Origin of the sequence: Priestia sp. YIM B13552 (assembly GCF_042787775.1) — a bacterium.
Taxonomy (GTDB): Bacteria; Bacillota; Bacilli; order Bacillales; family Bacillaceae_H; genus Priestia; species Priestia megaterium_E.
Map to the genome: position 1 here is coordinate 57672 of NZ_JBHZOU010000007.1, position 57671 is coordinate 115342.

Genomic DNA, 57671 nt, shown 5'->3' on the forward strand with positions numbered 1-57671 from the left:
AGCCCATTTGTTACATTGCTTGTTTCTGCTTGCAAACGTTCAATTGCGTTGTCTTCCATGGTCTTCTTGAAAATGAAGTAAATCGAACTGTTTGCAATTACTAGCAGAATAAAAAGCAGCGCAGTTGATGTAAGAATAATCTTTGTTTGTAGTTTCATAAGCTACTCCTTCAGCATGTAGCCAACGCCGCGCACTGTTTGAATGTAAGGAGTTGAAAATGAAGCATCAATCTTTTTACGTAAATAACGAATGTATACGTATACAATATTTGTGTCTCCGTAATAATCAAATCCCCAAACGTTTGTAAGAAGCTGTTCAAAGCTCAACACTTGATTTTTGTTTTGAAGCATATAGACAAGCAAATCATATTCTTTAGGAGTCAGCTCAATAGCTTCATTTTCACGCGTGACTTCTCGCGTTTTTTCGTTAACGACTAAATTGCCTAGTTGCAGAGTGGCCGTTTCTTGTTCAGCAGGCGATGTTGATGCAGGATGGCGAAGCCATACGCGAATGCGTGCAAAAAGCTCTTCAATTTGAAAAGGCTTTGTAATATAGTCGTTTGCTCCTAAATCCAGTCCGCTTACCTTATCAGGAAGGGCGTCTCGAGCTGTTAATAAGATAACGGGCGTTTGATCATCATTTGCTCGAATGCGACGAAGTACTTCGAGTCCGCTCAGTTCAGGAAGCATCACATCTAAAAGCAGCAAATCCCAATCGTGTTCTTGAAACTCTGCCAATCCTTCTGTTCCCGTGTAAGCCATGCCCGTTTCGTACCCTTCATGTTCAAGCTCGAGCTGAATTAAACGAGCAATTTTGCGCTCATCTTCTACAATTAAAATTCTGCCTTTACTCAACAAAAATTCCCCCTTGTGTCTATGTATAGTTGCGTACATTATAGCACGGAGAGATTGGAGGTGTATAAAAACAGCCGGAGGTTAGTCCGGCTGCTGATCTGCTGAAAGAGGAAGGTGCAAGATAATGGCAGTGCCTTCGTGAAGAGTAGATCTTACTTTGATATGGCCTTTATGAAGTTCACAAATAGCTTTTGCGATGCTCATGCCAAGTCCAGCACCCTCTGTTTTTTCGGTTGTATTTGTGCCGCGGTAATAGCGGTCAAATAAATTTTTCTGCGTTTCTTCATCCATTCCAATTCCATCATCTTGAATCGTAATCAAGACGCGGTCACTTTTTATCGCGGTCGAAATTGTAATGGTAGTGTTCTTAGGGTTATGTTTAATAGCATTAAAAATTAAATTATCAAGCATTCGTTCAAACCAGCGCGGGTCAGCTTGAATAAAAGGTTGAAGATGAGCGGGCACATAAGAGAAGTGAACATTTTCAATGGTTCTATCGTTAACGAATTTTAAAACAATATGCTGAAGTAGTTGATGAACGTCCACTTTTTTGGTTTCTAAAACAACCACGTTATTTTTAAGCTTAAAGGCCAGTGAAAAATCCTCTACAAGCTCCACCATGTATTCACTTTTATCACGGAGTGTTTGGCCAATTTCTTTTAACTCTTCTTCGTTCCAATTGTAATGGCCGCTTTCAAGCATATGCCCATATCCTTGAATCGTCGAAAGAGGTGTGCGCAAATCATGTGATATTCCCGTCATCCATTCTTCGCGAGTAGTTTCTAGCTGCTTTCGTTCTTTTTCAGCTAAGCTAAGCTGCTCCGCCATCTCATAAAAAGCTGTGATTACTTCTGAATACAAACGATATTGTAAGCGTACCTTTCCATTCTTCCGAAAGACGCGCTTCCGCTCTTTTTCTGTTAGCACTTCTGAATAGTTTCCGCTTCCCATGCGCCCGAGCCAGCTGGTGAAGAGAAGTAAGGGACCGCCGTAGCGAAAAGCGTTCCAGATGGAGAAAGCGATGGTGGCTATAAGAACGGAAACAGCCACGATGATGGAGATCATCCAAGCTTTTCGAATAATAGATTCATCGGTTATACTGTGGTAATTATTAGGAGTGTAAAAAACCCATGAAATTTTCTTCTTTGGATCATGGAATACAGTAGCTGTTGAATCATATTTATCTTGTTCAATTTTTCGGGAAATAATTTCTAAAGGATCGTAACGTGTTTTTTCTTTAGACATTCTAATTGAAGCTAAGATATCACCTTTCTCATTTAAAATTTGAAGCGAAGCATCTTTTTCTTTTAACGCCTTTTTGATAAGAGGGATATCGCTTTTGGGAGGCACACTTTGTTTATTGTATTCAACATACAAAGCATATAGCTGGTCTTTTAAATCACTTTTATAGCCCAAAATATAATAAGTAGGTGTAGTCAAAAAGGTATCAAGTTCTGTTACTACATTATAGCCTTTAAATTTTTTAGTTTTATCCATTTCTAATAACTCTGAAAGACCGTAGTGCTTGGGTAAGTCTTTTGGGGAGTTAATTTCTCCAATTACTTTTCCTTGTTTGTTCAGTACTTGGTACCATAGTCCTTCTTGTTTAAGTTGTTTTGCTAAATCATCTGAAACGGTTGCTTTTCCACCTTCAACTGTTGTATCCCCCGTTAACACGCTAAGTGATCCAGAGGGTAAGTCTCTTTTTATATCTTGCTTTGAAAGGTAATAAGCTAGAAACATTAAAGCGCAAAAAAGAACGCAGCAAACACATGCAATAATCGCAATAAACTGAAATGAAAAATGAAAGGTCAACCTTCTTTTAATGGATTTCATAGCGCTTTTCCGTTCACTAATTTATACCCAAGCCCTCGTACCGTAACTAAATGTTTTGGGTTGCTAGGATTATCTTCAATTCGTTCTCGAATTCTTCGAATATGCACGGTTACTGTATTATCGTCTACAAACTGATTATATCCCCAGACGGCTTCAAGAAGCTGTGATTTAGAAAGAACAATATTCATATTTTTACAAAAGTGAAGAAGCAATAAAAACACTTGTGCGGGGCAAGAAACCGTTTGACCGTCCACAATGAGTTCTCCTGCCGATTCATCTACAGTAAAACGATCAAACTCATAGCGATTTGACGATTGTGGTTCCGTTCTTATAGAAGTTCCTTCAGTCAGCGCTTGTTTTCTGCGCAGTCGTGCTTTAATTCGTGCCGCAATTTCTAAAGGATTAAACGGCTTAGTTACGTAGTCGTCTCCTCCCATGGCGAAACCCGTTAGTACGTCCAGGTCGGATACTTTGGCTGTTATGAATAAAATATACGCGTTTGAGAGCTCACGAATTTTAGGACAGATATCAAATCCGCTTTGATCGGGAAGCATTACGTCCAACAAAATAATATCAATTGTTTGATAATGTAAAACATCCAGCGCTTCTTGAGCGGTGTGAGCTTTATAAATTTGGTTGAATCCTTCTTTTTTTAATACTGTCTCCAGCATTTTGACGATGGCAATTTCATCATCAACTAGCAATATAGACGCATCTTCCAACGTAAATCACCTCTGTTTCATTTCATACGTATTCGATTTTAGCATAAGAACATTACGAAAAGATTAACAAAAATGGAAAATGTTAAGGAAAAGATAATCTCCTGGTTATTTTCTTGAAAACTTCATTTCATATACTAAATGCACAGACACATAGTAAAGGAGTTAAAAGGATGAGTAATGATTTTAGGCGGGTTAAAGTAATTGATAGTATGAGAGGATTCAGCTTGTTTGGTATTTTACTAGCGAATATGCTGATTTTTCAATATGGCATTTACGGAAAGGATATGATTCATCTCTTCTCGCTATCACCAAGTGATTCAGCAGCCTATGTCTTTTTAAAAGTCGCGGTAGAGGAAAGTTTTATGCCGATTTTCACCTTTTTATTTGGCTATTCAATGGTGAAGATGAAAGAAAGCTTAGAAAGAAGGAAGCTAGGCGTAAAAAGGCATTTCTTTCGCCGTTTTCTTCTACTTCTAGGGTTTGGCTTACTGCATGGAGTGTTTTTATGGGAAGGAGATATTCTTACATTTTACGGAATGATGGGAGTATTTTTACTACTTTTCTTTTTAAAGCGTAAAGCCAAAACACTTTTGGTGTGGGCATCGATTTTGCTGGTCCTTACAGGAGCATCCGGATACGGTTCATTAAACGATAATATGTATCTTCTTAGCGATAAACAAACGCTTACGACATATGTAAAAGATACGATTCATGTGTATGGAAGTGGAACTTATGAACAGATTAAAGACCACCGCAACAATGTTGATCCGATGAATATAGCAGGATATAAATTTGCTTTTGCCTTCTTGTTTACGCCATTTATAATGGGCGCTTTGTTTTTATTTGGTATGTATGCAGGAAAGAAAAAGTGGTTTTACGATGTTTCAGCTAATCAAAAACAGTATGGCCGTTGGGCAGCCGCGCTGATTCCGCTTGGCTTGCTGTTAAAAGGGACTATGTACGTATGGCCAGATGCTAATTGGGCTGGTTCTACACATATGTTAGGTGGAAGTCTTCTATCTCTTGGTTATATTGCAGGCTTTGCTTGGTTATATGCGAAATACGAGAAGTCATTTTTGATAAAGGCTTTTGAAAGTGTAGGCAGGATATCCCTTAGTAATTATTTAATGCAAACGGTCATATGCACGACGATTTTTTACGGTTACGGATTAGGTTATTTCGGAAAGCTCGGCATGATTGCAGGAATTTTTGTCTGCATAGGTATTTACGGAATTCAGCTTATCAGCAGCTATATGTACGTGCAAAAATTTCAAACTGGACCGGTGGAAAAGCTACTGCGTATATGGACAAATTTTTCTTGGAGTGGAAAGCCCAAAGAAAAAAAAGCCTTACCGGCGGAAGTAAATCATCCTTTTGTTGGATGATAGCAGTCAAACTTATTTAAAAGGAGATTTTAAAAATGTGGGCTATTAGTGTAAAAGAGTTTCAAAGCTTATTTAAAAGTATTAAATCAATTATCGTTATCTTAATCGTATGCGGTGCTTCCTATGGAATAGCCCATATAGTTAGTCAACTTGGAGGTCAACTGACGAGTGCACAGATTCAAGATGGAGCCAACGGGGGAATTTTGGTGATGCTTCTCGGGTTCGGACCTTTATTTATTTCAAGTCTTTCTCATAATGTTATTAATCAAGAAATTAAAACAAGAACAGCAAGGTTTTTAGTTACCAAAACATCAAGAGAGCGTATTGTACTAGGAAAATTCTTAGGTATTTGCTGTTTCTGGCTTGTTTGTATCTCTATTTCATTTCTACTGATTGTGTTTATTTCGCATCATTTTTCTTTTTATATATTTTTAGAGTGCCTGCTATTCACCGTTTGTATCATTTCATTTATTTTAATGCTTTCAGCTTTAATGCCAAGCCCAACTCATACTATGTTTTTATCAATTATTTTATCGTTTGTTCTACCGGTACTGAGCGTGTGGAGCATATTTTCATCAAAAGCGTACATTGCATGGTTTAAGTATGTGACACCCTACTACTATTTAAAGCTGGAGAAAGGGTATCTAACAGTTCTTCTTATTTTTGCAGCACTTTGTTTATGTACGGCACTTTGGAGTTTTAAAAGGAGAGAAGTATAATATGTATGCTATTGAAACAAGTAAATTAACTAAAAAATATGGATCTAAAACAGTTGTTAACGGTATTAATTTACAGGTACCACAAGGGGAAATTTACGGATTTTTAGGAAGAAACGGAGCAGGAAAGTCTACATTTATTAATATGCTTACCGGCGTTTCATTTCCTTCAGCAGGAGAATTTACGCTGCTGGGACAGAGTGATATTGATTTAGAGCTTCAGAAGAAAATAGGTGTGCTTCCTGACTATGCTAACTTTTATGATGAGATGACAGCGCTCAATCATTTGCGCTATTTTTTAAAGATAAACGGCCATCGTTTTTCGAAAGAACACTGTAGTATTGTACTGAAGAAAGTAGGATTAGAAGGACATGAGCATCAGAAAGTTGGAAAGTTTTCATTTGGAATGAAAAAGAAGTTAGGAATTGCTCAAGCAATTGTAGCAGACCCAGATCTTATCTTTTTAGATGAACCAACTTCTGGAGTAGATGTTGAATCTGCTCTTCACATTCATGAACTAATAAGAGAACTCCAAAATCAAGGCAAGACAATTTTTATGACGTCTCATAATTTAAATGAAGTTGAGAAGATTTGTACACGTGTAGCGATTATGAAAAATGGGATCATTTTAATAGAAGGTACAATGGAAGAGCTGCGCTTTCAATATCAAGCGAAAAAAACGGTGATGATTAAACATGATCCCTACCCAAGCAGTCATAAAGAATATATTCAACAGTTTTTCCGTACGTTGAGTCCCGAAGTTGAATACCATCACATGTACACAAAAGTGATGCTTCAAAAAGAAAGAAATATTCCTCTTATTATTCGCGAATTGATTCAATGTGGCATCGACATTTATCAAGTTCACGTCGAAGAACCTTCTTTAGAGGAAATCTTTTTGCAAAAAAATATTGTGGATCACTCACAGGTGAGTTAATGGGCGAAAGTCCGTTGGTTTACTACTCAGTCTGAATACATTATTTATAAATACCAGTTAGGAAGCTTCTGACAAAAACATGTTCATTTTCTCAAGAAACTGATAAGATAGCTAATGACATTTAAAAATAAGAAAGGATTTCGATTATGTTATCAGCTATTAATTCAGTAGATTATACCATCTTCCACGCGGTGAATCAGTATGCCTCACACGTAAAGCCTCTAGATTCGCTGATGGTATTCTTTGCAGATTATGCCCAGTATGTACTTATCGTTTTACTCGGCTTGTTTTTACTTATTAATAAAAACGGCAGCCGTGTTGTAGCATTTCAAGCTTTGTGTGCTTGTGCCACAGGAGTCATTATCAATAAAGTGATTAGTTTATTTGCTTATCGAGATCGTCCGTTTATCTCTCACCACGTGAATCAGCTTATTGATCACGCCGCAAATTCTTCATTTCCAAGCGATCATGCTACATCTGCATTAGTTATCACTTTTACCATTTGGCTGCATTTCAAACGTTCAGGGCGCATGTGGGTTGTCATGGGCGTACTCATTGCCTTTTCACGCGTATGGGTTGGCGTTCATTATCCATTCGATGTGTTAACAGGAGCCGTTTTAGGCTGCGTGCTGGCGCTGTTTATTCATTATGTTATTTTTAATACGAAACTGATGAGAGCTATTACCAACTTGTCTATTTTTCGAAAATCAGCTTATGACGAACAGTCTCAATATTATTAAGAAAAAGTCGCAAATACGCGGCTTTTTTTATTGGGGAATTTTTAATGTATTTAATACTTGTTTTTTAAAATTAAATTGTGTACAATTAAATAACAGAAACGATAAACAAAAAACTTTTAATAAAATTAATGAAAAAGAGGAGAGGTTTATACATGAAAGCTTTATATGAAACAACAGTCGTTAACACAGGTGGAAGAACAGGAGAAGTTCACTCTTTAGATAACATCTTTAACTTAGACGTTGCAACACCTCCAGCGCTTGGTGGAGAAGCAACAACAGCAACAAACCCAGAGCAGCTGTTTGCAGCTGGATACAGTGCTTGTTTCAACAGCGCGTTAGAATTTATGTTGAAAAAACATAACGTAGAAATCAAAAGCAGTGAAGTAAAAGCTACTGTTCAGCTGCTTCCTGATAAAGCTGATCAAGGAGTGAAAATTGGAGTAGCGCTTGAAGCTCATATTGAAGGCTTAGATTTAGAAACAGCGAAAAAATACGTAGACCTAGCTCACTCATACTGCCCGTATTCAAAAGCAATCAGCGGCAACGTAGACGTAACGGTAGAAGTAGTTTAATTGCTTTAAAAAGCCCTGCTAAGCATGTAAAGCTTAGCAGGGCTTTTTTATTTGAATTTTCTCTATTCATTTGTAAGCGGTACTAGTATAATGAGGAAGAAAATGAATCATTCGCACAGTTTAGGTGCTCTTACATAGCGTAAGAGGTAACAGGGAATCGAGTGCAAATCTCGAGCGGTCCAGCCACTGTAAGCAGGGAGTTTTCTATCTTATCGTCACTCAAAACGGGGAAGGCGGTAGAAAATGATGATCTCAAGCCAGGAGACCTACCTATTCTGTACACTTGACTCTTCTAGGAAAGAGGCGGTGTATCAAGGTACGCAGTGAGCAATTGCTGTTTATTTTCATATGCCGACACGTCCTCAATTTCTATAGAATTGAGGCTTTTTTACGTTTTATTTTAAAAAAAGGAGTGTAGGAAATGGAAGGTTTATCAGTTTTTTTACTTGTCTTTTTATTAGGAATCAGGCACGGATTGGATGCAGATCACTTAGCTTTTATTGACGGCCAGACCCGATATAATTGGAGAATGGGCAGCCGTTTTGCCCCTTGGGTCGGAACGCTGTTTTCACTAGGTCATGGAGGAATGGTGGCCGTCACGGCCGGGGTGCTGGGCGTGGTGATGAAGAATTTTACGTTTCCATCATATTTCGATCATTTTGCATCTTGGGTATCCATTATCTCTCTCTTTCTGATTGGAACATTAAACACATATCATTTGCTTCGAACTAAAAATAAAGAAGAAGAGTTTCAGCTGAGCGGATTAAAAGGGAAGTTTATTCCGAAAATCGCAAAAGGAACAACGAATCCTTTTTTAATTATTCTTGTAGGGGCATTGTTCGCTTTAGCAGCCGAAACGGTCAGTCAAACGGCCGTGTGGTCTCTAGCTGTAGGGAACGCAGGCAAGTATACGCCGCTTTTGTTGGGACTAGTGTTTATGTTTGGCATGATGCTTACAGATACAATCGATTCGATGATTGTACACAAAATGGTAAATGAATCGAGTAAATTTGGACAATCTGCTTCCCGCTTGATGGGCTGGGTTATTGTTGTCCTCGCGTATGGTGTGTCGTTCTATTTAGCATTCACTTTCTTTAACCCATGGGCCGAAGTAAACTTTGAAATGGTTGGCGTTATTCTGTTTATTTTCTTAGTGTCTATGTTTGTTTTTGTGAGTGTGAAGTCAAAAGGGAAAAATATTAAAATAAATGTCAATTAGTCAAACGAAACCTTTAATCTGTTGAAGATTGAAGCTTTTTTGTATGAATTTGTTGAAGTTTATGGCTATTTTCGGTCGGTTATGAATAAGTTAAAGTATTATCTGTATTTAAAGGATGGAAAATTGTCTGAAAACCATTATAATTAAGGATAATTTAAGGTCGTTATGTGAAACGTAGAACATAGTTATACGTACGATAAATAAAAGCATTTAATGCAAGCAGCAGGGGTTTTCTAGAGGAGGAATTGATTTGAGTCAGGTAATGGTAGAACAAAGCGTGTTTAGTTATTTAAAAGAACACGAACAAGAGATGCTCGAAGATTTAGTGGGATTTGTGAAAAAAGAATCACCGTCCTACAGTAAAGAGTTAGTAGATCAGTGTGGAAAGTATTTAACGCAGCTGTTTCAAAAGCGTTTAGGGGTAGGGTACGAAATCATAGAAGAAAAAGAAGTAGGAAACCACTTGAAATTTACGATTGGAGAAGGAGAAAAGCAGCTTTTAATCATCGGTCACTTTGACACGGTGTGGGAAAAGGGAAGGCTGAGTCTAAGAACAGAGGGAAACAAGCTGTACGGTCCGGGAATTTTAGACATGAAAGGGGGCATTGTACAATCTATATGGGCGATTAAAGCGATTCAAGAGCTTGGCTTACCGCTGGATAAAAAAATTGTGTTTTTCTGCAATTCGGATGAAGAGATTGGGTCAATTTCTTCTAAAAAATACATTGAAGAAGAAGCGCAAAGAAGTGAAGCAGTGCTAGTAGCGGAACCGGCGGTGGCGGGTTCAGGTGCGTTAAAAACGTCGCGCAAAGGAGCGGGAATTTTTACCGTAAAAGTATGGGGACGAGCAGCACACGCGGGTAATCACCACAAAGAAGGAATCAATGCGATTGAAGAGCTGGCGCGCCAAGTGATTTTCTTGCAGAGCTTAACAGATTATGAAAAAGGTACAACGGTGAACGTTGGGACATTTACGGGAGGCAGCGGTACAAATGTAGTGCCGGAATATGCAGAAGCGCACGTGGATTTACGTGTTTCTACAGAAGAAGAAGCAAAACGCATGACGGATATTATTTTGAATTTAACACCCATTTTAAAAGGGATTAAGCTCGAAGTAACGGGAGGCATGAATCGTCCTCCGATGGTCAAGTCTAAACAAACGGAAGAGTTATTTGAATGCGCTCAGTCAATCGCGGCCAAACTGGGTATGAAATTAGAAGAAGCAGCTGTTGGAGGAGGAAGTGATGGCAATTTTACAGCGGCCATTGGCGTTCCCACGTTGGATGGGCTAGGAGCATGCGGAAAAGGAATACATGCGGAATATGAACATATTCAAATTGATACGTTATCCGAGCGTTCTTCTTTATTTGCGAATTTGCTGCTGCAAATATAAAAAAAGCCCGCCTCAAACGGCGGGGACTAATCTGAGAGCTTATATTGGGAGAGTATAAGCTTTCTTTTTTTATTTACTGCTTTCTTCTTGAAGAGAAAAGGCAGTTTCTTTCTTTTTGAATACCACTGCATCAAGAGCAAGGAACTGGCTTCCTGCAAGAAATAAGTGAGCAGACATGGCAATTAAGGCAATATCAAACTCAAACCCGCCAACAAATCCGCTTTTAAGCTTGGCTGTAAAAATGGCGCCAAGCATAACTGCCACAAATAAAGCAGCTACGACTCTTGTTGCTAGACCAAGAATAATAAGAACCCCACCTACAAGTTCAATGGTTGCAACAATATATGCCATGAAACCAGGGATTCCTAAGCTATCGAAGAACCCTACTGTATTTTCAATCCCGCCTTGCCATTTTTGAAAGCCGTGCACTAAAAATGTAAAACCTAATACTAAACGAATAATAAGTGAACCAATTTCAACGTTTTTATTCACTTTACTTCCTCCTTTAAGTGTATTTGAAAAACACTACATTATGTAGTGTAAAAGCCTGAAAAAAGAAATGTAGCAATTAAATCAGAAAGTCTTTCTGATTTGGATAATTTTACAACATTATGAACATCACACTACACATTGTAGTGTGATGTTTGTCCCCAGTCAAGTAAAAATATAAAATTAGACCATTTGGCATACGAAAATTTTCTGAAGGGCACTTGAAAAATCCTTTAATTATGTATAATTTAGTCCCTTATTTTCAATCTTATTCTCCAACATGCTATACTGATGGCGGAGGTGTTACGATGCGCTTAGAAAATAAAAGAGTTATTGCGCTTGTTAGTGCAGACTTTGAAGATCTAGAACTATGGTATCCAGTGATGCGTCTTCGAGAAGAAGGAGCAGAAGTACATTTAGTTGGAGAAAAAGCAAACGAAACGTACATGGGGAAATACGGTGTTCCAGCCATATCGGACTACGCGTTTAAAGATGTTGATCCAGCTGAATATGACGCTATTTTAGTACCTGGAGGCTGGGCGCCGGATAAACTGCGCCGCTACCCTGAAGTAATTGAAATGGTTCGTCATATGGATGAACAGCAAAAGCCAATCGGCCAAATCTGCCATGCAGGATGGGTATTAATCTCTGCAAAAATCTTAGATGGCCGAAACGTAACAAGTACGCCAGGAATCAAAGATGATATGGAAAATGCGGGAGCTATTTGGCATGATGAAGCAGTCGTAATCGACGGCCACATCATTTCAAGCCGCCGCCCGCCAGACCTTCCTCCTTATGCAAAAGCATTTGCTGATGTACTAGCAGAGCAATAAGAAAAAAAGTCGAAACCATACTGGTTTTGGCTTTTTTTGTAAGGTCCGCTAAAAAAGAAATGATAAAGCAAATAAAAAACAATCATTAAAAAAGCGAGCAGATGCATCTGCTCGCTTTTGTTCGTGTTTCTTATCAGTAACTTGCTTTCTGCAAGTGTAAAAACAAAATGATTACTTTCTTTATAAAATCCATGATTACGGTTTTTGTATGTTTCGTTGTTGTTAGGGCACAATTAGCATTGATTGTGCTTGCATGGATTTCATCCATTGCCGCGGTTTGTTTTTCCACATGATCGATTAACCTAAACGACGCAAGCCCTACCTCTCTTGCATCCTTACGGCTCCGAAGCCGATCCAGTGTGAATAAGTTTTGTTCAAAGACATGTGTCGAATGCCAGTATTTTTACCTTGCATTGTACGATACATCCTTTCAAGTTACTTTCACTATGTCCAGCTCTTAAAGAAAAGCCAGAAATCTAAATATAACACCTCAGTTGATCTATGTCAAATAGAAAATGCAATTTTTTCACGTGAAACAATTGCAGCTAAAACATGGTTAAAGAAAGGGATATCTTTTTTATATGGAAGAGTTTTTTGATACGATAAGCTAGAGGAATCCTAGAGGAGGATGAAAAATGAATAAAAATGAACAGTTTCGAAATGATGTATTGAGCAGTGTAGAATCATTAACATATGAACAATTAAATCAACAGCCAGCATCTAATACGTGGAGCGTTATGCAAGTATTAGAACATTTATATTTGATGGAGCGCATGATTGTTTCACGTGTGAAAGATCAGTTAGAAAACGGTGTAGATCAGCCGACTGAAGATAAGCCGTTTCATTTAGCGGTAGACCGTGCGCGAAAAGTAGATGCACCGGCTCAAGTTACGCCTTCTAATGAAAAGCAGACATTAGAAGAAATGAAGAGTAAGTTGGCAGAATCGAGAGCGGCTTTAATAGAGCTAGAAGAAACAGCAAGTGAAGACAAGCTAAAGCAAAAATCATTTCCACATCCTGTGTTTGGGTTAATGGATTTAAAGCAGTGGATTGATTTTATTGGCTATCATGAAAAGCGTCATCAAGAACAAATAGAAGAAATCAAAACGGCAATTGGTGCATAAAAAAAAACAGGCAGTCCGCCTGTTTTTTTATTTTTGGACCAAAATAGGATAATCCGACATCATCCAAATACCAACACTATATGTTTGGGGATTATGGTTCCCTACGGTAGAGCCTGTTTGAATGGTAAACGAGAGTTGCAGAGGATCTTGATCATAATAAATCGTTTGCTTGGTGGAAGGGGAATAAAGGCGCTTCGGAGGGATTTTAGGAACCGTATCCGTCGTGTTAACAAAACAGCGGCTATTTGAAACAAGATTTGTGTATGTTTGAACGAATTGAGGATCACCTACTCGAGGAGCTCCGTAGTTGTACATTGTAACTTCCGGAAAAGATGCGTTTGTGGCGACATCTAAGGCATGAAGAGCCGCGAGTGCACCACCTAGGCTATGCCCTGTTATATAAAGTGGCTTGAGGGTAAGGGACTGATACGTTTCAAAAATTTCATCACGGCATGATTCGTAAACGGCTAAAAAACCTTCGTGAACGAGACCAGCTTGTTGATTGTATGGATAAGGGCGTTGCCTAATGCGAGCATCAGCAATCCAGTCTGCCTCAGATTGAGTTCCTCGAAAGGCAATTACGATAGAGTCATCAGATTCTAAAATAAAACCAAACCATTCTTGCACCCCTACGGCAGAAGCTTTAAACGATTTAATAAGCCGGTAGCCTTCAGGTACATCAAATGTGCCTCCCTGTGCGTATTGCTTATAAGCTAAGACGCACGCGTAAAGAAGGTCTAGAGCTAAAGGACGATAAAATAAAGGCTCTATTCTCATCATTGTTTTTCACACCTTTTAATAGAAAATAACTCCTATAGCCTATGTGTTCCTGAGAAGAAAGGTGCAGATATCTCTCTTTTGAAAGCGATAATTACGGAATGTAAACGGTTTATCATTGGATGTTTTTGAGGGTTTTATAAGTTTTTTTGTGTATTTTAACTAAAAACGAGTTTTAATTTAGAGTTTTATTGTTAAAATTTATAATTTAACTTATAATTTAAAATAGTCTGAATGAAAAAAATAAGGGGGTTATCGTTTGGAGCAATTTGTAACGAGTTTGAATAATGTGCTATGGAGCACACCTGTTATTTATGGGTGTCTTGCGATTGGCCTGTTTTTCTCAATTTTAACGAGGTTTTTGCAGGTACGACACTTAAAAGACATGGTTATGCTGATGTTTCAGGGTAAAAGCTCAGAAGCAGGAGTTTCTTCCTTCCAGGCACTGTCTTTAGCGCTGTCGGGACGAGTTGGAACAGGAAACATTGCTGGAGTTGCAACAGCTATCGCTTTTGGAGGTCCAGGAGCTGTATTTTGGATGTGGGCAGTTGCTTTTATTGGTGCTTCTAGTGCATTCATCGAATCAACACTTGCTCAAATTTATAAAGTTAAACAAGATGGCCAATATCGAGGTGGTCCAGCGTACTACATTGAAAAAGGAACAGGGATGAAATGGTATGGCATTTTATTTGCTATTGCAGCACTTGTTGCGATGAGTATCTTAATGCCGGGCGTTCAGTCTAACTCCATCGCGCTTGGCATCGACAACGCATTCGGCGTTAGTCCAACGGTTACAGCAGTAGGATTAGTTATTATTCTTGCTTTTATTATCTTTGGAGGCGTTAAGCGTATTGCAGGGGTGGCCCAATTCGTTGTACCTTTTATGGCACTTGGGTATATTATTTTAGCTCTTATTATTATTGCCATGAACATTTCTGAGTTGCCGGGAGTTATCGCCCTTATTTTTAAAAGTGCTTTTGCATTAGATTCTGCTTTTGGAGGAATCGTTGGTTTAGCTGTTTCTTGGGGAGTTAAGCGCGGCATTTATTCAAACGAAGCAGGACAAGGAACAGGACCTCACGCAGCAGCTGCAGCAGAAGTTTCACATCCGGCGAAACAAGGCCTTGTACAAGCTTTTTCGGTTTATATTGATACACTGTTCGTTTGTTCAGCAACAGCGTTTATGATTTTATTCACAGGCATGTACAACACGGAAGGACCAGGCGGTTCATTTATTATTTCAAATTTACCAGGTGTAGAAGCAGGGCCTGGATTTACACAAGCTGCTATTGAAACAGTGTTGCCAGGGTTCGGAGCTGGCTTCGTGGCAGTAGCCCTATTCTTTTTCGCGTTTACAACGATCATGGCATATTATTACATTGCTGAAACAAATATTGCTTACCTAACTCGCGGCAAGAACGGAAAGTGGGCTATGTTTGCATTAAAGCTTGTCCTTCTAGGAGCTACGTTCTACGGGTCAGTTAAACAAGCATCACTAGCTTGGGCGTTAGGTGATGCTGGACTTGGTATCATGGTATGGCTAAATTTAATTGCTATCTTAATTTTAGCTAAGCCTGCGTTAGTTGCATTAAAAGACTATGAAGCTCAGAAAAAACAAGGGATAGATCCTGTGTTTGATCCTGTTAAGTTAGGAATTAAAAATGCAGACTACTGGGAGAAAGAATATAAAAAAGATGAGTCACAAGTTTCGTAAATAAGAAAATCCTCACATATGTGAGGATTTTTTTATGAAGAAAGTGAGACAGATGAGTTATTTAAGTTATATCGATCCTTCAAACAATGAATACGGTGCAGTTCTTCAAGCAGATGGTGAATTGCAAGCAGTTCGTACAGCATTGTTGTTTCTGTTGAAAAAGGGTGATCCCCTCTGTGTTCTTCCTGCTTATGTGCCCAAAACCTTTGTTTTAAAGTCAAAACAAGCGTTTGATGGTGCAAAGAGCTTTTATATTGTTCATTTTGTAAGACGTTATGAAAGGAAGTGAAAGTATCCCATATTACTTGATGTCTTGCACTTTGCAGCTGATGAGCAGGCAAATAAATTAAATTACCAATATGGTAGACAAGCTGTCTCATAAGAGAAAGTTTTTTATATTCATAGTGAAATTTTCTCATAGCTGTACGAGTGAAATGGTGAAACTTCCATTCTTTGCGCTGATACTCACAAAGCGTCTCAATTTTTTCAATTTCAGCAGAAAGCTGCTGAAATTGAAGCTTTGTTTGTTTATGACAAGCGTGTACTTGGGAAAGCTCACTGCCTCTTTGCTGTAAAACGCCGCCCATTTGTTTTGAGAGATTTTGAATTTTCCCCGTAATAATCGGTGTATAATTAGGAGGAAGAACGATGATATTCACAAGTGAAGAAGTGAGCAGCCCAATACTAGTGGTCGCTAAGCGAATTAAAAACGATATAAAATAATGGTCATGCACAATCGTCAGCATAGCCACTCCTGTTAGCGTAGCAACGAGTGTTCCTGCATGTAAACGTAATTTATAACAGGATATAATAGTAGAAATGGCAACAAGCATATAGGTAAGCGGCGTTACCCCTAATAGAAATGTGTAAAGCATGGCAAAAGCAGCTCCGATTGCTGAAGCAGGAAAGCGGATGAATGCTTTTTTGATAGAATCGGCAGCGGTTGGTTCAATCGTAACAATAGCTGTAATAACAGCGAGCATATAAGGCCAGCCAATGGCCTGACAAATGAGCGCAGTTAAAAAAACGGCAATGCCTGTTTTAATAATACGACCGCCTAAAAAATTGAATTTTTTTACGTTAATCATTATGCATACCTTCTTTAAAACAGTTAGTAATTTAATTATAAGGCATATTAAGGTGATAGGAAAACCCGTCTTAAAAACTAGCTTTCAAAAAACGAATAAATATACTATAATTTGTTTAAATATTTAAAAGAGGAGTACAACTAATGAAACAATTAATAAATGAAACAATCAATAAATTACAGGATACATTTTATGATGTAAGCAAATATATTGGGCAAAATCCTGAGCTTGGTCACGAAGAATTCAAAGCTTGCAAAGCATTAACGGATGTTTTAAAAGAACAAGGCTTCACAGTTGAAATTGGTACATGTGACTTACCAACGGCTTTTACCGCTGTTTATGACAGTCAAAAGCCAGGTCCGTCGATTGGGTTTATGGCTGAGTATGATGCTTTGCCGGATCTCGGACATGCATGCGGACATAACTTAATTGGAACCATGTCCATTGCAGCTGGTATTGGTCTTAGTAAAGCAGTTGCAGAAACAGGCGGCAAAGTATACGTATACGGCACGCCTGCAGAGGAAACACGAGGCGGCAAAGTGACGATGGCCGAGCAAGGTATTTTTAATCATTTAGACGTAGCTATGATGGTACATCCTTATTACTGCCACCAAAAAAGCGGACGTTCTCTTGCGATGGATGCCATTCAGTTTGAGTTCTTCGGAAAATCCGCGCACGCAGCTGCTGCTCCTCATGAAGGAATCAATGCGTTAGACGGCGTATTACAAACGTTCAACAGTATTAATGCGCTTCGCCAGCATGTGAAGCCGGATGTACGAATTCATGGAGTGATTACAGAGGGAGGCAAAGCGGCCAACGTTGTGCCTGATTATGCAGTAGCGCAATTTTATGTCCGTGCTTCAACTCGTGCATATGTAGATAAAGTGACAGAAAAAGTAAAGGCATGTGCAAATGGTGCTGCTTTAGCCACGGGAACAAAATTGAAAATCTCAAACTACGAGTTTTCTTATGATGATATGCAAACGAATCAAACATTATCCGATGTCTATACAAATAATCTCATTTCATTAGGCGTAAGTGAACAAAGCATTACAGAAGACCAAGGCGATCATGGATCTTTAGATATGGGGAATGTAAGCCAAGTTGTTCCGGCTATTCATCCTTATATTCAAATTTGTGATGATTATTTTGTTTGTCATACGCACGAATTTAGAGAAGCAGCTTTAAGTGAGCAAGGAAGAGAAGCAATGATACTCGGGGCACAAACAATGGCATTAACAGGGTATGACGTATTAACAAATCAAGCGTTGCTCCAAAAAATCAAACAAGAATTTAATGCTACCAAGTAAGAGGTAATGATAAAACCATACCAAATAATACGCTTGCCACTGCAAGCGTATTATTTAGTATGAGAAGTGGGACTGAATGGTTCGGAAAATTTGACCGTGGCGCTGTTCATCGCTCGCAGCTCGAACAATGCGGCTTTGAATTCGAGCATTTGTGATTCTTCTAGCGATTGATTGATAAAATGGAACGGTTTCTACTTCATCTTTAATGGATTCAGAGACCCCTTCTTGAAAAGTATTTGGCAGTTTTATGTTCAATGAAATCTGTGGATAGCTGCCTGATAAATCATAATAGGCTTTAGAAAACCAGTCAAAGTGTTTACTTTCATCCTGCCGAATACCTGATATAGCTTGTTGAAATTGATTATTAGGAGCCAGCTCTGCTAGGCGTGTATAGTAGTGAATAGCGGAAAACTCATCGTTTACAGCTTTGTTTATATCTCTTAGAAGCTGTTCATCTAGTCTTGTATCATCTTCCCAATATTCTTCATGCCGGGAGTAAAATTCATTCATATGGATATACCTCCTCACCGTTTTGTTCTCTTGTCGTCACCATCATCGTATGTATAGACAAGAACAGACGTACATTAAAAGAAAAAAGTTTAACAAAATGGTAAAAAGGGTATGTGCAGAGAATAGTATCAAAAAAGACAGAGGTTATCTTATGATTAAAATTGTAGCTAAAACCAAAGAAGGAGCTATTAAAGAAATAGAAATGAATGAGATTCGTTCAAGCCATGACTTTCAATGGTATTGGGTTGATTTTTACAACCCCACCGAGGAAGAAAAAAAGCAGCTTGAACAATTTAATTTTCATCCTTTAGCAGTTGAGGACTGTTTAAATCAAGGTCAGCGGGCTAAATTTGAGTTGTATGATGAGCATTATTTTTTAGTCTATTATGCCCTTCATAAAGAAGAGCTTGAGCACTTAGAAGTATCTGCGTTTGTAGGAGATAACTTTTTAGTCACTTACCATATGGATAAGCTAACGAGCGTGGCTAGGGTGTGGGAGCTTATCAAAAAAGACCCTGAGGCTACCGAAGATGGAACATGGGATATCATGTATGAACTCTTAGATCATACCGTTGACGAATACTTCCCTGTGCTTTATAAATTTGAAGATCACATAGACGACATTGAAGACAATGCAAAAGACGAACCTATGGATGAATTAATGAGGCAGCTTTATGACATCCGAAGTGATTTGTCACGAATGCGCCGCATTTTAAACCCTATGAGAGATTTAATGTATCGTATTATGTCAACTAATGCGTTAAAAGCAAAAGAGCAGGTTCGCTATTTTAATGATATTTATGACCACCTATTAAATATGATTGAAATTATGCAAGCAAGCAGGGATTTGTCAAATGACATCCGAGAAAGCTTTATGTCCATTAACTCGGATCGTATGAACTCGATCATGTTTACGCTCACGCTTATGTCAGCTATTTTCTTACCGTTGACGTTTATTGCTGGCCTCTATGGCATGAACTTTTCATATATGCCGGAACTGACGGGGAAATATAATTATTTTATTGTACTTGGCATTATGATTGGGCTTGTAGGCGTAATGGTCTTTGCTTTTTATAAAATGGGATGGTTTAAATATCGAAAAGGACCTAAACTATAAAGTAGATTGTTAACCTTCCTGTATAAATGTTAATCAACTCAGTAAAAATGAAATTAAATAAGCGAAGATCTTATCTGACTCTAGATAAGATCTTTTTCTTGTGCTATAAACAAGAAAAGCAGGGAAGCGAGGGAAGAATGTGAAACACGGAAGAATGGGGCTGCGAAGCATCACGGTGCTGCTTGTATGCATGGTGGTGATTCTATCGCTATTGTTAACGGATTTATTAGTTAGCAGTTCAATTGGAAAAAATATTCGGGATCAACAGGCTGAAAAAGCTCGGACTATTGCTACGATTATTTCAGAATCAACGAACGTGAAAGAAGGACTAGAGACAAAAACACCTCAGTCAATTCAAGAATTTACTAAACGAATTCGTGAAAAATCAAGCGTCTTGTTTATCGTTGTTATGGATATGAATGGAATTCGCCAATCTCACCCAGATCCTAAAAAGATAGGAAAGAGGTTTGCCGGAGGCGATGAGCAAAAATCATTGCACGGGAAATCTTATGTATCTGTATCAAAAGGAACGCTTGATAAATCTCTGCGCGCTTTTGCACCTATTTATAATGAGAAAAATCAGCAAATTGGCGCAGTAGCTGTGGGGATTTCTTTGAATAATGTAAATGAAGCAATTAGAGATGGGCATCGTCGAATTGTTTTAGGTTCATTAATTGGTTTACTTGTAGGCGTTCTTGGTGCTATTTTATTAGCGAATTACATAAAGAAAATTTTATTTGGCTTGGAACCTTCTGAAATTGCTAAAATTCTAGAAGAGAGAAGCACCATGCTGCAGTCGGTTCGTGAAGGAGTGATAGCTGTTGATAAAGAAGGTAATATTACACTTGCTAATCGTTCTGCACGCCGCTTATTTGTTAAAGCTGGGTTAGCACCAGAGCCAATCGGTTTGTCTATTCGAGAATATATGCCCACCTCCAGGTTGGACGACGTTTTGTCTACGGGGGAATCTCATTATGATGAAGAGCAAGTCATAAATGGAGTAGCCATTGTGGTTAATAGGGTTCCGCTAGTAGTAAACGAAGAGATTGTAGGGGCACTTTCTACGTTTAGGGATAAAACAGAAGTTAATATCTTAGCAGAGCAGCTAACAGGTGTTAAAATGTATGTGGAAGCGCTTCGAGCACAATCGCATGAATTTATGAATAAACTTCATGTGATTTTAGGAATGGTGCAGATGAATTATTATGATGAGCTAAAAACGTATATTCATCAGCTTGTTAATCACCGTGTCGATGAATCTAGTTCAGTGACTAAAACTATTAAAGATCATGCGTTGGCAGGGTTCCTCATGGGCAAAATGAGTTATGCTAGAGAGGAAAGCGTAGAACTGACATTTTCCGCTGATGAAGTTATTCCAGAACCTTCAGATCCACACGTTACTCATCATCTCATTACCATTATTGGAAATTTAATTGATAATGCAATTGATTCAGTTTGTCATCAAGCCTCTAAAAAAGTGTCCGTTATGCTTGTGTATAAAAACAATAAACTTACGATTCAAGTCACGGATACAGGCTGCGGCATTCCTTCCGATACAATGAATCAGATTTTCAAGAAAGGCTTTTCTACAAAAGGCACGAGCAGAGGGTTTGGGCTGCATTTAGTAAAGCAAACGATTGATGAATTAGGTGGCCAAATCGTCATTGACTCATTTATAAATAGCGGTACCACATTCTATATTGATATTCCGTACGAAACAAGGAGAGATCAAGTTGATTAAAGTATTAATTGTTGAAGATGACCCCATGGTTGCTCAGTTTAATCAAAAGTACATTGAAGAGATAGAGGGGTTTACAGTAGTCGCTGTTGCTCATTCGGGTCGTGAAGCCTTGGTGAAGGTAAATAAATATCAAGTTGATTTAGTGCTGCTTGATATCTTTATGCCCGGGCAAAATGGTTTGAGAGTTTTACAAGAGATTCGAACAAAACAAGAGGAAATAGATGTCATTTTTATCACCGCTGCTTCAGATGCCCAAACGATTCAGCAAGCTTTACGCTACGGAGCGATTGATTATTTGATTAAGCCTTTTACATTTGAACGCTTTTATCAAGCACTTTCGGCTTACAAACAAACATTTCGCACGTTAAAACAGCAACCTCAGCTTAATCAACAGGAATTGGACGGGCTGTTGTCTAATAAAAAAATAAAAGAAGCTCCGGTAGAGCCATTGCCTAAGGGTTTAACGACTGGAACATTAGAAGTTATCGTAGAAGCCATCGAGCATCTTAAAGATCACCCTTTTTCGACCGATGATGTAGCTGAAAAAACGGGAATCTCAAGAGTGTCTATTCGAAAATATTTAAAATTTCTAACAGATATAGGTCTTCTTGGAGAAAGAATGACTTACGGCACAATAGGACGTCCTGTGTATGCGTACTTATACAATGAACAAAACCGTCACTTGCTGCATCACTACCTCGTTGACTTTGAAAAATAAAGAGATTGACCTGTCAGAGACGTCCGGTGCTATTTTGTCGGTGTGAGAATATTTTACTGTAGAGTGCCAGTGAGTTAAGTGGTATGGTTGATAATAACAAAGAAAAAAACAAGTCGTTTGACTGAAAAAGAGGTGGTTTCTTGATTGGAAGCATAGAACGCTTGACTGAATTACTGTTATCAGGGAATCAAGATGAAGCTTGGAATATTGTGTGGAAAAAAAGACAGCAGGGTTTCGATACATTTTATATTTTTCAGCAATTCATTTCAGTGTCAATGGCTCAAATCGGTATGATGTGGGAAGAAGATGAAATTTCAGTGGCTGATGAACATTTAGCTACTACTACCTGTGACTATGTTTTGTCACGCTATCAATTGTGTATAAGAGAAGAAGTTATTAAAAATGAAAAAAAAGGTCTGTTTTTATGTATAGAAAATGAGCAGCATTTTTTAGGGTTAAAAATGATTTCCATTCTCTTTGAAGAGCACGGATGGCAGACGAAACTTTTAGGAGCAGATTCTCCGCTTTTACATGCAACGCACGCTGTTGAACAATGGAAACCTGACTTAGTAGGAATCTCGTTCAGTTTAACTCATCATATAGAAAAAGCAAATGAATATATAGAAGGATTACAAAAGACAAAACATCAGCCGCTTATTTTGGTTGGAGGCCGAGTAGTTTCAAACTATAAGTTTCCTCTTGCTCAAACAAATCAAGTTCGGTTTATTGCACAGTTAGAGGAGTTGAAAGAGTTTTTTCATTATCAATCAATTAGGGGGATTAAGGTTGTCGACTATTAAATATGCTCCGCTTCCTGTTTTTATTATGGATGAGGAAATGAATATTCTAGCGCGATCTGATGAAGCAGCCACTTTATTCGGAGAGGTTCAACATTTTTTAGAAATTGTTGACGAAGATAGTCAGATCAAAGCTAGAAAACGATTAGGGCAGAAAAAAAAAATAAAAACAGAATTAGTCATGCATTCGCGCAAAGCTAAGATGTCTCTTTATACCGTGAATTGCAAATGGGAGCAAGATAAGGCGCATGTAATATGTGTAGAGGAAGATTCTCAAATTAGAATTCTTTCAGAAAAAATCCAACAACATACAGCGCGTTTATCTGAAACAGACTTAGAACTGCTGCTGCAAAAAGAACGATTAGAAAAAGCAATGAACCGAGTTATAGAACTGTCGGGACCGTTTATTCATTTATCGAACAACATGGTGCTTATACCTCTATTTGGCGATTTATTTGAGGAAGTCATCATGAAAAATGAACATCGGCTGCTCAGACAAATAGATGAGGAAACGGTTGATCGAGTTATCATTGACTTTAATGGAATAGGTCAAATTGATGAACGAGGTGTTGCAGCCCTAGAACATTTAATATGGGAATTTCAGCTAATGGGTGTACAGATTTATTTAACAGGTGTGACACCCGATCATAGTCAGTGGCTTCACCAGTATCATTTTCAAGCAAATGTAAAATCTATTAGTAACTTAGGTCAGGTCATTCATCAATTTTTTACAACGGCATGAAATGGCTACAAAAAGTGAACACTTCATATAAAGACAATAAGACAGGGGATCAATATTGATAAACAGGTGATTAAAATTTGGTGAAACACGCGCGTAAAGTAGCTTTAAGAATTTCAATTATATATATCATTATTGGCGCTGTATGGATCTTGATATCTGATAATATATCTAGAACATTAGCGCAAGGTCGTTTTGAAGTATATATTTTTTTTCAACAATACAAAGGTTGGTTTTTTATTTTAGCTACGGGGATTATTTTGTATGGATTGGTATATAGGAGAGCTTATAAACTAGTGGAGTCCCAGCAAGAGCTCGTAGTGAAAGAACACGAACTTCAAACGAGCAACCAGCACTATCAATCTTTATTCAAACATAATCCCGATGGCGTTTTTGAAATAAGTAAAACGGGTGAAGTTCTTCTTGCTAATCCAGAAGGTGAAGCAATCGTTGGATACTCCAGTGAAGAATTGCAAAAGATGAAACCTTCAGCTCTTATCGCAGCTGAAGAGTTTGATATGTGTAAAGAGTATTTTAAAGAAGTGCTGAATGGAAAAGGTGCTAAGTTCGAAATGAATGTGATCAATAGAAAGAGAGAAAGACGGTTGCTGAGGTGTTCTTTGCTTCCCATTATCGTTCATAAGCAGGTAGTAGGTGTATTTATGATTGCACGCGATATTACTACATACCGTCAAGATGAAGAGCTTATGATAACCTCGGAAAAAATGTCGGTTATTGGACAAATGGCAGGTGCCGTCGCACATGAAATTAGAAACCCGCTTACTTCTTTAAAAGGTTTTGTACAGGTTATGCAAGCCTCTAAGGAAACAAATGACACATATTTAGATATCATGATGTCTGAAATCGACCGCATCAACTTAATCTCCAGTGAAATGCTCATTCTTGGAAAAAAGCAGCATGTATCTTTTGAAAAGACCAATTTATGCGCGATTTTAAAACAAGTTATTACCCTAATGGAAGCGCAGGCCAATTTAAATAATGTTTCTATTTTATTGAAAGAAACAACAAAAAGGCCTATTTATGTTTCGGCTGATGCAAATCAGTTGAAACAAGTGTTCATCAATGTGATCAAAAACGGTGTAGAAGCTATTATGGAGAAAGGTCATATTACAATAACAGTTGAAGAAAAAGATACACGAGTATTGATTCACTTTGAAGACAATGGAATTGGAATGAGTCAAGAGAGGATTGAACAAGTAGGAACGCCGTTTTATTCTACAAAAGAAGCTGGCACTGGCTTAGGGCTGGCCGTGTGTTACAAAATCATGGAGCGTCATCAAGGTACCATGCATTTTAAAAGCGGTAAAGGAAAAGGGACAACGGTTACTATTGATATGCCAATTATAGAACGAAACAGCCGCCTCTCGTAGTTCAGAGAGGCGGCTGTTTTCGTGAAAAAGAGAAAGTAAGCAGCTGAGCCCTTTGGTCTGGATCCATATAGGACATAAAACCTCCTTCTTATACAAGTTTTCGTCCATAATAAAGAGGATCATATTGTTTTCTATAGAAGCAATAGTGTATCATAGTTGAAGCTATGTTTATTGATGTAGAAAAGTTAAGGTAACAACCGATTTTTCTACTGACGGATTGACAGGGTCCCTTGGGGTAAGAAAGGTTTATTTATAAATAGAAATTAAGGTCAGTATTAACGCAAATGGCCACTGATACATTCGTTTAATTGAAATGAAAAAAATCGTTTATAATATCGAGAAAAGCATGGAAAAGGAGATAGATATGAGTCAGTTTATAGAGACTTTACAGCCTTTTTTACAAGAGGCATGGAAAAAAGCAGGGTTCAATGAGCCTACTGCCATTCAAACGAAAGCTATTTCAGAGATTTTAGCTAATAAAGATGTAATAGGAGAATCCCCAACGGGAACAGGAAAGACGCTGGCATATTTGTTGCCTGTCTTACATCGCATTCAGCCGGGACCATCTCATATTCAAGCAGTTATTTTAGCATCTTCCCATGAATTAGTTATGCAAATTCACGGTGAAATTCAAACTTGGTCGCAGGGAAGCGGTATTTCAAGCGCTGCGTTTATTGGCGGAGCAAATATGAAACGGCAATTAGAAAAACTCAAAAAACGTCCTAATATTATTGTTGGTACCCCAGGACGTTTGAACGAGCTAATTAAAATGAAGAAATTAAAAATGCACGAAGTCAAAACAATTGTGATTGATGAAGCGGATCAATTGTTTGTACCTGAGCATGTTCAAACGGTTCAACAGATTGTAAAAATGGCGTTAAGTGATCGTCAAATCCTAGTCTTCTCAGCTACTGTATCAGAACGTACCAAATCGCTAGCGAAAGATATGATGAACCACCCTCTTGAAATAGAGGTAGGAAGAGATGAACTTCCTGCTTCGAAGGTAGAGCATGTATACATCAAAAGTGAAGCTAGAGATAAAGTGGACGTGCTTAGAAAACTAGTTCGTCAAGAACAAATGAAAGCTTTAGCCTTTTTTAAAGGAATTGATACTTTAATCGAGTTTGAAGAAAAATTAACATTTAAGCGTGTAGAAGCAGGCTCTTTACACAGTGAAACGAAAAAAGAAGATCGTGCTACGACGATTAAAGGGTTTCGAAAAGGAGATTTCCCTGTCTTATTAGCAACGGATGTCGCAGCTAGAGGATTAGACATTAAGGGATTGACGCATGTAATTCACATCGATGTTCCTCAAGATGCAGATCAATACGTACATCGCTCAGGTAGAACAGGCAGATCGGGAGCAGAAGGTACAGTCATTTCTCTTGTGACTGAACGTGAAGAACGAAATTTAAAACAAATCGCACGTGAACTTCAACTTTCATTAGTGAAAAAAGAACTTTATATGGGTGAAATCGTGGATGAAGGAACAAAAGAGCAGTCCCGTACAGCTAAAAAACCTTCAAAAAAGCCGTTTAACAAGAAAAAGAAACAAAAAGGTCGAATGTAAACTAGGTATTCTTCCTTTTTATAACAGCAGTGTCATAACCTAAAAAGCAACGTCTACTGCTTTATTACAGCAGCCTGGCGTTGTTTATTTTCTCTATTTTCCCTGTATAAATAAGTAAAAAAAGAGAAATGTAGATATTTTTTCCTAGGTATGAAAATAGTTTGAATGATGGATTTTGTTTTTTGTAACCTTATTTTAACATTACTTTAAGAGACTTCTAATAAAAGAGGAAGAAGGACGTGGGGACATTTTATGGATGCAATTGATGATCTCTTTGACGACATAGAGCGAAGAAGAAAAAGTAAAGAATATAGTCGAGATGCAGATCAATTAGAATCATATTTACATGAAGTTCAACGTATCATGGAATTTCTTGAAGAGGGTATCTATCTGTTTCAAAATTCGCACCAACAATATGCGTCAGATTGGTCAGGGCGTTCTAAGAGCTCATATGAGGATATTTATAATGATATTACGCAATCTACTTTTCATCTGTACGACGTAAGGGATGAATTGTTTCAAACTTTACGCTTAGAAATTTCACGACTAAGAGAGTTAGCATCGGCGTAATAAATAACATTATCGACTCACTCCTTTAGAAAGTGAGTCTTTCCGTATAGGCTTAAAAAATGTTTAGATGATGACTGAAGGCTTACAAGAGATAGGGGGACGGACATACATGGAGATAAAAGTAAATCCAGAGGTGCTGCAGACATTTGCAGAGCGAATTCAGCAGTCTCATTCACAGACGGCTGATGCACTTCAAAAACTAAGCTGGGAAGCTACAAATCTACATTTCTTGTCTGTTGCAGATATTGATAAAGTGCTGGACTTGCAGGAAGAGTTACAGCATATGATTCGCAAACTTGATTCGCTAACGGAAAACGCACATTTATTAGTAAAAGACACGGCAGAACAAATGAGAAAAGCAGATGGAGAGCTAGAAGGCTCTTCAGGCTGGACGGAGTTTTGGTCGAGCGTATGGAGCGATGGGAGCACCCATTCACAAGATACGTGGAATGATATAAAGAACTTAAAAGAATGGAATACGTATGACAATATGCATAGAACGATTGAAAAACCTTTAGGTACTCTTAATGTTATGTGGAATTCGCTTTCTATGTCTTGGGAAGAAAAAGTAGTGAATGGTTCTACATGCAGTCGAACGGAATTTTTTACTTATGGCGTTATTCAAATGGGGTTGGGCATTTTAAGTCAGGAAATGAATCCTTCAAACATTATGTTTAGTGACAGCACAGAGGAAGTGAAGAGAGAATGAATGAAGTATATGATGGCGCTGGAAGTGAAATGGTACAGTTCCTTACAGGGTTGTCTCGGCAATGAAATATACATTTAACTTATTAGAAAAATCATTAATCGAAGCAATGAAAGATAATAAGAAAATTGCTCAATTTTATAAAACTTTAATGAATAGCAATTTATGGCTAGTTGTGAATTCAGAGCATGGAGCATCAGATATATTGATTGCAGAGCACTACGTTCAGACAATGAAAAGCGCAGCGTACCGATATTTACCTGTTTTTTCGTCAAAATATCCGATTGAACAGATGCTGAAAGATGAAAAGACCGTATGCGTATCATTTAAGGATATGCTGCCTGTATTAAATGAAGAAATAGCGATATTACTTAACCCTGACACGCCTCTCTCAAAATTATTCATCCCCGAAGAAATAAGGATGTTAAAAGAAGATCAAAATTATTTTAAGCAGTAGCCAAAAAATAAAAAGCGCATGTGCTTTTTCCAAGCATGTCTGAATCTTAAATAAATATAAGATATATAAAGAGGCAGGGCCTTAAATAGGCTGCTGCTTTTTTATTACTAGTAAATAGTTCTATAGATAATGAACAAAAATGTAATTTAATAGTCTTATAGTTTTTATTTTCCTTTAAATAGGTACCTATAGATCAGATGGAAAAGGTTTAAATGAGAACAAAATCTTGGTTGTTTAGGTTTTATTTGCATTTTTTAGGGGTATTTGTAGATACATATTCTCATTTTTGGAGGCTTTTGCAAGTAACCTTTGACCTTATCACTAGAGTTTCTTACAATAATAGTAAATATATAAACCGAAGGAGAGATATGTATGTCAGGAATTATTCGCGTAACACCAGCAGAGCTTCGCGACATGGCAGGTCGTTATACTAACGAAAGCGGTCAAGTTCAAGAATTAGTAAGTCGTCTTGATACAATGAAAAATCAACTTCAAGACATGTGGGAAGGTGCTTCAAGCGAAGCGTTTGCTGCTCAATACGAAGAACTAAAGCCTTCTTTCGTTGAAATGTCTAACCTACTTACAAAGATTGCTAAGCAATTAGATGACTCTGCAAACGTTCTTGAAGATACAGATAACCAAATCGCTAGCCAAATCCGCGGTTAACTTCATCTAATAATCTAAGTGAAGTAATAAAAGGAGCGCCCTATTCTCAAAAGATGAAGGCGCTTTTTCTATGTTTTGAGGTGATGAAACCCTATGTATATAGAAGTAACAGTAGACTTAAAGCACTATACAGGTGATCGGTTCGATTTGCGACTATCAAACTATCATTCACTCAAAAAAGTAGTCGAGATCGTTTGGCAAGCTAAAAAGATTACTCAATCACCAAAGGACGGTGCGTGGATACGTGTTTCAAATAAAAATCTTATTTTCTCGGGAAATGAGACGATGATTAACTGCGGAATTACCACAGGTGATTGTATCGAAATTCTCTAAAGGAGTCTATTAGAATGTCAGAGAAGAAACCGACTTACTTAGAAGAACAGCTCGAAGCTGTAATGACACGTCATAATAATGAATATACATTTGTTTTTCAAAAAGAAAAAATTCGACTTAATCGTTCTGTTGAAATTGAAATGTTAAAGGATGTAAACATGGCTTTTCAAAAAGAAATCATGATGAGCGATGATGAACTTAAAATAACAATTAAGCCTACCTCTGAATTTCAACCTTTTACGGCATTAAGAGGAAAAGAAGAACAGCAAAAGTGGCTGTTTGCAGATCAGCTTATCAAACAGGTAAAGCAGCATTCTTTTTCAAGGCTGCATTTGTTGATTTGTCCAGAAAATATCATTTTTGATAAAAGTTTAAGTCCGGCTTTTTTACACTATGGAGTGAAAGAAAGTTTACCTCCTTATGAGTCTAACGAGGAACAAAGCTTTCAAGAGTTAAAGGCTACGATAGCAGCGGCCGTTGACTCATCACATACATTTGAACAGTATTTTAAGTTATATGAGACCTTGCAATTAAAAGAAGACGCTAAAAAAATAATGCATATCAGCAATGAGGAAGAGTTGAGTCAATTTGTTCAGCATAAGCTAACTCAAATTGAAAAGCATCAAAAGACACTCGTTCAACTTCCTCAAAAACGCTGGACCATTTTTAAGTTTTCATCTGTGGGTATACTTGTCTTATTAATTCCAGCTCTTATTTATACTTTTTACTCTTACTTTTTTGCTCAGCCGAAACAAGAAGCATTTGTAGAAAGCAACGAATACTTTCTTGAAAAAAACTACAGCAAAGTAGTCGACACACTTGAAGATTATGACATTGAAAGCATGCCTAAAATTGTGCAATACGAAATAGCAACTTCCTATCTTGTTAATGAAAAGTTAGGGGAGGAGCAAAAAGCAAATGCTTTAAAGACCATTACGCTTCAGTCAGATCCTCAGTATTTTGCCTATTGGTTTTACATTGGCCGAGGAGACAACAAAAAAGCGCTAGAAGTCAGCAGGTTGTTAGAAGAACGTTCGTTAATTATCTATGCACTAATGAAATACGAAGGTCAGCTAAAGACAGACAACGATTTAGCGGCTGATAAAAAGCAAGAGGAGCTTGATAAAGTAGCGAACGAACTTGAAGAATTTAAGAAAGAAAATGATCAGCAAGAAGCGGAAGCAGCCAAGCAGCAAGAAGAGAAACAAGCTGAGGAAGCACAGGCGGCCAAGCAGCAGGAAGAAGAACAGAAAGCTGCAGAAGCCGAGAAAAAGAAACAAGAAGAGCAGAAAAAACAGCAGGAAGATCAATCGAAGTAGGGAGGTAGTTGTATGAATATGCTTTGGGTAGTTAGTGGGCAAACGTATCAGCAGCTGCCTGTAGATTTTAAAACCTTTCGCCAAGCAACGGTAGGAAACACTCAGCATCACACTTTTACGTTTTCCTATCCGTTTGAGAAAGGGCAAATGACGCTGTCATCTGAAAAGAACGGCCGGCTCTTGATTTCCTACGGAGAAGAAAGGATAGCAGAGCTATCTGTTTCTGAGTCATTTGTATGGCGAGAACAAGGACATGTTTTAACCTTTGTCCTTACAGAGACGGCTGTTAAAGAAGCTGTCTATTATATTGATTACGGATCAGAAGTCTCGTTTTCCACAAGTGATGAAGCAGCTGATGTGTATCAGCAGAAAGAAAAGTGTGTAATAGAGCCAAAAGAAGGATTTTACTTATCAAAGATAAACGGGAAGTGGAAGGTCTTTTATAACCAAGAACCGCTTTATCTTAACGGACACCGACTAGAAGAGAATACGAACCTTCAGCCTGGAGATCTTATTTTATGGTCTTCTATGACGATTCAATTGATCGAAAAAGATTTGCTGAAGATTCAAAGCTGCTATGATTATGCATCTAAGCTTCCAGCTACGGCACAGCCTATTTCTGAAATGAAAAAGAAGTACCCGGTTTATAGACGGACACCGCGCATGATATATGATTTGCCTAATGATAAGGTGAGCTTGTCCTTTCCGTCGCAAGACAATGATGAAAATAACCGAAGCTTATGGCTTACTATTTTACCGCCATTAGTCATGCTTTTAGTCATGGGTACGGTCTCGATTATTCAGCCTAGGGGAATTTTTATTATTATATCTGTCATGATGTTTACGACCACGCTGATTGTATCTACCGTTCAATACTTCAAAGATAAAAAACAGCGCAAGAAGCGGCAGGAGCGTCGTCGTCGAATTTATACAAAGTATTTAGAGAACAAGCGCGAGGAATTACAAGAACTAGTATCAGTTCAACGAGATGTATTATCTTATCATTTTCCGACGTTTGAACGAATGAAATATTTAACAGAACAGATTTCTGATCGAATTTGGGAACGAACTGTAGAAAGCAGTGATTTTTTACAGGTGCGCCTTGGAACAGGAACAGTTCCGGGAAGCTACCAAATTTCTTTGAATAGCGGAGATATGGCTAATCGAGAAATTGATGATTTGCTTGAGCAGTCTCAGCACATGGAAAAGGTCTATCGAGAAGTGAAAAATGCCCCTGTTACCGCTCATTTAGGTTTAGGCTCTATCGGTCTGGTAGGAAAGATGAAAACGGTGAAGAATGAACTGCATCAGCTTGTAGGACAGCTGGCATTTTCCCACAGTTATCATGACGTAAGATTCGTATTCATTTTTGATGAAGAAGAATATAAAGAGTGGGAATGGATGAAATGGCTTCCTCATTTTCAGCTTCCGCATTCTTTTGCGAAAGGTTTCATCTATAATGAACAAACGAGAGATCAGCTTTTATCTTCTATTTATGAAATGCTGAGAGAACGCGATTTGGATGAAGCAAAAGGAGAAGGGGTTTTCTTGCCTCACTTTGTTTTTATTATTACGAATCAGCAGTTAATTGCAGATCACGTTATCTTAGAGTATTTAGAAGGGTATCACCCTCACCTTGGGTTTTCTGCGATATTTGCGGCAGAGACAAAGGAAAGCTTAACGGAGCATGTTCATACACTCGTCCGTTATATTAACGAATCCGAGGGGGATATATTAATTCAAAAGCAAAAGGCTGTGAATATTCCATTTCAGCTTGATAAACACACGCTTGATTATAATGAAAGATTTGCAAGGATGCTGCGGACATTGGATCACCAAGTTGGCATGACCAACTCAATTCCAAATAGCGTTTCATTCTTAGAATTATTTAAAGCAAGAGAAATTGGTGAGTTGGATATCATGCAAAGGTGGCAAAGCAATGAATCAGCTAAGTCGCTAGCAGTTCCTATTGGGTTAAAAGGAAAAGAAGATATTGTTGAACTAAATCTTCATGAAAAGGCTCACGGCCCTCATGGATTACTTGCAGGTACGACGGGGTCAGGGAAAAGTGAATTCTTACAAACGTACATTCTTTCGCTAGCAGTGAATTTCCATCCCCATGAAGTCGCGTTTTTATTGATTGACTATAAGGGCGGAGGAATGGCTCAGCCGTTTAAAAACATGCCTCATCTGCTTGGAACCATTACAAATATTGAAGGAAGTAAGAATTTTAGTACAAGAGCCTTAGCTTCAATTAAAAGTGAATTAAAGCGACGCCAGCGCTTGTTTGATAGATATGAAGTCAATCACATTAATGACTATACAGATTTATATAAGCAAGGTATGGCAGAAGAACCTCTGCCTCATTTATTCTTAATCTCGGATGAGTTTGCCGAGTTAAAAAGTGAAGAACCAGAGTTCATTCGGGAATTAGTGAGCGCGGCGCGCATTGGACGTAGTCTAGGAGTTCATTTAATTTTAGCCACGCAAAAGCCAGGCGGTGTTATTGACGATCAAATATGGAGTAATGCGCGCTTTAAAGTAGCTTTAAAAGTCCAAGATGCCGCTGACAGTAAAGAAATCTTAAAAAATGCAGACGCTGCTTCTATTACGGTGACGGGTCGAGGCTATCTGCAGGTTGGAAATAATGAAGTGTATGAACTGTTTCAGTCAGCTTGGAGCGGCGCGCCGTACATGGAAGATACGTATGGGGCTGAAGATGAAGTCGCCATTGTCACAGATCTCGGGTTGATTCCTTTATCTGATGTATCTACTCAGCAGACGTCATCTAAACAAGCGGAAGCAGAAATTGATGTTGTGGTGCAAAAAATTGAAAAAACGCAGCAGGAACTAGCTATCAAAAAATTAAATAGTCCATGGCTGCCGCCTCTTAAAGAGAGATTGCTTCGCAGTGAGTACACAGAGAAGCGAGACGGCGTATTCCCAATTGGCTTGATTGATGAACCGGAAAAGCAAAGTCAAACGGTATACAACTATCAGCTGATGGACGATGGAAACATTGGTATATTTGGTTCGTCAGGATACGGTAAATCGTTTACAGTCATGATGTTGCTTTTTAGTCTAGCTGAAAGACAAAGCCCGGAGCAGCTTCATTATTACATTTTTGACTTTGGAAACGGCACGCTGCTGCCGCTTCGTCAGCTGCCTCATACGGCGGATTATTTCTTAATGGATCAAATGCGTAAAATTGAAAAATTTATGACGATTATCAAACAAGAAATCGCAAGGCGAAAGCAGTTATTTCAACAGCAGGAAGTTAGCAATATCAAAATGTATAATGCTCTAAGTTCAGAAGAGCTTCCTCTAATTTTTATCACGATTGATAATTTTGATCTTGTCAAAGAAGAAATGCAAGATCTAGAAATGCAGTTCACACAGCTCGTGCGTGACGGCCAGTCTTTAGGAATTTATATGATCTTTACCGCGACGCGCGTGAATTCTATTCGTCAGTCGCTTATGAATAACTTGAAAACGAAGGTTGTTCATTATTTAATGGATCATTCAGAAGCGTATTCTATTTTAGGACGTACGCCGTATGCGCTAGAGTCTATTCCAGGCCGGGCTATTATCAAAACGGATCAGCCTTATTTTGCGCAGCTGTTTTTACCTGCGGAAGGAAAAGATGATTTTGAAATTTTTGATACAGTTAAGCTGCACATTCAACGATTAAAGAATCAATATGCTGATGCTATTGTTCCGGAGCCTGTACCAATGCTGTCATCGAAACTTGTGCTTGCCGAGTTTATGACGGACAGAAGGGTTATTCGAGAAAAAGGAGTCATTCCTCTTGGGTTAGATGAAGAGTTTGTTCGACCGGTGCATATGAACTTTACGAAAAATAAGCATTGCATCGTCATGGGGCAGACGCAAAAAGGAAAAACAAATGTAGTGAAGGTCATACTGCAAACAGCGCTTGAACAAGGCGTGAAGCAAATCGGATTATTTGATTCGGTTGATCGCGGTTTATCAAGCTATACAGCTGAAGATGAAGTTGTTTACATGGAAACAAAAGAACAGATTATCGACTGGCTTGATTTAACTGAAGAACGGTTGCAGCGACGTGAAAATAAGTATTTGGAAGCAGTGCAGGAAGGAACGGTACACAGTCTTTCATTTGCTCCGATCATGCTTGTAGTAGACGGATTTGTACGATTCCAGCAAAATTTAGACAGCGTCCTGCAGGATCGTATTACAAAATTGATGAAAAATTATAGTCACCTGGGCTTTAACTTGATTGTTGCAGGGAACAACAATGAGTTTTCAAAAGGATTTGACGCGTTAACAACAGAAGTGAAGCAAATTAGCCAAGCTGTGCTGCTGATGAAGAAAACAGAGCAAAGCTTATTTACACTTCCTTATGACCGAAAAGAAGCCGACGTTAATCCTGGCTTCGGTTATTATATTAAAAGTGGAAAAGAAACAAGAATTCAAATCCCGCTATGTGTAAGTGAAAGGAAGATCTTAACATGACCGAACAGCGTAAGTATACACTTAAAGTCATATTAGCTGTTGTTTTAATTTTGGCTCTTCCTTCTTTCTTTTTCCAGTATATTGGAGACAATCCGCTACAAGTCACAGAAAACTCAACAAGAACGATTGCGGTGGTTAACGAAGATAATGGAGTAAAAGAAAATAGTGAAAAAGCGATAGAGTTTGGAGAAAAAGTGACTCCTCTTTTACAGGAGGGGTCGGATTATCAATGGACCGTGCTTGGACGAAGCGCAGCTACAAGCGGTTTACAGAATGGAAAATATGATGCGGTTATCTATATTCCCTCGACTTTCTCACAAAATATTTTATCGTATCAGGAAAAAAAGCCAGAAAAAGCTACTTTGGAATACAAAGTTCAAAGTCAGCTTAACGCAGTTAATAAGGAAAAAGTAGTAGGGGAATTAGAAGATGCTACTACAAAGGTTAATAATGAAATGTCCTCTTTGTACTGGAGTTATGTATCACAGGAAGTGGATAAAGTACGCGGACAGTTCGATAAAATTCTAAATAAAGAAATCGCCTTTCAAAAAACAATGGTCGCTTTTTATAAACCGAATTCAAAAGATTTAGCAGGTGAATTAAATGATCAAAAGAAAATTCTTCAGCAAATCCAAGATAATGTAAATAAAGCAGAAAAAGGTTCGAGTGACAGACAAGGCGACGTAGAACAGGTTGAAAAGAATTTAAACAGCTTTATTGAATATGTAAATCAATATCAAACATATCAAGAAACACAGAAACAAATGCTTGAAAAAACGCAGGCTCAAAGCGTCACTGCGATTCAAGAAGGGCTTTCTTCCCTTGAATCTAATCAGCCAAGCTCTAAGCAAAATTTTAATGAGCAGGCCAATCAAGTGTTTAGTGGCTTATCTTCCATTCAACAGCAGTTGGATCAAAATCAAAAAGCCGTTGGAGAACTTGGAGACCAACAAGCGGATAACATCAGTGAACAAGAAAAAGCTCTGCAAGATTTGAACGGCCAAATAGTCAGTTCCTATAAACAGCAGTCTGAGCAAACAACCCTAAATCAAATTGAAAGTAAGCTAAAGCCGCTTCGTGCGCAGCTAGAGACAGCTTCATCAAATGATAGTGGCGGAGGCTCAACGGATCCAGGGGAAAGTGATGGAACTCAGCCAGACCCTACTCAAGGCGGAGAGACGCCAATGGACCCTGGGGAAGGTGACGGCACTCAGCCAGATCCGAATCAAGGTGGAGAGACGCCGACGGATCCTGGAGAAGATGATGGAACTCAGCCAGATGCTGGTCAAGGCGAAGGAACGTCAGAACCAATTAAAGTGGATTTATCTCAGCAAACAGCAAAGCTTGATGATATATCAAAAGGTCTTGAAGACTTAGAACAGCAGCTCCAAGGAATGGTGAACGAAACACCTGAAGCACCTGAAGCACCTGAAGCACCTGAAGCACCTGAGACATCTGAGGGAACGGAAACGCCTGAAACGCCTGAAACGCCTGAAACACCGGACACACCGGATGCATCAGGTACATCCAATGCTGTGAAAAGTGCGCTTGAAAAAGTGGCTAATCTGAAAATACAGGTACAAGCAGTCAAAGATGAGCTGCAAAATGTAACAGTTCAGCCGGAAGCTTCAGGAGAAAATACGGATGCGCTGAAGCAGAAAATTGCCAGTTTGGAAGCAGACGTTAAGTCTTTGACAGCACAGAAAAACAAAGCAGAGAAAGACTTAGAAGAAGCGACCAAGTCGTCCAGCAGTCAAATTGCTAAGCTTCAAGAAGAAAATGAACGATTAAAAAAAGAGAATGAAAAGTTGAAAGAAGACGGCAAAAAGCCTTCTAAAGGTAGTGTGAATGTAGACAATCTCATTACGATGATTACAAACAAAGAAGATAAAATTTTATCTTCTCCAAACCTTTCAGCTTCTCGCAAGGAAAAGTTGAGCAATACATTCTCAGGTAAGATTCAAAGCAGCAGTGCAGAAGATCTGCTAAAGTACTACGGTGATTTATCGCAGTATGATTTGACTTTAGCTCAGGTAGGAAATACAGACATACAGAACAGCGTCCTTAACAATGACTCTATTAAAGGAAGTTTGCAGCAGGCGTTAGCTGGCACCGTCTCTTCTCAAGATGCACGTAAGCAAATCCAACAAAACCTGTCTCTAACAAAAGAAGAGTTAGCACAGTTCCAAAGTTCAGTGCAAGATTTTGCTGATCAATATGGACAAACAGTTGATGCTGAACAAGCATCTATTATGGAAGAGCTATCAGCTATTCAAGAAAAAGCAAATGCAATGAATCAAGAGCTTCAATCTAGCGCAGGTGAAGATCAAGCATTAGAAAAGAAAGAAGCTCCGGACGTAACGGGCTTAATGACGCTGCAACAAAGCATGGGTCAAGAGTTGAAGGGAATGAACGAACTCATTTCATCTTTAGGTGAAAGACAAGCAAATGTTGTCACATACACAGATGAATTGCAGAAGCGTGTAAATGAAGTCCAGGATAAAGCTGACACGCTTAACAGCAAGTGGGCCCAAAACGTGGATTCAACGAAGTTGGTTCGCGGCCAGGTATACCGTTTGTTAAATAATACATTAGTAGATGGACAGAATAATGATTACGTTTATCATTATTTAGCCAATCCTCTTCAAGTAAGCGGTGAAGTGCCGGCTGAAAAAGTAAAAGAGGTTCCACCAGTTGTCATTTTGGTTATTATCTTAATCAGCAGCTTACTAATTGGCTATTTCAGTCAATACTACCGACATGCACCTATGCTTGTGAAAGGTACGCTGTTTGGGTTATTGAATTTGATTGTAGGGTTAATGGTAAGTATCTTTAGCCTTAATATTTATTCGTTATCGGGAGACCGGGCAATGGAATGGTCAATCTTTACGATTGTCTTATTACTTGCTACATCTACACTCGTACGTATTGCTTTCTTATTAGGGAGCTTCGCTGGATGGGTGACGACAGTAGGGTTGATTTTATTTTATATTACCCCACTTCTTAACTTATCTATGCCAAACTTTAATTACGAAGATCCAGTGTCTAAAGTATATATGTCAATTCAATATGATACGCAGTCGCTGTTTGGACAGGCGCTTATTGTATTACTGGGAATGACTGCCGTTTTAAGTGTTCTGCCATCTATTATTCGTGCTTTAAAGACGACTAAAGAGGTTGAAAATGATGAAACCTATAGTGCTTAATAAGAAGATTGGAAGTATTGTTCTTATTTTTTCACTTCTTTGTTTCCCTATAGCAGCAGCGGCTGAAGATGATGACGGAAACGTTGAAGAGATTAAACCAAATGTATATAAGGATGATCCGATTAACTTGGACCCCGAATCTTTGCTGGAAAATAAAAAAGAAGTAGGAAATATTCCGGAGGAAATAAAGGATCTTACATTTGAAAAAGAGGAAGATGCAGAGAAAGAGAGCTTAAAAGAAAGTCTTTTTGCGAACGCATCAGCTGAAGATAATACGATTTCTGCGAAAGCAAAAGAATATAACTTGTTTTCTTCTAAAAACACTTCCTACAAGAAAGATCGAACAGAACAAACTGCCTCTGAAAAGTCATCAGACCTACAATGGTTTTATTTATTATTGATTGGTGTGGGGGTTGTTGTATTATTTGCGGTTTTAATACCGCGCATTAGCCCTCAGCCTTCTGTGAAAAAATGAAAAAACCTCGCTGTTAATCAACAGCGAGGTTTTTGCGTATAGACGTAAATTTACAGGCGGCGGAAGCCTTCTTCAAACAAATAATCTTCGGCTTCTTCGTAAGATAGAAATGCTGCCTCTAAATTCAAGCCAGAATAAACATTCCACAGATCATCTTCATGAACAAGTAAAAGCGTTGCATTGTCTGGACCGTTCCAGCGCTGTTCATTTCCATTCCCTACAATAGCTTCTTCTCTAGCTGTATCAGGAAGGGTTGACAAAGATTCAATAGAAGCTTCAATAATTGAGCGAAGCTCTTCTTCTGTATAATCACGGATATTTACAAGACCTTTGTCATTTGTTTCATATCCTTTTAAAAACCCTCCATATACAAATCCATTTCCGTTAGGATGCAGATGATGCACAACAACCGTTTTATCGTACACGCTTTCTTCATAATGAAAATTCACGCGTCCTAAAGATACATCTTTTCGATGCAGCTCTGGAAACGATGAAATAATAGCTAATTTTTCGTCAAAACTAAGCATACACAATCCTCATTTCTATTTAAATCATTTCATTTTCTGAAATGGTATAAGCTCTTTTACGATTCGGTTGATTATACCATATATAAAGAAAGACACATAATGCTTTTTCCAATGTGGACTTTTAAAAATATAACCCTTCGCATAAAGTGGCCGTCACTGTAAAGAAGAATACATCTTTTTCACTATAAAACTTAACAAAAAAGAGGCAGGGAATTCACAGTGAAAAAATAATATAAAGAGGTGGAAGAAAACTAGTTTTCAAACCTATCATATAGGAGGAATAAAAAAGTGAAATTATACGATCTGTGTAAAAAAACATGGGCACTATCCCTGCTTGTTTTTGTTCTTTTAGTGAGCTTAACTCCTGTTAGTCAAGCAGCCGCATTTTTATCTGTTGCACAAGCTCTTGAGAATCAAAACAATAGTGTACAAACGGTTAAAGGATATGTAGTAGGTCAACCTACAGGCACATCTACAGTTATTACGAGCAATTACCCAAACGATTATGCACTTGCACTTGCTGATAGTGCAAATGAAACCAATACAGACAAGATGGTGTACGTTCAAATTCCTTCAAATTTGCGAAGTACATTTGGACTTCAAAGTCACTCGGAGTTAAAAGGGAAAAATCTTACTGTTACGGGCACACTCACTCCTTATTTTTCACACCCAGGAATAAAATCAGTTACTTCTATCAGTACAGAAACAGGAGGAACTGATCCGGCTCCAGATCCCACAGAGCCAACTGTTCCAGTAGAAGACTATTATCGTACTGCAGCTGGAAAAACAGGAAATACCTTAAAGACAGAGCTTCATAACATTATTGATCATCATACAGAACTGTCGTATTCAGCCGTATGGGAAGCTTTAAAGAAAACGGATGAAGATCCAGCTAACGTAAATAACGTTATTTTGCTCTACACGGGGCGTTCACAGGCTAAGAGTACAAATGGAGGCGGAGTGGACGATTGGAATCGTGAGCACGTCTGGGCAAAGTCTCACGGGGATTTTGGAACAGCTATGGGACCTGGAACAGATCTTCATCACTTACGTCCAACCGACGTGTCTGTAAACAGTACGAGAGGAAACTTAGATTTTGATAACGGAGGGACGGAACATAGCGAAGCACTCGGAAATTATTTTGACAGTGATTCATGGGAACCTCGAGATGAAGTAAAAGGCGACGTGGCTCGTATGTTGTTTTATATGGCCGTGCGCTATGAAGGCGATGTAAGTGATGAGCCTGACTTAGAACTTAATAACACAGTAAATAATGGCACTGCTCCTTATCACGGGAAATTATCTGTGCTTCTTCAATGGAACGCCCAAGATCCAGTAGATGATCGAGAACGACGTAGAAATGACATTATTTATTCAGATTATCAGCATAACCGCAACCCGTTTATTGACCATCCTGAATGGGTGAATGAGATTTGGAACTAATGAAGGAGGCGTCCTGGCAGGGCGTCTTTTTTTTATAAAAGAAAAAGGAAAAAACTAAAATCCGCCGAATACCTATAGGTGATTTTGAAAAAATGGAGGGAAGATATGAAACAGCTATGTAAAAAAGGATTGGCTTTCGTTTTGATATTCATTTTTGTTAACGCTTTCATTTTAAGTCCAATTAACGGAGTGGCTGCCGTAGATGGAAATTCAATGAATCCAGGTTACAAAACCTATTTAATGGCGCCTTTAAAAAAGGTAACAGACTATACGACATGGGAAGCGTTTGAGAACGATTTACGCAAAGCGAAACAAAATGGATTTTATGCAGTGACAGTAGACTTCTGGTGGGGAGATATGGAGAAAAACGGCGATCAGCAGTTTGATTTTTCCTATGCGCAGCGCTTTGCTCAAGCTGCTCGTAATGCAGGTATAAAGATCGTTCCTATTATTTCTACTCATCAGTGCGGAGGCAATGTAGGAGATGATTGTAACGTTCCGCTTCCATCTTGGGTATGGAACTTAAAAAGCGATGATAGCCTTTACTTTAAATCTGAAACGGGAACGATAAATAAAGAAACGCTAAGCCCGCTTGCAACAGACGTTATTTCTAAGCAATACGGTGAGCTCTACACGGCATTTGCGCAAGCGTTAGCACCTTATAAAGAAGTGATTGCTAAAATCTATTTATCAGGAGGCCCTGCAGGTGAAATTCGTTATCCGTCTTATACAGCAGCAGACGGAACCGGCTATCCGTCTAGAGGGAAATTTCAAGTGTATACGAACTTTGCCAAAAGCAAGTTTCAATCATATGCTTTGACTAAATACGGTTCACTCGCGGGCATTAATCAAGCATGGGGAACCAATTTAACGTCTGCATCGCAAATTTTACCGCCGTCAGATGGCTATCAGTTCTTAAAAGATGGTTATTCAACAGCTTATGGAAAAGATTTCTTAGCATGGTATCAAGGAGCTTTGGAAGATCACACAAAACGTATTGGACAGTTAGCTCATCAGGCTTTTGATTCCACCTTTAACGTACCAATCGGTGCAAAAGTGGCGGGAATTCATTGGCAGTATAACAATCCCACGATTCCTCATGCTACAGAAAAACCTGCTGGATATAATGATTACAATGCGCTTTTAGATGCGTTTAAAACAGCTAAATTAGATATAACGTTTACGTGCTTAGAAATGACGGACAGCGGAAGTTATCCAGAATATTCTATGCCAAAGACACTTGTACGCCAGGTAGCAGGTATTGCGAATGCAAAAGGAGTTGTTTTAAACGGGGAAAATGCTTTAACTATAGGCAGTGAAGATCAATATAAAAAAGCAGCTGAAATGGCCTTTAACTATAATTTTGCAGGATTTACGTTGCTTCGTTTCTACGATGTTATTAACAATGATACGCTGATGGGGCAATTTAAAAATACGTTGGGCGTTACACCTGTTGCGCAAACGGTTGTAGTAAAAAATGCGCCAACCGCATTAGGAGAAACGGTTTATATTGTTGGAGACAGAGCTGAGCTAGGTCAGTGGGATACGTCCATGTATCCAATTAAATTAACATATAATTCATCTACAGCTGATTGGAGAGGCACCGTCTATTTTCCTGCGAGTCAAAATGTTCAATTTAAAGCAATTGTGAAGAGAGCTGATGGATCGTTAAAAGCATGGCAGCCTTCGCAGCAATATTGGAGCGTACCTTCAACAACAATGACGTATACAGATAATTGGTAAAACAAAGCCGCATAGCACGTGCTATGCGGCTTTATTTTGAACACAAGAATTATTTCCAGTTCTCTTGAATAAATTCATCTCGACCGGACTTAGCACGGTCTTCTTTATAATGCTTTGGATTTTTCTTGTGGAAATCTTGGTGATACTCTTCGGCTTCATAAAACGTAGAGGCAGGAAGAATGCTTGTTACGATTGGTTTTTTAAAACGTCCGCTTTCTGCGACCTCTAGCTTCGTCTCTTCAGCTGCTTGTTTTTGGCTGTCGTTATGGTAAAAAATTGCTGTTCGATACTGCGAGCCGCGATCTTGAAATTGACCTCCGTCATCTGTTGGATCAATTTGCGGCCAATAAAGATCTAATAAACGTTTATACGGAAACACTTCGGGGTCAAATGTGATTTGAACCACTTCGTAGTAACCGCTTGTTCCAGATTTTACTTGCTCATAAGTAGGGTTATCCACAGTTCCCCCCATATATCCTGATACAATGCCGTGAATACCTTCTAGCTCTTCAAAAGGTGTAACCATACACCAGAAACATCCACCTGCAAATGTAGCTTTTTCCATACGTAATCCCTCACTTAATCCGTTGTTATGAAGGGTATTATAACAAATTTATATTGAAACAGCTAGAAAAGGGTTTGTAGTCTGTGTAAAAGCTGTGGATAAAGATAAATATCCACAGCTTTTACACAATAAACTCGACTGTTTTGAAGATTGAAAAATGAAGGAGAGAATAAAGAAAAAATGATAGAATAGATAAGATGTATATATCGATTTAGAAGAAATTGCACAGCAGAAGTACAATCTACGGACTGGACTTTGGTGTACTGGTGGCATCTAGATAAATAAAGTTAGTACGTTAGTAACAAGAGGTACGAAACAGCATATTCGCGCTGTTAAATAAATATACAAAGATAATAGGAGAGTTGAATATGTTACAAGATAATCTCATCCTAGAGCACTATGGATTAAACGAATTAAATTTTGATACGATCAAAAGCTACCGGGATCGGTTTGCTGAAGTAAAACCAGCTCATCCTTGGAATGCACTTGAAACAAAGGAGTTTTTATACAAAGTAGGAGCTTGGGGAAAGGTTAGAGATACCCATAAAGAGGGAGTCACACTCGCAGGCCTGCTTTTATTCAGTGAAGAACGGATTATCACAGAAGTTTTACCACAATACTTTTTAGAATACCGGGAAAGTAAAGGGAACGAAGAATGGACAGAGCGCTTTACCTCTCAAGACGGGACGTGGTCAGGAAATATTTTTGATTTTTATTTTCATATTCATGAAATTGTTCGTAATAGCGAACCTCAGCCGTCAATCGCTTCCTCTTTAACAGAAGTTTTGATTAATATGCTTATTCATGCAGATTATAATGGCGAGGGCGGCGTTATTTTAGAAAAGCAACCTTCTCATTACGTTTTTTCTAATCCAGGTCTTTTGTTAGTACCTACAGATTCAGTTTTTAGCAATACCGTTAGTCAGCTTCGAAACCCAAATATCGTTAAGCTATTTAGTTTACTAGGTCTATGTGAACGTTCGGGCTCTGGTTTGAAAAAAGTAAAGCAAAATTGGAGCCTGCATCATTATAAAACGCCGGCTATTGATCAAGATGTTTCTATGCATCGTACAGTGGTCATGTTATCTATGTCCACTCAAGAAAGACAGGTAAGTTCTTCTGAAAAAGACACTTATAATACGTCTATAGATGATTCGGGAAATAATTTTAAAGATGTCGAAAAATATCAAAATACACCTGAAAACGATGTCGAAAAAGACTCCTATAATAAAAACGAGTACTCCTATAATAAAGAATTAATAGAGGAGTTAAAGTCATACAATAACGATGTTAACTCCTTTAACAAGGAAGATAACTACTATAATAACGAGAGTGACTTATACAATAACGATGTTAACTCCTATAATAATAATCATAACTCCTATAATAATGAACAAGGAGAGAATTCTTCTAATTTGGTAAATGTAGAGAATATTGATACGAAGCTATGGGGTATTGCAGCGCTGGCTCGTGAAAAAAAACGGCTTTCGCCGAATCAGATGGAACATATTATTCTTGAGTTATGTAAAGAAAAACCGCTCATGCTTAAAGAGTTTGCTTATTTACTAGAAAGAACGCCGGATGGAGTACGTAATAATTATTTAACAAAGCTATTACGAAAAGGACAATTACAGTTGAAATATCCAAATCAGCCAAACCATCCAAAACAGGCATATTTATTTAATAAGAAAGATATAGAGAAATAAATCAAGCAACCGATAGAACGTATAGAGATTAAGCTGCAAAAAATTGATAAGGAGGAGTTTGCTAAAAGCTACAGATTTAAGGGGGAAATTCACCATAAAGTTGTGCCAAGCTGTCAGACTCTCTTTATATGAGTTCTGGCTCGTATAAAGGAGGAAAAAGAGTGTGAAAAGCAAGTGCGTTCTTATTTTTCTGGTGGTTGTATGGCTGTGTAATATGGGGAAAGGAATAGGATGTGGATCAAAGGTGAATGCAGAGATGAATATACCGCTGTCGACGTGGGTGTGGGATACAAAGAAATGGATGCTGAACCAAGAAGCTATCCTCGAAAAGCTTCAAGAAAAAAAGGTGACAAACGTTTATTTGCAAATTGATACTCATCTTTTACCTTACCTATATAGGCACTTTATTCAACAAGCACAAGCCAAGGGCATAAATGTTTACGCACTTAACGGCGCTCCTTATTGGATAGGGTCTTCTGGTATAGAAGAGCAGGAAGCATTTTTTAATTGGATAACAGCTTACCAAGCAGAAGCAGACGAGCAACAGCAATTTTCAGGGGTTCATTTGGATGTAGAGCCTTATTTGTATAAAAGTTGGGAAAATAATCGCGCGAAAAGTATTCTGCAGTATCAATATGTTATTTCTCAAGCCGCTGTACAGTCTCATGAGTTACACTTGCCGCTTGCTGTAGATATACCGTTTTGGTTTGACGAAGTTCCATTCAAAAATAGCAACGGTTCCGGTTCGCTTGGGCGGTGGGTTATTCAGTACGCTGATGAAGTCACAATTATGGCGTACCGAAACCACGCGGATAAAGAAAACGGCATTGCTGAAATAACAGAAAATGAACGCAAGTGGGGACGTGTACTATCCACGCCGATTGAAATAGGGATAGAAACGATGGCTTCAGATGAAGGAGAGTACATTTCTTTTTCTGCTAAAGGAGAAGAAAAGATGATGCAAGAGCTGGGTATGTTGCTTACGGAGTGTCAAGCTGAAAATCCTCCAAGCAGTATAGCTGTTCATCATTTTGATAGCTGGCTACAGATGAAGCCATGACAATGAAAAGACCGCTGCATCGCTGCAGCGGCCTTTTTGGGTTTAGGGAGTATAGATACAATATAGCCATTTTATTAAAGGACTATACATAAAAAAAGTAACCATTTAAAAAATGGCTACTCACACAAAGGGGGGGAACTTAATCTTATCATTCCCACTTTTTCTAAAAGATATGCCTTTTTTAACCCGTTTTTTTAAAATAATTTAGTCGTCCAAGATTCGCAGTTCCACACGTCTGTGACCACATCTTGATAAAATTCAGGTTCGTGGCAAATAATTAAGATACTTCCTTTGTATTCTTTTAAAGCTCGTTTTAATTCATCTTTCGCATCTACATCTAAGTGGTTTGTAGGCTCATCCAGTACAAGAATGTTGGTTTCGTTGTTAATCAGCTTACATAGACGAACTTTTGCTTTTTCTCCACCGCTTAGAACTTCTACTTTACTTTCAATATGTTTTGTTGTTAAGCCGCATTTAGCTAAAGCTGCACGAATCTCGTATTGGGTAAAGTGAGGAAACTCATTCCATACTTCTTCAATACACGTATTGTAATTAGCGGTTTTGATTTCTTGTTCAAAATAGCCAATATGCTGGTAATCTCCTTTTTCTACAGAGCCTGAAATCGGTTTGATTTCTCCTAAAATACTTTTTAAAAGAGTTGTTTTCCCGATTCCATTTGCTCCTACAAGGGCAATCTTTTGACCTCGCTCCATTTTTAAATTCAGTGGCTTAGAAAGCGGCTCTTCGTATCCAATGACTAAATCAGATGTTTCAAAAATTAATTTGCTTGAAGTACGAGCACCCTTAAAGTTAAACTCTGGTTTTGGACGCTCCTGAGCTAGTTCAATTACTTCCATTTTATCGAGCTTTTTTTGACGGGACATGGCCATATTTCGTGTCGACACACGGGCTTTGTTTCTTGCTACGAAATCTTTTAAATCTGCCATTTCTTGCTGTTGTTTTTTATAAGCTGCTTCAAGCTGCTGTTTTTTCATCTCATACACTTTCATAAAATCGTCGTAGTCTCCTACATAGCGATTTAACTCTTGGTTTTCCATATGATAAATTAAATTGATCACGCTATTTAAAAATGGAAGATCGTGAGAAATTAAAATAAAGGCATTTTCATATTCTTGCAAATAGCGTCGCAGCCACTCAATATGCTGTTCATCCAAGTAGTTTGTAGGCTCATCAAGTAAAAGAATTTCTGGTTTTTCAAGCAGCAGTTTGGCTAATAATACTTTCGTACGCTGTCCGCCGCTTAAATCCTGTACATCGCGATCTAAGCCGATATCTTCTAATCCTAATCCGCGTGCAATTTCTTCGACTTTTGCATCGATAACGTAAAAGTCATTGTTTGTTAAGAGGTCTTGAAGCGTACCGACTTCTTCTAATAGTTTTTCGAGTTCTTCTGGTGATACCTCCGCCATTTTCTCATAGAGGCCATTCATTTGAGCTTCTAAATCAAATAAGTATTGAAAAGCACTTTTTAGTACATCACGAATAGAAAGGCCGCGCTCTAATGCTGTGTGCTGATCTAAATAGCCAACGCGCACTTTCTTAGACCATTCTACTTTTCCAGCATCCGGTTCTAGCTTGCCTGTAATGATGTTCATAAATGTTGATTTACCTTCGCCGTTTGCTCCAATTAAGCCGACGTGTTCACCTTTTAACAATCGAAATGATACATCGTTAAAAATCGCACGGTCACCAAAACCATGGCTTAGATTTTTTACGTTTAATACACTCATGCTGACACACCTTTTCTTTTAAAATATCTATCGTACGTTTCGTTATAAACAAATTGATTCATAACGATTATAGCGAACTTATATACATAAATCCATATGAGTTTTCCAGCCTTGAAAGTCATATAAAATTCACTCGCGTCTTCCTTTCACTTCATTCATACTATATATATCAATGTAGAAAATCCTTCATGAAGAAGGGACGGTTATATCGAATCATTCAAATAGAGTATATAAAAGAATAAAAAGGCAGGGGGAAAAGAAATGAACATTTATACGATACTAGTGGCAGGAAGAATGCATAAAGAGCTGGAGGAGATAATTAAACAAAAGCAGCTGTCTCAGACGTTTCGATTTATGGAAGAGCAAGACGTTACAATTGAAGATTTAAACTGGGCTGATGCGCTTTTATCCTTCGGTCCAACGAATTGCTTTGAAGATCATAGCTTTAAATGGATTCATTCTCTCGGCGCAGGAGTCGATCGGTTCTTAGAAAGCGGGAATTGGAAAAAGAGTGTGATGTTAACACGTACGGTTTGTTCATTCGGTCAGCGAATCAGTGAATATTGTCTTAGCTATATGCTAGCTGAACTTCAGCATCACGTACAGTTTCAGCATCAGCAAAAACAAAAGCATTGGAAAGTGGTAGAGCCTAAGCAGCTTTCTGCTCAAACGGTCATAATTTACGGAACAGGTGAAATCGGCGGGCGTCTTGCAGCCGTTTTAAAATCTTTTGGTGTACGAGTAATAGGTGTATCTAAAAGTGGAAATGAAAAGCCGTCATTTGATCAAGTGGTCTCGATTTCGAAGGAAAAAGAATTGCTAAAAGAAGCCGATTGGATCATTAGTACAATGCCGCTAACACATGAAACAAAAAGCTACTTTGATTCAAAATGGATGAATGTAGTTGAAAATGCATACTTTATAAATGTTGGACGAGGAGCAACTGTAGATGAACATGCGTTAGTAGCGGCTGTTGAGCAAAAGCATATTCGAAAAGCATACATAGACGTATTTGAGCATGAGCCGTTAACGAAAGAATCTGCTTGGTGGGATCATTCAAACATCATCATAACACCTCATATTTCAGCGGTGACTACGCCTGAAGAAGCCGTCGAGTGCTTTGTTGAAACGCTGCAAAAAGTTGAGCAAGGCGAATTGCCTTCTAACTTGGTTAATATTGAAAGAGGCTATTAAAGCATTATGATGCGCGTTTCCGCTATGAGAATGGTATACTGAAACTTGCTTTTCTTGAACGAAAAGAATGAAATCTGTTCTTCTAGGGGGGAACAAACGTTGAAGCAAGAAGAATTATTTGAACAAGCACGTGTATTTATAGAGACGTGTTACGCTGAACTTGAAAAAAGCGAAGCGGATAAAAACAAGCGGTTAAAAGAAATCCATCAGCAAATTATGTCACTCGGACATTATGATCATACATTTGAAGAGTTAGAGCACGGAGCTCGTATGGCTTGGAGAAACAGCAATAAATGTATTGGACGATTATTTTGGCACTCACTCAATGTATTTGATAAGCGAGATGCGAACACAGTTGAAGAGGTAAGAGACGCCCTGTTTCACCATATTGAATATGCAACAAATGACGGGAAAATCCGGCCTACTATTACGGTGTTTAAACCGAAAATGAAAGAAAAAGAGCCGGTTAGAATATGGAATCATCAGCTAATCCGCTATGCAGGGTACGAGACGGAATATGGTGTGATAGGAGATCCTGATTCTGTTGCGTTCACGGAGGTTTGCCAAAAGCTGGGGTGGGAAGGTGAGAAAACTCACTTCGATGTTCTTCCTTTGGTCCTGCAAGTTAATGAAGCATCACCTCGATGTTTTGAGATTCCAAAACATTTAGTGAAAGAAGTAGCTATTACGCATCCAGAACTTCCTGAATTTGAAGACTTACAGTTGAAATGGTACGCTGTCCCGATGATTTCAGATATGAAGCTAGAAATTGGAGGGATTGATTACGTGGCAGCACCATTTAATGGATGGTACATGGGGACTGAGATTGGTGCCCGAAATTTAGCGGATACGTATCGCTATAATCAACTTCCAAAAATAGCTTCTATGATGGGATTGAACATGGATTACAACGCTACGCTTTGGAAGGACAAAGCCCTTGTTGAATTAAACATTGCGGTGCTTTCTTCTTTCAAACGAGAAGGTGTAAGCATTGTAGATCATCATACGGCTGCTCAGCAATTTCACTTGTTTGAAGAAAGAGAGCAAAAAAATGGCCGGGAAGTGACTGGGAACTGGACGTGGTTAATCCCACCGGTTTCGCCAGCAACCACGCATATTTTTCATAAGCCTTATAAAAATAAAGTATTATCACCAAATTATTTTTATCAAGACGCTGCTTATTAAATGAACAAAAAAGAGAGTACAAATTTGTACTCTCTTATTACACGTTAATTAATTTTTGTGTTTATCAAGCAAGTTAGCAAGTACATATGTTTTGTACTTTTCCACTTTGCGGCCTTCATGGTTGCGAACTCCTCGTTTTTTAAGTTCCTCAACATACCAGCCTTTGCTTCCTACGTGCATACTCAAACACCCTTTCGTCATTTTTTTAGGATGAACAGAATGAGGTTCATTGTCTGCTCGAATGGAGACATCTTGTCTTTCCAATACGTGCCTCATTGTAACATCTTTTAATTTATGATGAAAGGGAAAAAGGTCGAAAAAACGAGAATGATTTCAGGTAAATTTTAGTTTACTCATTCCTCGTTTTTTTGAGATAGAAGGAGGAGGTTTAATTCGTCTTTATTTTGGATTAGATCTTCTAATGTATACTGATCTAAAACCTTAATGAAGGCTTGCATGGCTTCATGCAAAACACTTTTTAACTTGCAGACGGGGCTAATAATGCAGAAGTTTCCTTCACGGTCAAAACATTCAACAATATGAAAATCTTCTTCTGTTTGACGTACCACTTTTCCAATATTAATGTCTTTTGGAAGCTGAGCTAAACGAATACCGCCGTTTCGTCCTCGGATTGTTTCAATTAAGCCAAGTTTCCCAAGCTCGTGAATGATTTTCATAAGATGGTTTTTTGAAATATTATACGCTTCAGCAATTTCTTTTATATTGCTTAGTTTATTATTATCGCGAACGCCTAAGTATAATAAAACTCGCAGTGAGTAATCTGTATATTGTGTGAGCCTCATCTTTTTACCTCTTCTCTTATCAGCAGCTGATATATCTATAATAGCATGTCTATATCTAAGAAATACAGAAAGAATGCTCTCATTTTTGCAGGAGTGAATTTGTGAACATTTTTTTAAATATGTATATAAAATATATCTTTTTAAGTAGGATATGAGTATTATAAAGATGTATTAAAAATATATCTTTTAAAAATGAATCTTTCGGAGGCGAAAGTTATGAAACAAACAACTATTTCTATTGTAAAAAGTACAGTTCCTGTTTTAGAACAGCATGGTCAAGCAATTACAACTCGTTTTTATGAGATGCTTTTTGAACAGTATCCTTCTTTAAAAAATGTATTCAACCAAACAAATCAAAAAACAGGACGTCAGCAAATGGCGTTAGCTAATACAGTTTATGCCGCTGCGCAGTACATCGATCGGCTTGAAACGCTGCTTCCAGTTGTAAAGCAAATCGCTCATAAACACCGCAGTATCGGCGTAAAAGCAGAGCACTATCCAATTGTCGGAGAGTTCTTATTAAAAGCAATTAAAGATGTTTTAAAAGAAGCTGCGACCGATGAGATTATGGAAGCTTGGAAAGAAGCATACGGTGCCATTGCGGACGTATTCATAAGTGTGGAGAAAGAATTATATGAAGAAGCTGAAGAAAAAGGATGGAAAGATTATAAAAAACTAATGGTTCATAAAAAAGTAAAAGAAGCAGAAGACGTGTACTCGTTTTATTTAGTATCACCTGATCAAAAAGTATTGCCTGGTTTTCTGCCAGGTCAGTACGTGAGTGTACGAATCCCTGGTCAAGAGTATTTATCCATTCGTCAGTACAGCTTATCTGGCTACCGAAACCAACCATACTATAAAATTACGGTGAAAAAAGAAAAGCAAATGGAAGACGGGGTCGTGTCAACTTATTTACATGACCAATTGAAAGAAGGAGACTTGCTTGAAGTCAGCGTTCCAGCAGGAGATTTTGTCTTAAAAGAAAATAGTAAATCAGTATTTATCAGCGGAGGTGTAGGAATTACTCCAATGATGTCAATGCTTCATCAAGCACTAGAAAACAATCAAGAAGTAACATTTATTCACAGTGCTAAAAATGAGCAGTTTCATGCAATGAAACGAGAGCTTCAATCGTTGTCAGAGACATATACGTTTGAACAACACGTTTTCTATAGTCAAGCGCAAACAGCTCAGCATGATGAACATATAACGTATGGTCGCTTAACTAAAAAAGAGCTAGCTAAATATGCCGGTGATAAACATGCATATTATTATGTTTGTGGATCTTCTTCATTTACGCAAATGGTGTTAGAAGGCCTAGCTGAAATGGGTATTTCCCAAGAAAATATCATGTATGAATCGTTTGGCCCGAAAATGAGTATGACTCCTTCCGCATAAATGTATGGAAAAAGGGTAAAAAGCTAACAGTAGACAATACTGTTAGCTTTTTTTATGAAAGGGAGTTTAAAGATGACAAATACGCAGTATGACATGGTGGGAATAGGAATAGGACCTTTTAATTTAGGCTTAGCGGCCCTTGCTGAGCCTCTTGATGAAATTGATGCCATCTTCTTTGATAAAGAAGAGAAATTTGAATGGCATCCGGGCATGTTAATTGACGGCACGGACTTGCAGATTCCGTTTCTAGCAGACTTAGTTACATTTGCGGATCCAACAAGCCCCTATTCTTTTCTAAATTACATTCACAAGCAAAAACGCTTGTATCCGTTCTTTTTCTTTAATCGTTTTGACATTCCGCGTCAAGAATACAACGAGTACGCAAAATGGGTAGCGGAGCAGCTATCTTCCTGCCACTTTTCTTCAAAAGTTGTGGACGTGATACCGAAAAATGAAGAAGAGTATTATGAAGTAAAGGTAGAAACACCTGAGGGAATTCAAACGGTAAATGCTAAACACGTTGTAATGGGAACAGGAAGCATTCCACTTGTACCTCCGGCTTTTGAAGAAAATCTGAATGAGCATATTTTACACAGCAGCGGCTATTTACATAAAAAAGAAGAGATTCAAAAAGGAAAACATGTAACGATCGTTGGTTCAGGGCAAAGCGCTGCAGAGATTTTTCTTGATTTACTAGAAGAACAGACTGAACATCATTACCACCTTACATGGTTTACAAGATCCTCTAATTTTTTTCAGCTTGATCAATCCAAGCTTGCTCAAGAGTTATTTTCGCCAGACTATGTAGATTATTTTCATTCGCTGCCTTTTGAGGAACGTACAAGCACGGTAGAAGATTTAAATCCTTTACGTCACGGAATTGAATCTTCTACCTTAACGAAAATCTATGATTTACTTTATCATCGTTCACTTAAAGGAAAAGTACCCGTTACGATTCAAGCTTCGACTGAAGTAAGTGATATTCATAAAAAAGGAAGTGGATATGAGCTGGAGTGCAAACAATTAAAGGTTGAACGCTCTTTTCAATACGAAGCGGATCGTTTGATATTGTCCACGGGCTATAAGCCGAAGGTTTCGCCGTTCATCGAACGAATAAAAGATGATATCGAATGGGAAGATGACAAGCGTTTTAAAGTCACAAAAGATTACCGGCTTGTCTTTAAACAACCCCGTAACCACCACTTTTTTACGTTAACCAATATTGAACATTCACATGGATCTGGCGCAACAAATCTTGGTTTATCCGTTCAGCGCAATCAGCGTATTCTGAACGTGATTGCAGGGAGAGACGTGTACCCAGTTCCAGAAGAGACGACGTTTCAGACATTTAATTTGTTTTGAATTTCTTCTTTATAAAAATCTTCAATGTGTTTTTTGATTATTGTAGAAAAGTTTTTCACCCATAAACTATGTTTAAAAGAATAGTGTACGGGTATTTTATTTATAGAACATTAGTACACAAATCAATTAAGGAGTTGCTTAGAATGAGTAAGAAAATTGCAGTATTAGTAACAGATTTATTTGAAGATGTGGAATATACAGATCCAGCCAAAGCCTTTGAAGAAGAAGGCCATACGCTAACAAAAATCGATGTTAAAACAGGTGAAGTAACAGGTAAACAAGGCGAAACAACATTAACAATTGATAAAGCAATTGCCGATGTAAAACCAGAAGATTTTGACGCATTGTTTTTACCGGGAGGTTTCTCACCAGATATCTTACGTGCGGACGATCAAGTCGTAGCTTTCACAAAATCATTTATGGATGAAGGCAAACCGGTTATGGCTATCTGTCACGGACCACAGTTGCTAATCAATGCTGAAACATTAAAAGGACGTGACGTAACTGGTTTCAAATCAATTGCTATTGATTTGAAAAATGCAGGTGCAAACTTCCATGACAAAGAAGTGGTGGTATGCGGTAATCAACTAGTTACAAGCCGTACACCAGACGATATGGAAGCATTCGTACGTGAATCAGTAAATGTCTTAAAATAAGTAAATAATATTAGCAAAACTTTCTGTAAAAGGCGATAACAGGGTGGTTTACCACTCTGCTGTCGCCTTTTTTATATGTAACGATTTTGACGAGGAATTTACAGTTATATTACTGCATTAGGTGAAGAGGTTTCTAAAAGAATATGAAAACCTTTTACCATCAATAGATAGAAGCCACGTAACACAATCGAAATATTTTTTACATAAATGAAAGTATAATTTTGGTAGCTTAAAAGACGTTGCGAGTTTCATAGTTTTCATGCAACAATGAGGGTGCATCACGAGATTGGCTTGCTAAAAGCTTAGATGCGTTGCGGTTTTACAAAAAAACTTTATTATCACATAGGAGGATTTCAAACATGAAGAAAAGGTTTCGTATTGCCACTGTCGCAGGTGCCGTATCATTAGGATTACTAACAGCAGGACAAGCAAATGCAGCAGCTCCTGATTGCAACACTCCAAAACAAATTAACATTAAAGATGCTCAAGCAGCACAAAATATAAATGTAGATGAGCTATTAAAGAAATTTAACGCTCAAGGCCAATCTGCTCAAGCAGCAGCTCCACAACAAGAAACACAAGCACCAGAGCAAGCTGAAGCAGCTCCACAGGAACAAGCACAAGCACCAGAGCAAAGTGAAGAAGCAAAAGCTCCAGAGCAAACACAGCAAAACACAAAAGCTCAACAATCAGAAAATACTGATAAAGCAGAACAAACAAAAGATGCTAGTCAATTCGAACAAAAGGTCGTAGATTTAGTGAACCAAGAGCGTGAAAAACAAGGTTTAAAACCTCTAACACTTAACAAAAAATTAAGTGACGTTGCACGCACTAAATCAAAAGACATGATGGACAAAGGGTACTTTGACCACAATTCACCAACATATGGTTCACCATTTGATATGATGAAACAATTCGGCATTGAATATACAACAGCAGGTGAAAACATTGCAAAAGGTCAGCAATCTCCTGAAGATGTAATGAATGCTTGGATGAACAGTGACGGTCACCGCAAAAACATTCTAAACCCTGATTTCACTGAAATTGGTGTTGGATACGTAAAAGGTGATACTACGTACTGGACTCAACAATTTATCGGTAAGTAATACAAAAAGAGCAGGATATACCTGCTCTTTTTTGCGTTTTTAGCTTTCCAATTTGGGTATAGTAAAGTAAGAACACGTAAAGGAGTGCCTTAAATTGGGACGTATATTAAAAAAAATTCTAGTCGCTGTTTTTCCTATCCTTTTAAAAGAAGGATATCGTCATTATAAAAATCGTAAAACTCGAACTGCGCCGTCTAAAGGATATAAATAAAAAGGACTCGAAAGAGTCCTTTTTATTTTATGCTTGAACGGTGATATGCTTGAATTCTTTTACGTTAAATAATCCTTTGTCGGTTAATTTTAGACATGGGATAACAGGCAAGCTTAAGAAAGACAGTGTCAGCAGCGGGTTGAATTTCTGTGAAATATCAAGCTCATGAAGAGCCCCGTGAAGCTGCTTAAGTAAGCTGTTTACTTCATTGTAAGGGTGAGGTGACATTAATCCTCCAATGGAAAGAGGGAGGGAGCCAATCACTTCATTGCCTTTTACAATAGCAATACCTCCGCCGATTTCTTCAATTGCCGCAATTGCTTTTGCTAAATCTTCATCATTTGTTCCTACGGCTACGATATTATGTGAATCGTGAGCAATCGTGGTAGCAATCGCTCCGTCTTTTAACTGAAAACCTTTTACAATTCCAAGACCAATATTCCCTGTTAGATGATGACGCTCAACAACAGCCATTTTCAGCTGATCGTTTTCTACAGAAGACTGAAATTCGTTTTGCTTCACTTGAACTTCTTCTACAATATGATTTGTAATCAGGCTGTTTGGATTAATTTCAATAATATTAGCGCGATTGTGCTGAAGTGGTATCGTAAGTTTTTTAATGGAAAACTCTTTGAGATGAACAGAATTCATTAGTTCTGTTGGAAGATCAATTTGTTCTTCTTGAACAGAAAGCATCTCTCCATTTTCAGCAATAAGCTCTCCGTTTTGATAGACATGTGCTGCAGATATATCGGTTAAGTCGTCTAATAGAATAAAATCCGCTTTGTAACCAGGAGCAACCGCACCTCTATCTTTTAACCCGTAGCATTCAGCGGCATTTAACGAAGCCATTTGAATCGCAATTAACGGATCCAGCCCGAGTTCAATAGCAAAACGAACATTATAATCAATAGAACCTTCCGTTAATAAATCATCTAGGTGTTTGTCATCTGTACAGAATAAAAATCTGCGCGCGTTGCGTTCATTTACAGCAGGTAATAATTGTTTCAAATCTTTAGCGACAGAACCTTGGCGGATCAGAACATACATCCCGCGCTGAATACGTTCAATTGCTTCTTCTGCTGTTACGCATTCATGATCTGTTGAAATGTTAGCGGTACGATAAATATTAACGCCCGTAGCATCTAACCCTGAGCCGTGCCCATCAATTACGCCGTTTGCATCGTTAGCTGCTTGTAATTTATCGAGCATATCGTCATCTCCATCTCGCACAGCAGGGAAATCCATCACTTCTGCTAATCCAAGCACGCGAGGGTGAGAGAAAAATGGCGCTAAGTCAGCTGCTTTTAAGACGGCTCCAGAGCTTTCAAAAGGAGTTGCTGGCACGCTTGAAGGTAAGTTTACAAATACGTCTAAAGGAATGGAATCCGAGTTTTGAAGCATAAATTCAATGCCAGATTTCCCTGAAACATTCGCGATTTCATGAGGGTCCGTTACGACAGTTGTGACGCCTCTAGGTACAAGAAGTTTTGAGAACTCTTTAGGTGTAACCATTGATGATTCAATGTGAACGTGTCCATCAATGAATGTAGGAGAAATGTATTTTCCTTTTGCATCCACGACGTTATTCCCATCGTATTGACCTATTCCAACAATCACTCCATCAGCAATCGCAATATCAGCTTCAATGATGGAAAGCGTAAAGACATCGATAATTTTCCCGTTTTTCACTACAAGATCTGCAGGTATTTTTTTATTGGCAACAGCAAGCTGTTTTTTTAAGGTTGTTTTTGTATTTGACATGAATGTGACTCCTCTCATTGTATAACTGAATAACAATGAAGGACTATGTAAGGGAGAACATAAAGAAGAATAAAAATGCAGTATGAATGATGTTCAACCCTCGTAGTCCAACTATTTACGGTAGTTCGGTAGAAACTCTTGGACCCTATTTCCAAGACTATACGAGCTTTAGGTATTTCGATACATTCTATAGACAAATAATAAAAACGTCAATTCCTAATAAAAAAGAAAGATTTTTGGGAATATTTCATCTATGTGTATGTAAACGATTTAACTCTTATTTGCTCGCTAAAAGGCGCAGCATTCATGTGTAGAAAAAAATGTAGAAAAAAATGTAGAAAAAACCGTCAATGGCTATTAGTCATTGACGGAGTTGTCATTAAGCTTGTTTACGCAGTGTACCTAATTCTTCCGCGATCGCTTGCATTTCACTTGGGCTAAAAGAATCTTTTCTCATTACCATATCGTATAAGTACTTTAAGTCTTCATACATTTCTTCGTCAAAAGCTTCAGCTTTAATTGCTCCGATATTTAGCATGCGCAGTTTTTCACTAATGCTATCGACCATATGTTTAATATTCTCTGGAGATTTTACTGATAAATCCACTTTGTTCATCCTTCCAGTTGCGTTTTTTTTATTGTAACATGTTTTTATCGTGTGAACACTTTTATGTCAGGTTCT

The 57671-nt window shown here is 38.2% G+C and carries 52 protein-coding genes and 2 riboswitches (1 of these 54 only partly in view); of the genes, 37 read left to right on the forward strand and 15 right to left on the reverse strand.

The features are described 5' to 3' along the window. The 4 genes in view from ACFX40_RS22990 to ACFX40_RS23005 are tightly spaced (at most 42 nt apart) and all read right to left on the reverse strand, a layout consistent with a single transcriptional unit that may run on beyond the window. A protein-coding gene (locus ACFX40_RS22990; RefSeq protein ID WP_377256449.1) for a HAMP domain-containing sensor histidine kinase crosses the window boundary here: on the reverse strand, nt 1-158 show its 5' portion. It extends 1189 nt beyond the left edge of the window; the window shows 158 of its 1347 coding nt (coding positions 1-158); it begins with the start codon at nt 156-158; its stop codon lies beyond the left edge, outside the window. 3 nt (nt 159-161) lie between these two features. Next, nucleotides 162-893, reverse strand: a complete 732-nt coding sequence (locus ACFX40_RS22995; RefSeq protein WP_272767659.1) for a response regulator transcription factor — start codon at nt 891-893, stop codon at nt 162-164. 42 nt (nt 894-935) lie between these two features. Further along, complete coding sequence (locus tag ACFX40_RS23000; RefSeq protein ID WP_098966535.1) at nt 936-2690, reverse strand: sensor histidine kinase; 1755 nt, start codon at nt 2688-2690, stop codon at nt 936-938. Further along, nucleotides 2687-3412, reverse strand: a complete 726-nt coding sequence (locus ACFX40_RS23005; protein ID WP_098334537.1) for a response regulator transcription factor — start codon at nt 3410-3412, stop codon at nt 2687-2689. The genes ACFX40_RS23000 and ACFX40_RS23005 overlap by 4 nt, the downstream gene beginning before the upstream one ends. A 170-nt stretch (nt 3413-3582) precedes the next feature. On the opposite strand from ACFX40_RS23005, the gene ACFX40_RS23010 reads away from it, so the two are divergent. From ACFX40_RS23010 to ACFX40_RS23040, 7 genes are all read left to right on the forward strand, one after another. Then, entirely contained in the window at nt 3583-4797 is a 1215-nt protein-coding gene (locus tag ACFX40_RS23010; protein WP_043975760.1) for a DUF418 domain-containing protein, read from the forward strand. Between the two features lie 35 nt (nt 4798-4832). Then, nucleotides 4833-5516 carry an ABC transporter permease gene (locus tag ACFX40_RS23015; protein ID WP_098334539.1) on the forward strand — a complete coding sequence of 228 codons (684 nt, stop codon included), beginning with the start codon at nt 4833-4835 and terminating at the stop codon, nt 5514-5516. 1 nt (nt 5517) lies between these two features. Continuing rightward, complete coding sequence (locus ACFX40_RS23020) at nt 5518-6450, forward strand: ABC transporter ATP-binding protein (protein WP_028410172.1); 933 nt, start codon at nt 5518-5520, stop codon at nt 6448-6450. A gap of 146 nt (nt 6451-6596) precedes the next feature. Further along, on the forward strand, nt 6597-7190 hold the full coding sequence (locus ACFX40_RS23025) for an undecaprenyl-diphosphatase (protein ID WP_013055082.1): 594 nt from the start codon (nt 6597-6599) through the stop codon (nt 7188-7190). Nucleotides 7191-7342: 152 nt separating this feature from the next. Continuing rightward, entirely contained in the window at nt 7343-7762 is a 420-nt protein-coding gene (locus ACFX40_RS23030; RefSeq protein WP_013055083.1) for an organic hydroperoxide resistance protein, read from the forward strand. Nucleotides 7763-7867: 105 nt separating this feature from the next. Then, a riboswitch (cobalamin riboswitch) is annotated at nt 7868-8050 on the forward strand. A 133-nt stretch (nt 8051-8183) separates the two neighbouring features. After that, nucleotides 8184-8981 (forward strand): HoxN/HupN/NixA family nickel/cobalt transporter, encoded by a 798-nt coding sequence (locus ACFX40_RS23035; protein ID WP_013055084.1) that lies wholly within the window; start codon nt 8184-8186, stop codon nt 8979-8981. A 262-nt stretch (nt 8982-9243) separates the two neighbouring features. Further along, nucleotides 9244-10374 carry a M20 family metallopeptidase gene (locus ACFX40_RS23040; protein WP_060746138.1) on the forward strand — a complete coding sequence of 377 codons (1131 nt, stop codon included), beginning with the start codon at nt 9244-9246 and terminating at the stop codon, nt 10372-10374. Nucleotides 10375-10443: 69 nt separating this feature from the next. Here the strand turns inward: ACFX40_RS23040 and ACFX40_RS23045 are convergent, their stop codons facing one another. Continuing rightward, on the reverse strand, nt 10444-10866 hold the full coding sequence (locus tag ACFX40_RS23045) for a DoxX family protein (protein WP_060746104.1): 423 nt from the start codon (nt 10864-10866) through the stop codon (nt 10444-10446). Between the two features lie 305 nt (nt 10867-11171). Between ACFX40_RS23045 and ACFX40_RS23050 the strand changes: the two genes are divergently transcribed. Together ACFX40_RS23050 and ACFX40_RS23055 are read left to right on the forward strand one after the other, a co-directional pair. Next, nucleotides 11172-11696, forward strand: coding sequence for a type 1 glutamine amidotransferase domain-containing protein (locus ACFX40_RS23050; protein ID WP_028410168.1), 525 nt, complete (start codon nt 11172-11174; stop codon nt 11694-11696). A 635-nt stretch (nt 11697-12331) separates the two neighbouring features. After that, the gene (locus ACFX40_RS23055; RefSeq protein WP_060746105.1) at nt 12332-12820 is read left to right on the forward strand and encodes a DinB family protein; all 489 of its coding nucleotides are present in this window, start codon (nt 12332-12334) and stop codon (nt 12818-12820) included. A 27-nt stretch (nt 12821-12847) separates the two neighbouring features. Here the strand turns inward: ACFX40_RS23055 and ACFX40_RS23060 are convergent, their stop codons facing one another. Continuing rightward, nucleotides 12848-13600 (reverse strand): lipase family protein, encoded by a 753-nt coding sequence (locus ACFX40_RS23060; protein ID WP_098579327.1) that lies wholly within the window; start codon nt 13598-13600, stop codon nt 12848-12850. Nucleotides 13601-13856: 256 nt separating this feature from the next. Between ACFX40_RS23060 and ACFX40_RS23065 the strand changes: the two genes are divergently transcribed. Next, nucleotides 13857-15311 (forward strand): alanine/glycine:cation symporter family protein, encoded by a 1455-nt coding sequence (locus tag ACFX40_RS23065; RefSeq protein ID WP_050688464.1) that lies wholly within the window; start codon nt 13857-13859, stop codon nt 15309-15311. Between the two features lie 32 nt (nt 15312-15343). Here the strand turns inward: ACFX40_RS23065 and ACFX40_RS23070 are convergent, their stop codons facing one another. Then, nucleotides 15344-16399, reverse strand: coding sequence for an aromatic acid exporter family protein (locus ACFX40_RS23070; protein WP_098525291.1), 1056 nt, complete (start codon nt 16397-16399; stop codon nt 15344-15346). 143 nt (nt 16400-16542) lie between these two features. Between ACFX40_RS23070 and ACFX40_RS23075 the strand changes: the two genes are divergently transcribed. Next, the gene (locus tag ACFX40_RS23075) at nt 16543-17709 is read left to right on the forward strand and encodes a M20 family metallopeptidase (RefSeq protein ID WP_028410164.1); all 1167 of its coding nucleotides are present in this window, start codon (nt 16543-16545) and stop codon (nt 17707-17709) included. Nucleotides 17710-17763: 54 nt separating this feature from the next. Here ACFX40_RS23075 and ACFX40_RS23080 read toward each other — a convergent pair whose 3' ends face one another. Then, nucleotides 17764-18219, reverse strand: coding sequence for a ferritin-like domain-containing protein (locus ACFX40_RS23080; protein WP_377256454.1), 456 nt, complete (start codon nt 18217-18219; stop codon nt 17764-17766). A 151-nt stretch (nt 18220-18370) separates the two neighbouring features. On the opposite strand from ACFX40_RS23080, the gene corA reads away from it, so the two are divergent. The 16 genes from corA to essA all read left to right on the forward strand — a co-directional run bounded on the left by corA (nt 18371) and on the right by essA (nt 38515). Continuing rightward, the gene (gene corA, locus ACFX40_RS23085) at nt 18371-19336 is read left to right on the forward strand and encodes a magnesium/cobalt transporter CorA (RefSeq protein ID WP_013055095.1); all 966 of its coding nucleotides are present in this window, start codon (nt 18371-18373) and stop codon (nt 19334-19336) included. Between the two features lie 154 nt (nt 19337-19490). Further along, nucleotides 19491-21077, forward strand: a complete 1587-nt coding sequence (gene dcuS / locus ACFX40_RS23090) for a DcuS/MalK family sensor histidine kinase (RefSeq protein WP_060746139.1) — start codon at nt 19491-19493, stop codon at nt 21075-21077. Continuing rightward, nucleotides 21070-21795, forward strand: a complete 726-nt coding sequence (locus ACFX40_RS23095) for a response regulator (RefSeq protein WP_377256457.1) — start codon at nt 21070-21072, stop codon at nt 21793-21795. Before dcuS ends, ACFX40_RS23095 begins: the two co-directional genes overlap by 8 nt. 140 nt (nt 21796-21935) lie before the next feature. Then, on the forward strand, nt 21936-22595 hold the full coding sequence (locus ACFX40_RS23100) for a cobalamin B12-binding domain-containing protein (protein ID WP_028410160.1): 660 nt from the start codon (nt 21936-21938) through the stop codon (nt 22593-22595). Next, entirely contained in the window at nt 22582-23334 is a 753-nt protein-coding gene (locus ACFX40_RS23105; RefSeq protein WP_377256460.1) for an STAS domain-containing protein, read from the forward strand. The genes ACFX40_RS23100 and ACFX40_RS23105 overlap by 14 nt, the downstream gene beginning before the upstream one ends. An 80-nt stretch (nt 23335-23414) precedes the next feature. Further along, nucleotides 23415-24722, forward strand: a complete 1308-nt coding sequence (locus ACFX40_RS23110) for an ATP-binding protein (RefSeq protein WP_377256487.1) — start codon at nt 23415-23417, stop codon at nt 24720-24722. A 364-nt stretch (nt 24723-25086) separates the two neighbouring features. Then, nucleotides 25087-26292 carry a DEAD/DEAH box helicase gene (locus ACFX40_RS23115; RefSeq protein ID WP_013081498.1) on the forward strand — a complete coding sequence of 402 codons (1206 nt, stop codon included), beginning with the start codon at nt 25087-25089 and terminating at the stop codon, nt 26290-26292. A gap of 252 nt (nt 26293-26544) precedes the next feature. Continuing rightward, nucleotides 26545-26862 carry a hypothetical protein gene (locus tag ACFX40_RS23120; RefSeq protein ID WP_013055102.1) on the forward strand — a complete coding sequence of 106 codons (318 nt, stop codon included), beginning with the start codon at nt 26545-26547 and terminating at the stop codon, nt 26860-26862. 109 nt (nt 26863-26971) lie between these two features. Beyond that, the gene (locus ACFX40_RS23125; protein WP_013055103.1) at nt 26972-27571 is read left to right on the forward strand and encodes a WXG100 family type VII secretion target; all 600 of its coding nucleotides are present in this window, start codon (nt 26972-26974) and stop codon (nt 27569-27571) included. A gap of 61 nt (nt 27572-27632) precedes the next feature. Beyond that, nucleotides 27633-28025: an SseB family protein gene (locus tag ACFX40_RS23130; protein WP_028410157.1), complete on the forward strand. Its 393-nt coding sequence runs from the start codon at nt 27633-27635 to the stop codon at nt 28023-28025. Nucleotides 28026-28397: 372 nt separating this feature from the next. Continuing rightward, nucleotides 28398-28691: a WXG100 family type VII secretion target gene (locus ACFX40_RS23135; RefSeq protein ID WP_013055105.1), complete on the forward strand. Its 294-nt coding sequence runs from the start codon at nt 28398-28400 to the stop codon at nt 28689-28691. 93 nt (nt 28692-28784) lie between these two features. Continuing rightward, the gene (gene yukD, locus ACFX40_RS23140) at nt 28785-29024 is read left to right on the forward strand and encodes an ESX secretion system protein YukD (RefSeq protein WP_013055106.1); all 240 of its coding nucleotides are present in this window, start codon (nt 28785-28787) and stop codon (nt 29022-29024) included. Nucleotides 29025-29038: 14 nt separating this feature from the next. Further along, a complete protein-coding gene (essB, locus tag ACFX40_RS23145) occupies nt 29039-30343 on the forward strand; it encodes a type VII secretion protein EssB (RefSeq protein ID WP_028410156.1) in 1305 nt (434 codons plus the stop codon). Nucleotides 30344-30355: 12 nt separating this feature from the next. Further along, the gene (essC, locus tag ACFX40_RS23150) at nt 30356-34834 is read left to right on the forward strand and encodes a type VII secretion protein EssC (protein ID WP_377256463.1); all 4479 of its coding nucleotides are present in this window, start codon (nt 30356-30358) and stop codon (nt 34832-34834) included. Further along, the gene (gene esaA, locus ACFX40_RS23155; RefSeq protein WP_377256466.1) at nt 34831-38040 is read left to right on the forward strand and encodes a type VII secretion protein EsaA; all 3210 of its coding nucleotides are present in this window, start codon (nt 34831-34833) and stop codon (nt 38038-38040) included. Before essC ends, esaA begins: the two co-directional genes overlap by 4 nt. Further along, entirely contained in the window at nt 38018-38515 is a 498-nt protein-coding gene (essA, locus tag ACFX40_RS23160; protein WP_060746112.1) for a type VII secretion protein EssA, read from the forward strand. The genes esaA and essA overlap by 23 nt, the downstream gene beginning before the upstream one ends. A 50-nt stretch (nt 38516-38565) precedes the next feature. Here the strand turns inward: essA and ACFX40_RS23165 are convergent, their stop codons facing one another. Beyond that, entirely contained in the window at nt 38566-39042 is a 477-nt protein-coding gene (locus tag ACFX40_RS23165; RefSeq protein ID WP_013081504.1) for a hypothetical protein, read from the reverse strand. Between the two features lie 288 nt (nt 39043-39330). Here ACFX40_RS23165 and ACFX40_RS23170 point away from each other — a divergent pair, with 288 nt between their 5' ends. Then, nucleotides 39331-40485, forward strand: coding sequence for an endonuclease (locus ACFX40_RS23170; RefSeq protein WP_098659205.1), 1155 nt, complete (start codon nt 39331-39333; stop codon nt 40483-40485). A 105-nt stretch (nt 40486-40590) separates the two neighbouring features. Then, complete coding sequence (locus tag ACFX40_RS23175; RefSeq protein ID WP_377256469.1) at nt 40591-42228, forward strand: family 14 glycosylhydrolase; 1638 nt, start codon at nt 40591-40593, stop codon at nt 42226-42228. 49 nt (nt 42229-42277) lie between these two features. On the opposite strand, the gene msrA is transcribed toward ACFX40_RS23175, so the two are convergent. Next, nucleotides 42278-42793, reverse strand: coding sequence for a peptide-methionine (S)-S-oxide reductase MsrA (gene msrA, locus ACFX40_RS23180; protein WP_060746116.1), 516 nt, complete (start codon nt 42791-42793; stop codon nt 42278-42280). 368 nt (nt 42794-43161) lie between these two features. Here msrA and ACFX40_RS23185 point away from each other — a divergent pair, with 368 nt between their 5' ends. Together ACFX40_RS23185 and ACFX40_RS23190 are read left to right on the forward strand one after the other, a co-directional pair. Beyond that, the gene (locus ACFX40_RS23185; RefSeq protein ID WP_263034638.1) at nt 43162-44499 is read left to right on the forward strand and encodes an ATP-binding protein; all 1338 of its coding nucleotides are present in this window, start codon (nt 43162-43164) and stop codon (nt 44497-44499) included. 163 nt (nt 44500-44662) lie between these two features. After that, a complete protein-coding gene (locus tag ACFX40_RS23190) occupies nt 44663-45559 on the forward strand; it encodes a hypothetical protein (RefSeq protein WP_028410148.1) in 897 nt (298 codons plus the stop codon). 194 nt (nt 45560-45753) lie between these two features. On the opposite strand, the gene ACFX40_RS23195 is transcribed toward ACFX40_RS23190, so the two are convergent. Further along, nucleotides 45754-47310, reverse strand: a complete 1557-nt coding sequence (locus ACFX40_RS23195; protein WP_013055117.1) for an ABC-F family ATP-binding cassette domain-containing protein — start codon at nt 47308-47310, stop codon at nt 45754-45756. A 261-nt stretch (nt 47311-47571) separates the two neighbouring features. On the opposite strand from ACFX40_RS23195, the gene ACFX40_RS23200 reads away from it, so the two are divergent. Both ACFX40_RS23200 and ACFX40_RS23205 read left to right on the forward strand, forming a co-directional pair. Beyond that, nucleotides 47572-48504, forward strand: coding sequence for a D-2-hydroxyacid dehydrogenase (locus ACFX40_RS23200; RefSeq protein ID WP_263034637.1), 933 nt, complete (start codon nt 47572-47574; stop codon nt 48502-48504). Nucleotides 48505-48603: 99 nt separating this feature from the next. Continuing rightward, nucleotides 48604-49689 (forward strand): nitric oxide synthase oxygenase, encoded by a 1086-nt coding sequence (locus ACFX40_RS23205; protein ID WP_098248789.1) that lies wholly within the window; start codon nt 48604-48606, stop codon nt 49687-49689. A 48-nt stretch (nt 49690-49737) separates the two neighbouring features. On the opposite strand, the gene ACFX40_RS23210 is transcribed toward ACFX40_RS23205, so the two are convergent. Together ACFX40_RS23210 and ACFX40_RS23215 are read right to left on the reverse strand one after the other, a co-directional pair. Next, nucleotides 49738-49869 (reverse strand): YflJ family protein, encoded by a 132-nt coding sequence (locus tag ACFX40_RS23210; RefSeq protein WP_016762840.1) that lies wholly within the window; start codon nt 49867-49869, stop codon nt 49738-49740. Nucleotides 49870-50042: 173 nt separating this feature from the next. Next, complete coding sequence (locus ACFX40_RS23215) at nt 50043-50492, reverse strand: Rrf2 family transcriptional regulator (RefSeq protein WP_028410145.1); 450 nt, start codon at nt 50490-50492, stop codon at nt 50043-50045. 216 nt (nt 50493-50708) lie between these two features. Between ACFX40_RS23215 and hmpA the strand changes: the two genes are divergently transcribed. The 4 genes from hmpA (at nt 50709) to ACFX40_RS23235 (ending at nt 55014) form a co-directional block, all read left to right on the forward strand. Then, entirely contained in the window at nt 50709-51890 is a 1182-nt protein-coding gene (gene hmpA / locus ACFX40_RS23220) for an NO-inducible flavohemoprotein (protein ID WP_142166795.1), read from the forward strand. 72 nt (nt 51891-51962) lie between these two features. Continuing rightward, nucleotides 51963-53252 (forward strand): lysine N(6)-hydroxylase/L-ornithine N(5)-oxygenase family protein, encoded by a 1290-nt coding sequence (locus tag ACFX40_RS23225; protein WP_377256473.1) that lies wholly within the window; start codon nt 51963-51965, stop codon nt 53250-53252. A gap of 143 nt (nt 53253-53395) precedes the next feature. Next, entirely contained in the window at nt 53396-53908 is a 513-nt protein-coding gene (locus ACFX40_RS23230; protein WP_013081517.1) for a type 1 glutamine amidotransferase domain-containing protein, read from the forward strand. A gap of 359 nt (nt 53909-54267) precedes the next feature. Next, nucleotides 54268-55014 (forward strand): CAP domain-containing protein, encoded by a 747-nt coding sequence (locus tag ACFX40_RS23235; protein WP_013055125.1) that lies wholly within the window; start codon nt 54268-54270, stop codon nt 55012-55014. 238 nt (nt 55015-55252) lie between these two features. On the opposite strand, the gene ade is transcribed toward ACFX40_RS23235, so the two are convergent. Together ade and ACFX40_RS23245 are read right to left on the reverse strand one after the other, a co-directional pair. Then, nucleotides 55253-56989, reverse strand: a complete 1737-nt coding sequence (gene ade, locus ACFX40_RS23240; RefSeq protein WP_098334549.1) for an adenine deaminase — start codon at nt 56987-56989, stop codon at nt 55253-55255. A gap of 83 nt (nt 56990-57072) precedes the next feature. Continuing rightward, nucleotides 57073-57174: riboswitch (purine riboswitch) on the reverse strand. Nucleotides 57175-57368: 194 nt separating this feature from the next. Continuing rightward, entirely contained in the window at nt 57369-57596 is a 228-nt protein-coding gene (locus tag ACFX40_RS23245; RefSeq protein WP_013055127.1) for a DUF1128 domain-containing protein, read from the reverse strand. Nucleotides 57597-57671: the final 75 nt, after the last annotated feature.

Coding starts and splice junctions, on each gene's coding strand:
- ACFX40_RS22995 (WP_272767659.1), bottom strand. CDS start 893: ATGTACGCAACTATACATAGACACAAGGGGGAATTTTTGTTGAGTAAA.
- ACFX40_RS23000 (WP_098966535.1), bottom strand. CDS start 2,690: ATGAAATCCATTAAAAGAAGGTTGACCTTTCATTTTTCATTTCAGTTT.
- ACFX40_RS23010 (WP_043975760.1), top strand. CDS start 3,583: ATGAGTAATGATTTTAGGCGGGTTAAAGTAATTGATAGTATGAGAGGA.
- ACFX40_RS23015 (WP_098334539.1), top strand. CDS start 4,833: ATGTGGGCTATTAGTGTAAAAGAGTTTCAAAGCTTATTTAAAAGTATT.
- ACFX40_RS23020 (WP_028410172.1), top strand. CDS start 5,518: ATGTATGCTATTGAAACAAGTAAATTAACTAAAAAATATGGATCTAAA.
- ACFX40_RS23025 (WP_013055082.1), top strand. CDS start 6,597: ATGTTATCAGCTATTAATTCAGTAGATTATACCATCTTCCACGCGGTG.
- ACFX40_RS23030 (WP_013055083.1), top strand. CDS start 7,343: ATGAAAGCTTTATATGAAACAACAGTCGTTAACACAGGTGGAAGAACA.
- ACFX40_RS23035 (WP_013055084.1), top strand. CDS start 8,184: ATGGAAGGTTTATCAGTTTTTTTACTTGTCTTTTTATTAGGAATCAGG.
- ACFX40_RS23040 (WP_060746138.1), top strand. CDS start 9,244: ATGGTAGAACAAAGCGTGTTTAGTTATTTAAAAGAACACGAACAAGAG.
- ACFX40_RS23050 (WP_028410168.1), top strand. CDS start 11,172: ATGCGCTTAGAAAATAAAAGAGTTATTGCGCTTGTTAGTGCAGACTTT.
- ACFX40_RS23055 (WP_060746105.1), top strand. CDS start 12,332: ATGAATAAAAATGAACAGTTTCGAAATGATGTATTGAGCAGTGTAGAA.
- ACFX40_RS23060 (WP_098579327.1), bottom strand. CDS start 13,600: ATGATGAGAATAGAGCCTTTATTTTATCGTCCTTTAGCTCTAGACCTT.
- ACFX40_RS23070 (WP_098525291.1), bottom strand. CDS start 16,399: ATGATTAACGTAAAAAAATTCAATTTTTTAGGCGGTCGTATTATTAAA.
- ACFX40_RS23075 (WP_028410164.1), top strand. CDS start 16,543: ATGAAACAATTAATAAATGAAACAATCAATAAATTACAGGATACATTT.
- ACFX40_RS23080 (WP_377256454.1), bottom strand. CDS start 18,219: ATGAATGAATTTTACTCCCGGCATGAAGAATATTGGGAAGATGATACA.
- corA (WP_013055095.1), top strand. CDS start 18,371: ATGATTAAAATTGTAGCTAAAACCAAAGAAGGAGCTATTAAAGAAATA.
- dcuS (WP_060746139.1), top strand. CDS start 19,491: ATGGGGCTGCGAAGCATCACGGTGCTGCTTGTATGCATGGTGGTGATT.
- ACFX40_RS23115 (WP_013081498.1), top strand. CDS start 25,087: ATGAGTCAGTTTATAGAGACTTTACAGCCTTTTTTACAAGAGGCATGG.
- ACFX40_RS23120 (WP_013055102.1), top strand. CDS start 26,545: ATGGATGCAATTGATGATCTCTTTGACGACATAGAGCGAAGAAGAAAA.
- ACFX40_RS23125 (WP_013055103.1), top strand. CDS start 26,972: ATGGAGATAAAAGTAAATCCAGAGGTGCTGCAGACATTTGCAGAGCGA.
- ACFX40_RS23130 (WP_028410157.1), top strand. CDS start 27,633: ATGAAATATACATTTAACTTATTAGAAAAATCATTAATCGAAGCAATG.
- ACFX40_RS23135 (WP_013055105.1), top strand. CDS start 28,398: ATGTCAGGAATTATTCGCGTAACACCAGCAGAGCTTCGCGACATGGCA.
- yukD (WP_013055106.1), top strand. CDS start 28,785: ATGTATATAGAAGTAACAGTAGACTTAAAGCACTATACAGGTGATCGG.
- essB (WP_028410156.1), top strand. CDS start 29,039: ATGTCAGAGAAGAAACCGACTTACTTAGAAGAACAGCTCGAAGCTGTA.
- essC (WP_377256463.1), top strand. CDS start 30,356: ATGAATATGCTTTGGGTAGTTAGTGGGCAAACGTATCAGCAGCTGCCT.
- esaA (WP_377256466.1), top strand. CDS start 34,831: ATGACCGAACAGCGTAAGTATACACTTAAAGTCATATTAGCTGTTGTT.
- essA (WP_060746112.1), top strand. CDS start 38,018: ATGATGAAACCTATAGTGCTTAATAAGAAGATTGGAAGTATTGTTCTT.
- ACFX40_RS23165 (WP_013081504.1), bottom strand. CDS start 39,042: ATGCTTAGTTTTGACGAAAAATTAGCTATTATTTCATCGTTTCCAGAG.
- ACFX40_RS23175 (WP_377256469.1), top strand. CDS start 40,591: ATGAAACAGCTATGTAAAAAAGGATTGGCTTTCGTTTTGATATTCATT.
- msrA (WP_060746116.1), bottom strand. CDS start 42,793: ATGGAAAAAGCTACATTTGCAGGTGGATGTTTCTGGTGTATGGTTACA.
- ACFX40_RS23185 (WP_263034638.1), top strand. CDS start 43,162: ATGTTACAAGATAATCTCATCCTAGAGCACTATGGATTAAACGAATTA.
- ACFX40_RS23195 (WP_013055117.1), bottom strand. CDS start 47,310: ATGAGTGTATTAAACGTAAAAAATCTAAGCCATGGTTTTGGTGACCGT.
- ACFX40_RS23200 (WP_263034637.1), top strand. CDS start 47,572: ATGAACATTTATACGATACTAGTGGCAGGAAGAATGCATAAAGAGCTG.
- ACFX40_RS23210 (WP_016762840.1), bottom strand. CDS start 49,869: ATGCACGTAGGAAGCAAAGGCTGGTATGTTGAGGAACTTAAAAAACGA.
- ACFX40_RS23215 (WP_028410145.1), bottom strand. CDS start 50,492: ATGAGGCTCACACAATATACAGATTACTCACTGCGAGTTTTATTATAC.
- hmpA (WP_142166795.1), top strand. CDS start 50,709: ATGAAACAAACAACTATTTCTATTGTAAAAAGTACAGTTCCTGTTTTA.
- ACFX40_RS23225 (WP_377256473.1), top strand. CDS start 51,963: ATGACAAATACGCAGTATGACATGGTGGGAATAGGAATAGGACCTTTT.
- ACFX40_RS23230 (WP_013081517.1), top strand. CDS start 53,396: ATGAGTAAGAAAATTGCAGTATTAGTAACAGATTTATTTGAAGATGTG.
- ACFX40_RS23235 (WP_013055125.1), top strand. CDS start 54,268: ATGAAGAAAAGGTTTCGTATTGCCACTGTCGCAGGTGCCGTATCATTA.
- ade (WP_098334549.1), bottom strand. CDS start 56,989: ATGTCAAATACAAAAACAACCTTAAAAAAACAGCTTGCTGTTGCCAAT.